The sequence below is a fragment of the Chloroflexus sp. MS-G genome, from assembly GCF_000735195.1.
Classification (GTDB): Bacteria; Chloroflexota; Chloroflexia; order Chloroflexales; family Chloroflexaceae; genus Chloroflexus.
Genome location: NZ_JPIM01000002.1, coordinates 1 through 57,671, shown reverse-complemented (window position 1 = coordinate 57,671; position 57,671 = coordinate 1). Strand labels below are relative to the sequence as shown.

Annotated in this window: 52 protein-coding genes (1 of these 52 running past the window's edge); 33 read left to right on the top strand and 19 right to left on the bottom strand. The window is 54.4% G+C overall.

Going from position 1 to position 57,671, the window contains the following annotated elements; genetic code table 11:
* Both JE47_RS0100690 and JE47_RS0100685 read left to right on the top strand, forming a co-directional pair.
* Window positions 1-1,465: the 3' portion of a sigma-54-dependent Fis family transcriptional regulator gene (locus tag JE47_RS0100690; RefSeq protein WP_031457918.1), read on the top strand. The gene continues 413 nt to the left of window position 1, outside the view; the window shows 1,465 of its 1,878 coding nt (coding positions 414-1,878); its start codon lies beyond the left edge, outside the window; its stop codon occupies window positions 1,463-1,465.
* A 29-nt stretch (window positions 1,466-1,494) separates the two neighbouring features.
* The gene (locus JE47_RS0100685) at window positions 1,495-3,060 is read left to right on the top strand and encodes a glycosyl hydrolase (protein WP_152555972.1); all 1,566 of its coding nucleotides are present in this window, start codon (window positions 1,495-1,497) and stop codon (window positions 3,058-3,060) included.
* Window positions 3,061-3,091: 31 nt separating this feature from the next.
* Here the strand turns inward: JE47_RS0100685 and glgA are convergent, their stop codons facing one another.
* Complete coding sequence (gene glgA / locus JE47_RS0100680) at window positions 3,092-4,306, bottom strand: glycogen synthase (RefSeq protein ID WP_031457916.1); 1,215 nt, start codon at window positions 4,304-4,306, stop codon at window positions 3,092-3,094.
* A 110-nt stretch (window positions 4,307-4,416) separates the two neighbouring features.
* On the opposite strand from glgA, the gene JE47_RS0100675 reads away from it, so the two are divergent.
* From JE47_RS0100675 to JE47_RS0100660, 4 genes are all read left to right on the top strand, one after another.
* Window positions 4,417-5,031, top strand: a complete 615-nt coding sequence (locus JE47_RS0100675; RefSeq protein WP_236631091.1) for a LysE/ArgO family amino acid transporter — start codon at window positions 4,417-4,419, stop codon at window positions 5,029-5,031.
* Window positions 5,032-5,036: 5 nt separating this feature from the next.
* Window positions 5,037-5,684, top strand: a complete 648-nt coding sequence (locus JE47_RS0100670) for a thiamine diphosphokinase (protein WP_031457914.1) — start codon at window positions 5,037-5,039, stop codon at window positions 5,682-5,684.
* Between the two features lie 126 nt (window positions 5,685-5,810).
* Complete coding sequence (locus JE47_RS0100665) at window positions 5,811-6,248, top strand: nucleotidyltransferase substrate binding protein (protein ID WP_031457913.1); 438 nt, start codon at window positions 5,811-5,813, stop codon at window positions 6,246-6,248.
* Window positions 6,229-6,597, top strand: a complete 369-nt coding sequence (locus JE47_RS0100660; protein WP_051871037.1) for a nucleotidyltransferase family protein — start codon at window positions 6,229-6,231, stop codon at window positions 6,595-6,597. Before JE47_RS0100665 ends, JE47_RS0100660 begins: the two co-directional genes overlap by 20 nt.
* On the opposite strand, the gene tyrS is transcribed toward JE47_RS0100660, so the two are convergent.
* Together tyrS and JE47_RS0100650 are read right to left on the bottom strand one after the other, a co-directional pair.
* On the bottom strand, window positions 6,584-7,771 hold the full coding sequence (gene tyrS / locus JE47_RS0100655) for a tyrosine--tRNA ligase (RefSeq protein WP_442856899.1): 1,188 nt from the start codon (window positions 7,769-7,771) through the stop codon (window positions 6,584-6,586). The genes JE47_RS0100660 and tyrS overlap by 14 nt on opposite strands.
* A 278-nt stretch (window positions 7,772-8,049) precedes the next feature.
* The gene (locus JE47_RS0100650; RefSeq protein ID WP_031457910.1) at window positions 8,050-9,360 is read right to left on the bottom strand and encodes a GGDEF domain-containing response regulator; all 1,311 of its coding nucleotides are present in this window, start codon (window positions 9,358-9,360) and stop codon (window positions 8,050-8,052) included.
* Between the two features lie 235 nt (window positions 9,361-9,595).
* Between JE47_RS0100650 and JE47_RS0100645 the strand changes: the two genes are divergently transcribed.
* From JE47_RS0100645 to JE47_RS0100620, 6 genes are all read left to right on the top strand, one after another.
* Window positions 9,596-11,242, top strand: coding sequence for a DEAD/DEAH box helicase (locus JE47_RS0100645; protein WP_031457909.1), 1,647 nt, complete (start codon window positions 9,596-9,598; stop codon window positions 11,240-11,242).
* Between the two features lie 446 nt (window positions 11,243-11,688).
* Entirely contained in the window at window positions 11,689-12,741 is a 1,053-nt protein-coding gene (gene ruvB, locus JE47_RS0100640; protein ID WP_031457908.1) for a Holliday junction branch migration DNA helicase RuvB, read from the top strand.
* The gene (locus JE47_RS0100635; RefSeq protein WP_236631090.1) at window positions 12,741-13,532 is read left to right on the top strand and encodes a glycosyltransferase family 2 protein; all 792 of its coding nucleotides are present in this window, start codon (window positions 12,741-12,743) and stop codon (window positions 13,530-13,532) included. The genes ruvB and JE47_RS0100635 overlap by 1 nt, the downstream gene beginning before the upstream one ends.
* Before the next feature lie 161 nt (window positions 13,533-13,693).
* Window positions 13,694-14,644: a homocysteine S-methyltransferase gene (mmuM, locus tag JE47_RS0100630; RefSeq protein WP_031457906.1), complete on the top strand. Its 951-nt coding sequence runs from the start codon at window positions 13,694-13,696 to the stop codon at window positions 14,642-14,644.
* Window positions 14,637-15,575: a heme-dependent oxidative N-demethylase family protein gene (locus JE47_RS0100625; protein WP_031457905.1), complete on the top strand. Its 939-nt coding sequence runs from the start codon at window positions 14,637-14,639 to the stop codon at window positions 15,573-15,575. The genes mmuM and JE47_RS0100625 overlap by 8 nt, the downstream gene beginning before the upstream one ends.
* 124 nt (window positions 15,576-15,699) lie before the next feature.
* Window positions 15,700-16,317, top strand: coding sequence for an SH3 domain-containing protein (locus JE47_RS0100620; RefSeq protein ID WP_031457904.1), 618 nt, complete (start codon window positions 15,700-15,702; stop codon window positions 16,315-16,317).
* A 96-nt stretch (window positions 16,318-16,413) separates the two neighbouring features.
* Here JE47_RS0100620 and JE47_RS22060 read toward each other — a convergent pair whose 3' ends face one another.
* The gene (locus JE47_RS22060) at window positions 16,414-16,974 is read right to left on the bottom strand and encodes an HD-GYP domain-containing protein (protein WP_330216968.1); all 561 of its coding nucleotides are present in this window, start codon (window positions 16,972-16,974) and stop codon (window positions 16,414-16,416) included.
* Window positions 16,964-17,491: a response regulator gene (locus JE47_RS22055; protein ID WP_236631089.1), complete on the bottom strand. Its 528-nt coding sequence runs from the start codon at window positions 17,489-17,491 to the stop codon at window positions 16,964-16,966. Before JE47_RS22055 ends, JE47_RS22060 begins: the two co-directional genes overlap by 11 nt.
* Window positions 17,492-17,773: 282 nt before the next feature.
* Between JE47_RS22055 and JE47_RS21740 the strand changes: the two genes are divergently transcribed.
* Window positions 17,774-17,941 carry a hypothetical protein gene (locus JE47_RS21740; protein ID WP_160173267.1) on the top strand — a complete coding sequence of 56 codons (168 nt, stop codon included), beginning with the start codon at window positions 17,774-17,776 and terminating at the stop codon, window positions 17,939-17,941.
* Here JE47_RS21740 and JE47_RS0100610 read toward each other — a convergent pair.
* The 5 genes from JE47_RS0100610 to hypF form a co-directional block, all read right to left on the bottom strand.
* Window positions 17,938-18,789: an SDR family oxidoreductase gene (locus JE47_RS0100610; protein WP_031457903.1), complete on the bottom strand. Its 852-nt coding sequence runs from the start codon at window positions 18,787-18,789 to the stop codon at window positions 17,938-17,940. The two genes, JE47_RS21740 and JE47_RS0100610, sit on opposite strands and share 4 nt — an antisense overlap.
* Window positions 18,790-19,045: 256 nt before the next feature.
* On the bottom strand, window positions 19,046-19,486 hold the full coding sequence (locus JE47_RS0100605) for an RpiB/LacA/LacB family sugar-phosphate isomerase (protein ID WP_031457902.1): 441 nt from the start codon (window positions 19,484-19,486) through the stop codon (window positions 19,046-19,048).
* A 30-nt stretch (window positions 19,487-19,516) separates the two neighbouring features.
* Window positions 19,517-20,062, bottom strand: a complete 546-nt coding sequence (locus tag JE47_RS0100600) for an HD domain-containing protein (RefSeq protein ID WP_031457901.1) — start codon at window positions 20,060-20,062, stop codon at window positions 19,517-19,519.
* 30 nt (window positions 20,063-20,092) lie between these two features.
* The gene (gene def, locus JE47_RS0100595; RefSeq protein ID WP_031457900.1) at window positions 20,093-20,650 is read right to left on the bottom strand and encodes a peptide deformylase; all 558 of its coding nucleotides are present in this window, start codon (window positions 20,648-20,650) and stop codon (window positions 20,093-20,095) included.
* Between the two features lie 371 nt (window positions 20,651-21,021).
* The gene (hypF, locus tag JE47_RS0100590) at window positions 21,022-23,334 is read right to left on the bottom strand and encodes a carbamoyltransferase HypF (protein WP_031457899.1); all 2,313 of its coding nucleotides are present in this window, start codon (window positions 23,332-23,334) and stop codon (window positions 21,022-21,024) included.
* 302 nt (window positions 23,335-23,636) lie between these two features.
* Here hypF and JE47_RS0100585 point away from each other — a divergent pair, with 302 nt between their 5' ends.
* The 14 genes from JE47_RS0100585 (at window position 23,637) to hypE (ending at window position 35,411) form a co-directional block, all read left to right on the top strand.
* Complete coding sequence (locus JE47_RS0100585; protein WP_031457898.1) at window positions 23,637-24,506, top strand: DUF1641 domain-containing protein; 870 nt, start codon at window positions 23,637-23,639, stop codon at window positions 24,504-24,506.
* Window positions 24,507-24,510: 4 nt separating this feature from the next.
* On the top strand, window positions 24,511-24,855 hold the full coding sequence (hypA, locus tag JE47_RS0100580; RefSeq protein WP_031457897.1) for a hydrogenase maturation nickel metallochaperone HypA: 345 nt from the start codon (window positions 24,511-24,513) through the stop codon (window positions 24,853-24,855).
* Complete coding sequence (hypB, locus tag JE47_RS0100575; protein WP_031457896.1) at window positions 24,852-25,544, top strand: hydrogenase nickel incorporation protein HypB; 693 nt, start codon at window positions 24,852-24,854, stop codon at window positions 25,542-25,544. Before hypA ends, hypB begins: the two co-directional genes overlap by 4 nt.
* Window positions 25,545-25,600: 56 nt before the next feature.
* Complete coding sequence (locus tag JE47_RS0100570) at window positions 25,601-26,572, top strand: hydrogenase (protein ID WP_031457895.1); 972 nt, start codon at window positions 25,601-25,603, stop codon at window positions 26,570-26,572.
* 18 nt (window positions 26,573-26,590) lie between these two features.
* The gene (locus JE47_RS0100565) at window positions 26,591-28,228 is read left to right on the top strand and encodes a nickel-dependent hydrogenase large subunit (RefSeq protein ID WP_031457894.1); all 1,638 of its coding nucleotides are present in this window, start codon (window positions 26,591-26,593) and stop codon (window positions 28,226-28,228) included.
* Between the two features lie 99 nt (window positions 28,229-28,327).
* Complete coding sequence (locus JE47_RS21495; protein WP_031457893.1) at window positions 28,328-28,855, top strand: hydrogenase maturation protease; 528 nt, start codon at window positions 28,328-28,330, stop codon at window positions 28,853-28,855.
* Window positions 28,836-29,147 carry a hypothetical protein gene (locus JE47_RS21490; RefSeq protein ID WP_031457892.1) on the top strand — a complete coding sequence of 104 codons (312 nt, stop codon included), beginning with the start codon at window positions 28,836-28,838 and terminating at the stop codon, window positions 29,145-29,147. The genes JE47_RS21495 and JE47_RS21490 overlap by 20 nt, the downstream gene beginning before the upstream one ends.
* Window positions 29,144-30,379: a hypothetical protein gene (locus JE47_RS0100550; protein ID WP_031457891.1), complete on the top strand. Its 1,236-nt coding sequence runs from the start codon at window positions 29,144-29,146 to the stop codon at window positions 30,377-30,379. Before JE47_RS21490 ends, JE47_RS0100550 begins: the two co-directional genes overlap by 4 nt.
* 117 nt (window positions 30,380-30,496) lie before the next feature.
* Window positions 30,497-30,859 carry a hypothetical protein gene (locus tag JE47_RS0100545; RefSeq protein WP_031457890.1) on the top strand — a complete coding sequence of 121 codons (363 nt, stop codon included), beginning with the start codon at window positions 30,497-30,499 and terminating at the stop codon, window positions 30,857-30,859.
* 15 nt (window positions 30,860-30,874) lie between these two features.
* Window positions 30,875-31,732 (top strand): NifU family protein, encoded by an 858-nt coding sequence (locus JE47_RS0100540; protein WP_031457889.1) that lies wholly within the window; start codon window positions 30,875-30,877, stop codon window positions 31,730-31,732.
* A complete protein-coding gene (locus tag JE47_RS0100535; protein WP_031457888.1) occupies window positions 31,729-32,838 on the top strand; it encodes an NHL repeat-containing protein in 1,110 nt (369 codons plus the stop codon). Before JE47_RS0100540 ends, JE47_RS0100535 begins: the two co-directional genes overlap by 4 nt.
* Window positions 32,839-32,897: 59 nt before the next feature.
* Entirely contained in the window at window positions 32,898-33,170 is a 273-nt protein-coding gene (locus tag JE47_RS0100530) for a HypC/HybG/HupF family hydrogenase formation chaperone (RefSeq protein WP_031457887.1), read from the top strand.
* Window positions 33,157-34,272, top strand: a complete 1,116-nt coding sequence (gene hypD / locus JE47_RS0100525; protein WP_031457886.1) for a hydrogenase formation protein HypD — start codon at window positions 33,157-33,159, stop codon at window positions 34,270-34,272. Before JE47_RS0100530 ends, hypD begins: the two co-directional genes overlap by 14 nt.
* 83 nt (window positions 34,273-34,355) lie before the next feature.
* Window positions 34,356-35,411 (top strand): hydrogenase expression/formation protein HypE, encoded by a 1,056-nt coding sequence (gene hypE / locus JE47_RS0100520; protein WP_031457885.1) that lies wholly within the window; start codon window positions 34,356-34,358, stop codon window positions 35,409-35,411.
* Between the two features lie 158 nt (window positions 35,412-35,569).
* On the opposite strand, the gene pgl is transcribed toward hypE, so the two are convergent.
* Window positions 35,570-36,313 carry a 6-phosphogluconolactonase gene (gene pgl / locus JE47_RS0100515; RefSeq protein ID WP_031457884.1) on the bottom strand — a complete coding sequence of 248 codons (744 nt, stop codon included), beginning with the start codon at window positions 36,311-36,313 and terminating at the stop codon, window positions 35,570-35,572.
* A gap of 55 nt (window positions 36,314-36,368) precedes the next feature.
* Window positions 36,369-37,787 carry an LCP family protein gene (locus JE47_RS0100510; protein WP_031457883.1) on the bottom strand — a complete coding sequence of 473 codons (1,419 nt, stop codon included), beginning with the start codon at window positions 37,785-37,787 and terminating at the stop codon, window positions 36,369-36,371.
* 132 nt (window positions 37,788-37,919) lie between these two features.
* On the opposite strand from JE47_RS0100510, the gene gnd reads away from it, so the two are divergent.
* The 4 genes from gnd to JE47_RS0100490 are packed head-to-tail and all read left to right on the top strand — an operon-like array spanning window position 37,920 to window position 41,933.
* Window positions 37,920-38,822, top strand: coding sequence for a phosphogluconate dehydrogenase (NAD(+)-dependent, decarboxylating) (gene gnd / locus JE47_RS0100505; RefSeq protein WP_031457882.1), 903 nt, complete (start codon window positions 37,920-37,922; stop codon window positions 38,820-38,822).
* 12 nt (window positions 38,823-38,834) lie between these two features.
* Entirely contained in the window at window positions 38,835-40,349 is a 1,515-nt protein-coding gene (gene zwf / locus JE47_RS0100500; RefSeq protein WP_031457881.1) for a glucose-6-phosphate dehydrogenase, read from the top strand.
* A 15-nt stretch (window positions 40,350-40,364) separates the two neighbouring features.
* Entirely contained in the window at window positions 40,365-41,519 is a 1,155-nt protein-coding gene (locus JE47_RS0100495) for a glucose-6-phosphate dehydrogenase assembly protein OpcA (protein WP_031457880.1), read from the top strand.
* 45 nt (window positions 41,520-41,564) lie between these two features.
* The gene (locus JE47_RS0100490) at window positions 41,565-41,933 is read left to right on the top strand and encodes a hypothetical protein (RefSeq protein ID WP_031457879.1); all 369 of its coding nucleotides are present in this window, start codon (window positions 41,565-41,567) and stop codon (window positions 41,931-41,933) included.
* Between the two features lie 87 nt (window positions 41,934-42,020).
* Here JE47_RS0100490 and secA read toward each other — a convergent pair whose 3' ends face one another.
* From secA to JE47_RS0100475, 3 genes are all read right to left on the bottom strand, one after another.
* Window positions 42,021-44,993: a preprotein translocase subunit SecA gene (gene secA, locus JE47_RS0100485; RefSeq protein ID WP_031457878.1), complete on the bottom strand. Its 2,973-nt coding sequence runs from the start codon at window positions 44,991-44,993 to the stop codon at window positions 42,021-42,023.
* A gap of 81 nt (window positions 44,994-45,074) precedes the next feature.
* Window positions 45,075-47,300 (bottom strand): HD domain-containing phosphohydrolase, encoded by a 2,226-nt coding sequence (locus JE47_RS0100480; RefSeq protein WP_031457877.1) that lies wholly within the window; start codon window positions 47,298-47,300, stop codon window positions 45,075-45,077.
* A complete protein-coding gene (locus tag JE47_RS0100475) occupies window positions 47,266-48,336 on the bottom strand; it encodes a sensor histidine kinase (RefSeq protein WP_031457876.1) in 1,071 nt (356 codons plus the stop codon). The genes JE47_RS0100480 and JE47_RS0100475 overlap by 35 nt, the downstream gene beginning before the upstream one ends.
* An 825-nt stretch (window positions 48,337-49,161) precedes the next feature.
* Between JE47_RS0100475 and JE47_RS0100470 the strand changes: the two genes are divergently transcribed.
* On the top strand, window positions 49,162-49,776 hold the full coding sequence (locus tag JE47_RS0100470) for a hypothetical protein (protein ID WP_031457875.1): 615 nt from the start codon (window positions 49,162-49,164) through the stop codon (window positions 49,774-49,776).
* Between the two features lie 380 nt (window positions 49,777-50,156).
* On the opposite strand, the gene JE47_RS0100465 is transcribed toward JE47_RS0100470, so the two are convergent.
* Both JE47_RS0100465 and JE47_RS0100460 read right to left on the bottom strand, forming a co-directional pair.
* On the bottom strand, window positions 50,157-51,779 hold the full coding sequence (locus tag JE47_RS0100465) for an McrB family protein (protein WP_031457874.1): 1,623 nt from the start codon (window positions 51,777-51,779) through the stop codon (window positions 50,157-50,159).
* The gene (locus JE47_RS0100460) at window positions 51,779-52,435 is read right to left on the bottom strand and encodes a hypothetical protein (protein WP_031457873.1); all 657 of its coding nucleotides are present in this window, start codon (window positions 52,433-52,435) and stop codon (window positions 51,779-51,781) included. Before JE47_RS0100460 ends, JE47_RS0100465 begins: the two co-directional genes overlap by 1 nt.
* 122 nt (window positions 52,436-52,557) lie before the next feature.
* Here JE47_RS0100460 and dnaX point away from each other — a divergent pair, with 122 nt between their 5' ends.
* Window positions 52,558-54,381, top strand: a complete 1,824-nt coding sequence (gene dnaX / locus JE47_RS0100455) for a DNA polymerase III subunit gamma/tau (RefSeq protein WP_031457872.1) — start codon at window positions 52,558-52,560, stop codon at window positions 54,379-54,381.
* Between the two features lie 547 nt (window positions 54,382-54,928).
* Here the strand turns inward: dnaX and JE47_RS0100450 are convergent.
* Window positions 54,929-55,297, bottom strand: coding sequence for a roadblock/LC7 domain-containing protein (locus JE47_RS0100450; protein WP_028460285.1), 369 nt, complete (start codon window positions 55,295-55,297; stop codon window positions 54,929-54,931).
* 916 nt (window positions 55,298-56,213) lie between these two features.
* Window positions 56,214-57,491 carry a sugar ABC transporter substrate-binding protein gene (locus JE47_RS0100440; RefSeq protein ID WP_031457871.1) on the bottom strand — a complete coding sequence of 426 codons (1,278 nt, stop codon included), beginning with the start codon at window positions 57,489-57,491 and terminating at the stop codon, window positions 56,214-56,216.
* Window positions 57,492-57,671: the final 180 nt, after the last annotated feature.

The window sequence follows — 57,671 nt, the reverse complement described above, 5'->3', positions numbered from 1 at the left end:
TAGCCCTGATGGCAAAGCGCTATGCGCATTAGCGATTCTCAACCGCGCTGAAGAGCAGCACCCGTATGCGCTCGGAATGGTGATCGCAGCGGCACAGGCTCTGCATAGTCAATTGCGCGCCGAGCGACTGCTTAATGAAGCAAACGACCAGCTTACCGAACTGTATGCAACGCTTGATTCGATCAATGAAGGTCTCATCTTTGTTGGACCAAACGGTGAGATTCGTCGCTTGAGTCGGCGCGTGGCGAGTATTCTAGGGATTAATGTGCGCTCGGCTGCTGGACGCTTGCTGGCCAGTGTGATTACGCCACCGCCAGCGATTGTTATGGCGCTACAGAATCTGAGTACACTAGAAGAACAAGAAGTCATCTGGCAGACACCAAATGGCCCACAGGCGATCATGTGCGATGTACGACCGGTGTGGGATCGTAGCCGACGTTATCTGGGCAGCGTGATTACGCTACGTCCGACAGAGAGTGTACGTCAACTGGTGCAGCAGATGGTTGGTGCACGAGCAACCTTCACGTTTCGTGATATTGTCGGCCAGAGTGAAAGTATGCGGCAAACATTACGGCAGGCCCGCATTGCCGCTGCCGGTCGTGGCGCAATTTTGCTGCGAGGTGAGGTTGGTACTGGTAAGGAAGTCTTCGCGCAGGCGATCCATAATGCGAGTAATCGGGCGGGTGGACCGTTCGTGCGGGTATCGTGTGCGGCCATTCCACGTCAGTTGCTCGATAGCGAACTGTTTGGAGTTGAGGGTACCGAACAACAACCCGGTCGTCCAGGCAAACTCGAGCTGGCGCATGGCGGTGTGTTGTATCTGGAGTCGATTGATGCTCTCTCGTTTGAACAGCAGACAAAGCTATTGCGGGCGATTGAGATGGGTCGGGTGATCCGCAGTGGAGGCACGCGCCCCATCCCGATTGATGTACGTCTCATTGTGCATGGGCATAGCCTCGAGCAACTGGTGGAAGAGGGACGCTTTCGGGGTGATTTATACGCTCGGATCAGTGCATTTGTCGTCGAAATTCCACCATTGCGCCAGCGTGGTGACGATATTATTTTGCTGGTGAACCACATGCTACGACGCCTGAGCGAGCAGATTGGCCGTCAGATCGCGTTCGATCCCGATGCGTTGGCGGCACTGCGGAGTTACCCGTGGCCGGGTAATGTTCGTGAACTGGAGGTTGTGTTAGAACAGATCGTGCAAACGACAGAGAAGAGTGTGCTCACGGTGGCCGATTTGCCGCCAGCAATTGCGCGCCATACAACCCCTCTCCTCCTTTCCGACAGTCCAAAGTTGGCTGAAACGCAAGAATTAAGTGAACGTGATGCCATTTTGCGGGCCGGTCGGGCGGCAAGAGGACGCTTGAGTCGAGCAGCCGCTCTGTTGGGGATCAGTCGAGCTACCCTCTGGCGTAAGATGATCCGTTATCGTATTTCACGGGCTGATATGCTGCCGTAGTCAGCGGTTCGGTATATAGGGGCTACGGCATGACATATTTGACCGGTCTTTACCGTTTGGTAATTTTGGCACTGGCCGTTAGTCTGGCGACCGGTGATGCTCTGGTGCCCGGTCATCAGATTACTCGACCGATTGCTGTTCGTACTCTACCGGCGACGCTGGCGATTGGCATCAATAGCCATCTTGCTACTCGCTATCCCGATGCGGCCACGATGCCCATTCCCGCCACCATTATTGCCGATCTTGGTGTGGAGTGGGTGCGCGAAGATATTCACTGGCATCGTATTCAGCCCAACCCCGAGACCTGGGATTGGGCTTTTACCGATGCTGCTCTCTCGGCATTGCACCGGCAGCGCTTGCAAATACTGGCGGTGTTAGGACCGGCGGTTGGCTGGGCAACCGCCGATCCAACCGATCACCCCAACCTCATATCATTTGCAGCCCCTGATGAAGCAGCGTTTGTTCGTTATGCGGCTGCGGTCGTTCAACGCTACAAACATATCGTGAAGCATTGGCAAATCTGGAACGAACCCGATCAGGCGCTTTTTTGGCGGCCAGCGCCGAACCCTCAACAGTACACCCGGCTGTTACTTGCTACTGCACAGACCATTCGGACGATTGACCCGACAGCAACAATTGTTTTGGGAGGTATCAATCCATTTGATACCGGCTTTCTGCATGCGATTGCTGCCTATGGTGGTTGGAATGCGTTTGATGTGATTGCCATCCATCCCTACGTTGATCCGCTCGACCCAGAAGAGGGGAATCTGATTGCGGCTGCTGATAGGGTACGAGCAGTTGCTGCGCGTTATGGTCAGAAGCCAATTTGGGCGACTGAAGTCGGTTGGGCGAGTGGGAAGAGTGATCGTGATGCACTCGGTCTGGTTGATGCGCTGCAACAGGCCGACTATCTCCCTCGTGCGTACCATGCGCTCTGGCAAGGCGGCGTAAGCCATGTGTTCTGGTACGCGCTCAAAGATGATCCCCACAATACGTATGGCCTGTTCACGTATGGGAATGGACGGGCAGACTTCAGAGGTACCAAGCCGGCTGCCGCAGCATTGCGGGCGCTGGCTTCATCGAAGCGCCGATCGGTGCCGGAACCATCGCGAGTGACGGTTCAGCTTTTTGAACGCCACACCAGGCAAACGTGGCAACGACCGGCACAGCCCAATGGTTCCGTCCAGGCGGTGAGAGGGGCATTCCACATTGTTTATCGCTTTACAACCCGTGATAACGACTACGTAGCCTTTGAGTTGCAGGACCCGATTCTCCTTCCTAACCCCACCACGGCGCTCACGGTACGGCTGTTCGGAGATGGTAGTGGGCACTATCTCCGCTTCTGGCTACGCGATGCCGAAGGTGAGCTATTTACCATCACTGCTGGGATGATCGGGCCACCGGAATGGCAGACGTTGGTCGTGCCTGTTGGGTATCATTCCCTGCGGTCTGGTTATCTGGCTGGTGAAGGGAACCGACGGCCTGATTATCCATGGTATTTCGCTGCCATTGTTATTGATGACGAGTATGATATGTGGAGTGGGATAGGGGAAGTGCAGATCGACAGTGTTGCAGCACTGGTAGAACAAGAGTAGCCCAGGATGGGCCTAGGCTACTGCGCACGTTTTACCCGATAATTGACCGGTACAGATCAATCGTCTGGCGGGCAATCGCATCCCAGCTAAATATCTGTTCAACGCGGCGCCGTCCGGCCTGACCGAACTGGTGGCGTAACGCAGGATTCGCCAGCAAGCGATTAATGGCAACTGCTAGCTCAGCCGAGAACGCTGCAGGATCGACTGGATCGAAGCTGTCTGGTTTGAGATGGGGATCGACTAGCAAGCCAGTCTCCTCATGGACGACAACTTCCTTGATCCCCCCAACCGCTGAAGCAACCACTGCCGTTTCGCAGGCCATAGCTTCAAGGTTGATGATTCCAAACGGCTCGTACACACTTGGGCAACAGAAGACGGCAGCGTGCGAGTAGAACTGGATAACGTCCTGTCGTGGGAGCATCTCGCGAATCCAGATCACGCCAGGGCGTTGGGCACTGACGGCGGCTACCCGCTCCTCCATCTCGATCCCGATCTCTTTTGTATCGGGCGCACCGGCGCAGAGCACAATCTGCGCTGACGGATCGATGTGTGGAATAGCGTTAACCAGGTGAATAATTCCTTTCTGACGGGTGATGCGGCCAACGAAGAGGACAAAAGGACGGCTGGGATCAACGTTGTAGCGTTCGAGAGCATCGGTGGCGCTCGTTTTGCGATATTCGTTGAGATCAATTCCATTGTAGATCACGTGAACCCGGTTGGGGTCAACGTTGAAGAGACGTAAAATATCGGCTCGCGTCTCTTTTGAGACAGCGATCACCGCATTGGCCTGTTCGATAGCGGTGCGTTCGATCCATGAACTGAGGTGATACGCATTGCCCAATTGCTCAACTTTCCATGGTCGGAGTGGTTCGAGTGAATGAATGGTCAGTACGTACGGAATGCCCCACAACTTACTGGCGAACAGGCCGGCCAGATCGGTGTACCAGGTATGGCAGTGAACGACATCGGCATCAAGCGTATCTTTAGCCATCGCCAGCGAACGAGCGACAGCATCAATTGCCCCGGCAAAGCGTGGATCGGTATTCTGGCGCGCTTCTTCCCAACGTGGATAGCCGCGTACCTTCAGGTTTGGCGTTTCAATCTGTTGATCGCCGAAGCAGCGTACTTCAACCGGTACAATCCTGGCCAGGGCCTGGCTCAGGTATTCGACATGAACACCGGCACCACCGTAAATGTATGGCGGGTATTCATTGGTAAAAAGAGCTACACGGCGTAATTCAGCCATAATTTTCCTCATGTACTTAGGGTATAGTAAACACTGTAATCTCAGTATACATGGTTTTCTGGCGCGCAAAGCAGTCTGGATCGCGTATAATATCCCGAAAAGGAATGCTAATGATGATAGAGCTTTTCATTCGTGGTCTGATATTTGGGCTGGCAATTGCAGCACCAGTTGGTCCGATTGGCCTGCTCTGTATCAGACGCACAATCACCGATGGTCGGTTGGTCGGTTTTGTCAGCGGTTTGGGTGCTGCCACTGCTGATGCGCTTTACGGAAGTGTCGCAGCGTTGGGTTTGCAAGCACTGAGTTCGTTGATATTCAGCTTGAATGCGGCATTGCAGATCGTTGGTGGCATGGCGCTGATCTGGATCGGCCTTACCACAATGATCGCCCGACCAGTGCCGGTTTCTATTGAGTCGACCCCGACACGGCGTCGGTTGTTGAGTGCCTATTTTTCTACCCTCTTGTTGACACTGGCAAATCCGGCAACGATTCTTATCTTTACCGTTATCTTTGCCGGTCTTGGCACTGTTGGTAAAGGGGGGATGGGGCTGGTGTTGGTCGTCGGCGTAGCTTGTGGTTCAGCCCTCTGGTGGACACTGCTAAGCGGTGGGGTTAGTCTGATGCGACAGCGAGTAACCGTGCCGGTACTGCGCCTGATTAACCTGGTGTCAGGGTTGGTCATTATCGGTTTTGGAGTGACCGCTTTGCTGAGCAGAGATATGTGAATGCTATGCACGTGGTGATTGTGGCAAATGCACCGGCGGTTGATGTAGCGCCATACCGCAGTCTGATCCAGGCTGCCGACCGATTGATTGCCGCCGATGGCGGAGGGACAGCTCTGTTCCGAGAGGGCTATGCTCCTTCCTTACTCATCGGCGATCTCGATTCGATTATACCTGAAGCGCTGGCTGCGTATCAGGCACAAGGGGTTGTGATCGAACGGCACCGACCCGACAAAGACGAGACCGATCTGGAGTTAGCGTTGCTGGCTGCGGCCAGAATGGGGGCGACCCGGATCGATGTGATTGGCGCGCTAGGTGGCCGCTGGGATCAGTCGCTGGCGAACGTGATGCTGTTGGGTATGGATGAGTTGCGTGAACGACGGGTGCGCCTTATCGATCTACCACAGCAGATCTGGCTGGTGCATGACGAGAGTATCATCCCCGGTCTTGAAGGTGATACCGTGTCATTACTCCCCTTTGGTGGTAATGCGCATGGCATTACGACAGAAGGTCTGGCCTATCCGCTTCATAATGGGACCCTTTACTATGACCGGGCACGCGGGGTAAGTAACGTGATCGACAAGTTACCGGCACGAGTTTCGGTTAGGCAGGGGAGATTGCTCGTGGTTCTGATCAGCCGTTCGCCGCTTGTGTAGGGACGACGGAGAATAGTGCAACATTTGCAGCAGCTCGCACGCATACCGTTGCACGGTGAGCGAAAGACAAAGGTTGGGGAAAAGAGATTGAATGTTCAGATGCACTCAGAATAGGGATGTACAGGAATGCTACTCGATCTGTCTGCATTATCGCGTGCTATCCAATCGCTCGATGCTGCTCTGCGCATTGTGAATGATCAGGACTGGTTTAATGCACAACGCGCAGAAGTTCAGCAAACACTCCTGGCTGGTGTAGTACAGAACTTTGAGTTTGTATACGAACTGTGCATGAAAATGATTCGGCGGCGACTCGAGCTGGATGCTACTTCTCCTACGGAAATCGATTTTAGTAGTTTTCGTGACCTGATACGTACTGCTGCCGAAAAGGGTTTAGTGACCAACGTCGAAGCCTGGTTTCGTTACCGTCAGTTGCGCAATATAACCTCTCACACATACGATAGTGTGAAAGCACGGATGGTTTGTGAGCAAGCAGGGGCTATCCTTGCCGATGCGCGAGCGGTGCTGAGCGCCCTGGAAGTGCGTAATGAGCGAGCAACGTTTTGATATTCAACCCGAACATCTGGCACTCGTGCGCACGATTCTGCGGCGGCATGTACCTCAGTACGATGTCTGGGCATTTGGTTCACGGGTTCAGGGTCGGGCGAAAGTACACTCTGACCTCGATCTGGTTATTATGACTGATAGACCGCTCACGCTTGACGTAATGGCTGCGCTTGCAGATGATTTTGCCGAGTCAGATCTACCCTGGAAGGTTGATATTGTGGACTGGGCCACGACAGATGCTGTCTTTCGGACGATCATCGAACACGACCGAATATTAGTGCAAACTGGTACTGCGCACGTTCCTAATGGGGAAGAGGCAGGTCATAATTCTGCCTCTACACCACTCTAACAAATTTACGTCGGCCCACCTGAACGACAGCGTTTGCACCAGGATTAAGCGTGAGCGTATAGCCTTCGACCCGTTCACCATCGACCCGAACTCCTCCACCGTCGATCAAACGTCGTGCCTCACTCTTACTGGGAGCAAGGCCACTGGCGACCAGTACGTCAACAATGCCGCTAGGGGCTGTCAGCGTGAAGGTCGGAATATCTTCAGGCACTTCACGCTCGACAAACTGGCGAATAAAGGCAGCTTCGGCAGCCGCAGCCGCAGTTGGATCGTGGAACTGCGCCACAATCTCACGCGCCAGCCGCATCTTCAAATCGCGAGGATTAACCTGTCCATTTGCCATTGCCTGCTTCATTTCGTGTATCTCGGCCATCGGCACGTCGGTCAGCACTTCAAAGTAGAGCGGCAGGACCTCGTCACTCATTGACATAATCCGACCGTACATTTCAGCCGGCGGCATCCGAATATCGACCGTATTGTTGAAGGTCTTCGACATCTTTCGACCGTCGGTACCGGGAATAAGCGGGACGAGAAAAACCTGTTGGGGTGTCATGCCCAACTGTGCCATCAGCTCACGTCCGGCGAGGATATTGAATTTCTGATCAGTGCCACCAAATTCCACGTCGGCCTTGATCGCGACCGAATCGTAGGCTTGAAGCATTGGGTACATCAATTCGAGAACGGTCAGTGGTGCACCGCTTTCGTAGCGTTTGCGAAACGTCTCGTGAGCAAGCATTTGGGCTAGGGTAAAGCGACCGGCTAGATCGAGAGCATGTTCAAGCGTGAACTGCCCAAACCATTCACTTTGCCAGCGCACCTCTGTGCGTTGGCGATCAACCACGCGGAAGAACTGCTCCATGTAGGTTTCGGCATTTGCCCGCACCTCAGCCGCCGACAAACGGGTACGTGTTTCATCGCGACCACTCGGATCGCCGATCTGTGCCGTCCAATCACCGACGATCAGCACCACGTGATGACCCAGTTCCTGGAAGGCACGGAGTTTACGCAACCCAACTGCGTGACCGATGTGCATATCGGGTTTGGTGGGATCGAAGCCTTGTTTTAGCCGGAGGGGTGTTCCACTCTGCAGGCGTGCTCGCAATTCACTTTCGACAATAATTTCGGCGACACCACGATGTAACAGATCAGACAGATCCATCTCAGACGCTCCCAATGCTTGATAGTGACTTCAAACGATGTTTATGCTAACAGGGTGCAGGCATCGTGTCAAGAGGGGCAGGGGGCTATGCGGGAGGGCGCATCTGCGATGACCAATCTGCTCGAGAACGGAAAGACATCGACGAACATGTACCTGCTAGACGTGCCTCAGCGCACTATCGTAGTCTCTTAGACCACTGCAAGTGCGAACAAAGGAAAGGAACTACCGCTCTCTTATCTGTCTCCTCGCCTCACCATAGCCGACCAGAGCAAGACCGTTGCAAAGCCCTGGTATCACCTGACCAACGTTGCCAATGCAGACTGCAATTGATCAGACAGTTCAACGGGATTATCATCATCCCAGACAACGGTACTGACACCTGCTTCGCGGGCAGCGCTGGCACTGGCTTCATCTCTGACTAACGCAATCAATGGTGTAGCATGATTCAGTTCTTGCCAGAGATGGATGATGTCAGGACTAAACTCGGCAACCAGGAGTGCGGGATGAGGATGATGGGCAAGTAGGCCCTGCGCTGCAATTTCATTATCGGCGATCAGCAAGCGATATCCACGGCTATTCAACGTGCCCACAATTGTACCGCGTGCAATATCATTCTGACAGATAATCAGAGCTTCAGGAGCATTGGTGCCGCGCCGATCTGTCAGCGGATTGGTAGAGGTCTCCTCAGTCCGTCGATCAATCTTATACGTACTGCCAGCAATCTGTTTGGCTGCTTTCTTGAGTTCGGCAGCGACTCGACTCATTTCATCCACACTATGGAATGTGCGGTTGTAGGTTGTTACCACTGCAATAGAAAGGCTGATAATGCCAAACTGTCGTGTGATACCGTAACGGTCGGTTGCTACTAAATATCCTCGTTGTAAGTCGGCCTCGTCGTAGAGAGCACGAATACTTTGATCGAAGACCTGAATAATGCGCTTGCACAGTGCTTCAGGATCGGGGCCGAGATGAATAACAACAAAATCGTCACCACCGATGTGACCAACGAAGTCATCGGGAGCGGTGTGCTCTCGTAACATGCTGGCGACGAGATGAATGGCCTTATCACCACGGGCAAATCCGTAGACATCGTTAAAGGCCTTGAAATTATCTAGATCGATATACAGCAAGGCAAACTTGGCCTTCTGTTCAAGCTGGCGGTTAATTTCCGCTTCGATTGCCGCATTACCAGGTAAACCGGTCAATGGATTACGCAGCGGTAACTGAGCGGCTCGCCGTAAGTGGGAACGTACCCGCGCCAGTAATACCTCGCGGTCGTATGGTTTTGCGATATAGTCGTCGGCGCCATTTTCCAATCCTTCAACGATCTTTGATGAATCGCTGAGGGCGGTAAGAATTATCATCGGCAAATGTGAGGTGCGTGTGTCATTGCGAAGCTGTCGGATTGCTTCTAATCCATCCATCACAGGCATCGCCCGATCAACCAGGATGAGGTCGGGTGGTTGTTGCTGAGCGGCCTGAATGAGTTGATGCCCATTCTGTACCAGGTCAACCTCATATCCTTCACTTACCAGCATTTCGCGCAGGAGCATACCTACATCTGGCTCGTCTTCAGCCACCAGGATACGAATTGGTAATGTCATGTCACGCTCCTACCGTATCGGATACATCTACCATAGATGTGATTCATGAAAATTTTCTCGGACGCTTATAGCATACCATGCTCAAGAATGATTCGTGAAGAGATGAGGAGCTCCATTCTGGCGTGCTGTAGTAGTTCAAAAAGGATCTTCCTGTTTGGGAATTCTGTGCTATAATACATATCTTGCGTGGCACATGTTTTGCTGCGAAGTGTTAGTATTTGTGAAACGGAACACCATGAAGACTTTTGCTGAGTTGGGCCTGAGTGATGCGCTGGTAAGCACATTGAGCGGGCTTGGCTACGACGAACCAACACCCATTCAGGCTCAAGCTATTCCATTGTTACTTGCCGGTCGCGATGTAATCGCTCAGGCTCAGACCGGCACTGGGAAGACGGCAGCATTTGCGCTGCCAATAATTGAACAGGTGACCGATCAGCCGGTCGTGCAGGCGCTGGTTTTGGCGCCGACGCGCGAGCTGGCTGTACAGGTGGCAGAGGCCATTCATCGTTATGGTCGCCATCGGGCATTGCGAGTTCTGCCAATCTACGGTGGACAACCGATTGAGCGGCAGTTGCGGGGATTGGCCCAGGGTGTGCAGGTTGTGGTTGGCACGCCGGGGCGGGTCCTTGATCACTTGCGGCGTGGGTCGTTGCGGTTTGACCATCTGCGCATGGTCGTGCTGGACGAAGCTGATGAGATGCTTGATATGGGTTTTGCCGAGGAATTAGAGGCGATTTTACAAATGGCACCCACCGAACGCCAGACAGCCCTCTTTTCGGCAACAATACCACCGGCAGTTCAGCATCTGACCCTCCGCTATACCCGTCAGCCGGTGCGGGTAAGTATTGCGGCTGAGCAGTTGACAACACCGCGCATCCGCCAGATTTACTACGAGGTGCTTGCCCGTGACAAGCTCGATGCTCTCTGCCGCGTGCTCGATGTCGAGATGCCTCAGCTTGCGATTGTGTTCTGCCGCACCCGACAGGAAGTTGACGAGATCGGTGAACGGCTTCAGGGGCGCGGTTATGCGGCCGAGTCGCTCCATGGCGACCTGAGTCAGGCGATGCGTGATCGGGTGATGCGCCGCTTCCGTGAGGGACAGCTCGATGTGCTGGTTGCGACTGATGTTGCAGCTCGTGGGCTTGATATTGCTGAGGTCAGCCATGTGATCAACTACGATGTGCCGACTGACCCTGAAAGCTATGTCCATCGGATTGGCCGTACCGGTCGTGCCGGTCGTGATGGGGTAGCCATTACATTTATCACTCCGCGCGAGCGTCGCATGTTGCAGATCATCGAGCGGGTTACACGGACCCGGATCGAGCGCTGTCAGATGCCGACTCTAGCCGATGTGGCAGCGCGCCGACGTTCAGCGCTGTTTCAGCAGTTGCAGACAGCAATGGGGCAAGCAGGTCTGTCGACCTATATGGAACTGGTTGATGAGTTGGCAGCGATGGGCGATATGCGAACTCTGGCTGCTGCGGCGCTGAAGTTGCTTCTGAAAGAAGATGAAACCGAGCAGGTTGATACCATTACTCGGCTCGAGCCGACACCGCCGGAGCGTTCGCAACGATCAGAGCGGTCATCCCGTGCTCAACGGGGGAAACCCGATCCTGAGCGGGCAGAACGAGGGATGGTACGGTTGCAGATCAATCTCGGTCGCAACGATCAGATTCGGCCGGCAGATATTGTAGGTGCAATTGCAAATGAAGCCGGTTTACCGGGCCGTAGTATTGGTATGATTGAGGTGCGTGCTCGCACCAGTATCGTTGAAGTTCCGCGTCGCGCTGCACAACAAGTTCTCCAGGTGCTAAACCGTACTACGCTGCGTGGTCAACGGGTACGCGCCGTACTGCTCACTGAAGCAGCAGTTGCTGCGTGATGTTTCGGTGGGGTGAAGGGCGTCAGGTGTGCTACTGAGAGCCTGATCACAAACCCGGCTTTCTCATTCGGCACGTTCCGTACCCGTGCGACCATGGCGTGAGTGGAGGTTAACCTTCCCACCTTCCTCGCCCCGTGTGGGAGAGGGCCAGGGGGGATGGTGAGGGTTCCAACCATCCCCCCTCCTTGCCCCGTGTGGGAGAGGGCCAGGGGGGATGGTGAGGGGTCTTCCGTGCGTTCACCAGGTACGTGGCGGCGCACCAGTGTACTACTTCCAATGCGTTGACGTGCATAACTGGCGATGGGTATGCTATTCACCATTCTGTGCGCCGCTCTGCACGGTATCGACAGGGGCGAAAAATACCAAACCGCCTCATGGCACTCTTGCCATGGTATAATCAGCGCAAAGATACGTACACCTGTGCGAACAGGAAGGAAAACGACCGCATGAGCGCCGAGCGGCTGGTTAATCCTCATTCAGATAGCGACGACCAACAGATCGAAAAGAGTCTCCGTCCACGGACTCTGAATGAGTTTATCGGGCAGGAGAAGGTCGTTGAGCAACTGCGGATTGCGATTGCCGCTGCTCGTGGACGGAATGAGTCGCTCGATCATACGCTCTTCTACGGTCCACCAGGATTAGGCAAGACGTCGTTGGCAAATGTGGTCGCCAATGAGATGGGGGCCAAAATTAAGATTACCAGTGGACCGGCAATTGAACGGGCCGGTGATCTAGCGGCTATTCTGACCAGTCTTCAGGCGAACGATGTGTTGTTTATTGATGAAGTGCACCGGCTGAATCGGGCTGTGGAAGAGGTGCTTTACCCCGCGATGGAGGATTTTGCGCTTGATCTGGTCGTGGGGAAGGGGCCAGGTGCACGCAGTCTACGTCTCAATTTGCCCCGCTTTACGGTGATCGGAGCTACAACACGACTGGCCCTGCTCACCTCACCATTACGTGATCGCTTTGTCGCTGTGCATCGGCTCGTCTTTTACTCTGATGAGGCGATGGCTGAAATTGTCGCTCGATCGGCTCGCATTTTGGGTGTGCCGATTAGTCCTGAAGGCGCGCATGAAATTGGCCGTCGGGCACGTGGTACACCACGGATTGCGAATCGTATCCTGCGACGTGTGCGCGATTATGCCCAGGTTGTGGCCGATGGCGCGATTACGCTTGAGGTGGCACGGGCGGCGCTGGCCCAACTTGAAATCGATGAGTTGGGTCTTGATGAGAATGACCGACGGTTGTTACGCGCAATTATTGAATTGTTCAACGGTGGTCCAGTTGGTCTAAGTACACTGGCTGCGGCGTTGGCTGAAGAGGTCGATGCTATCGAAGACGTATATGAGCCATTCTTGTTGCAGCTTGGTTTCTTGCAACGCACGCCACGTGGTCGGATTGCGACGCGCCGCGCCTACGAACATCTGGGGCTGCCGTACCCTGAACGTGCTCTACCGCCTGATCTTGAGATTGGGCCGCAGCAAACAACTCTGTTTTGATGATGTCGCCTGTTGATCAACATTCTCTGCTTTCAATTGCAATTATTGCCCGTGACGAAGAGCGCTATATTGCCGGCTGCCTGCGTAGTGTTGCCGGTCTCAGTAGCGATATAGTGGTCATCGTCGACGACCAGTCTCGTGATGCGACGGCAACTATTGCGCAGGCTCATGGGGCGCGGGTCTTGATTGAGCAGTGGCGTGGCTTTAGTGCCCAACGCAATTTGGCGCTGCAACACTGTGGTGGCGAGTGGGTGCTCTTCATCGATGCTGACGAGCGGTTAACCCCCGCATTGTTTGTTGAAATCGCAACGCTGATGCATGTCGGTCCTCCAGCAAATATTGCCGGTTACCGCATGCCACGTTACAACCTCTTTTTTGGCCAACGATTGCGCGGTGGTGGCTGGTACCCAGATTTTCAACTGCGTTTGCTCCGCCGCAGCGCCGCTACTTACGATGAGCACGTTGCTGTTCATGAAGTGGCCAATCTGCAAGGTGAAGTTGCTCTGCTGGGCGGTCATTTGCTCCATCTCAATATCGAGCGTCTTGATGAGCTATGGCAAAAGCAGGCCCGGTATGCGTTTGCAGAAGCGGTTATGTTGTATCGGGCTGGACGGAGAATGCGATTACGGAACCTGATCGGTGCACCTGCGCGTGAATTTTGGCGGCGCTACGTTCAGCTTGGTGGCTGGCGTGATGGCGGATTGGGTCTGTTTCTCTGTACGACGCTGGCCTGGCATGAAGTGGTAAAATTCGCCATGCTGTATAGCCTACAGCAGCGAGAACGCATGTAGTTCACATGCGTCCCCTGGCTTACCTGACAAAAGGAGTGAGCCGATCATGCACCCATCTCTACAGGTGCGATTGGCCTGACCTGGCGTGGCGAACAGCCATTGCGTCTGGCGCACTATGGTATCATTGGATACGGGTATCTGATTTGATCACAGCAAAGCGTATGAATCCACTGGCGAATGCCCTTGCTCAACGTCGGTTGCTGATTCTTGATGGTGCGCTGGCGACAGAGCTAGAGCGGCGTGGTTGCGATCTCAATGATCCCCTCTGGTCGGCAAAGGTGTTGATCGAAAACCCAGCGTTGATTCAGACTGTTCATGCCGACTATGTTGCCGCAGGCGCCGATGTCGTCATTACTGCCAGCTATCAGGCAACCATCCCTGGTTTTGTGGCACGTGGGCTTTCGATTGATCAGGCCGTCGTGCTGTTGCAGCGTTCAGTAGAGCTAGCACGTGCTGCACGTGATCAGTTTTGGGCTGATCCGGCAAATCGGATCAATCGGATCCGGCCACTCGTCGCCGCTTCGATTGGCCCTTATGGTGCATTTTTGCACGATGGTTCAGAGTATCGTGGTAACTACGGCCTATCTATCCGTGAATTGATAGACTTTCATCGCCCACGCATGGCGGCGCTAGCTGCGGCTCAGCCCGATCTCTTCGCCTGTGAAACGATACCGTGCCTTGACGAAGCACGGGCATTGGTTGCGCTGTTAGCCGAATTTCCCCAATATACCGCATGGATCAGCTTTAGCGCACGTGATGGCCAGCACAACGCGCAAGGTGAATCGATTGCCGAATGCGTTGCGGAAATTGCTACGCATCCGCAAGTTATAGCGGTTGGTATTAATTGTACAGCGCCCCGATTTCTACCCGATTTGATACAGACAATTCGCGGAGTTACGTCGAAACCGATTGTCGTCTATCCCAATTCAGGCGAGACTTATGATCCAGTGGCACAATGCTGGATCGGGTCAACCGAGATTGCTGACTTCGCAGCACAGGCCCGCCAGTGGTATGCAGCCGGTGCACGAATCATTGGCGGTTGCTGTCGAACCACACCCGAACACATTCGTGCTCTGGCTATCTGGGCTGCCCGTGAGGTTCACTGTGGTTGAATCCTGGCCCTTTCATCCATTCGCTATACCCTCATCACCGGTCTTACGAATCGGGGCTTATCCATTACACGGGGCGCCGGTCTTTCACGTTGATCCTAACCACTACCACGCAGAGTTGGCGTTGAAGCGGGCGCTACTGGCTGCCGATCATTCGTATTACGTACAGGCGTACCCGGAAAGTTTGCCCGCCCAATGGGAATTACTGGTATGGGGCGTTGAGGAGCTAGCCCGTTCCTATCCGCAATGGTTTTACGTAGAGCAACGTGATACCGAACTACATTGGGAAAATCGCCTGCGCGGTGAAACGGCCATCATTCGCGTTGGTGAAGAACTCGGTCTCTGGCCGATTGATTGGTTGGGGCGGCAGGTACAAGAGGATCTTTTGTTGATCGCAGTGGATGAAGCTGCCGGTCATCCGCTGATTGCCGGTCAGCTTTGTTTTCCTAATCGCTGGTGTCTTGCCGATAAGATGGGCTTACCGATGGCAATGATTCACGGACCGGTACCCGGTTTTAATGCGCACCTGGCAGCGTCAACCAATCAACTGATAGCTCGTTTGCAACCACAACGTCCGGTTTGGCGGCGCAACTGGTCGCTGGTCGTCCTACCGGATCTCGATCTTTCACCGCGTCTTGGCGCCCTGGATCGGCAAAAGGCGGCAATTACGGCTGAAAATGCTGGTGAGAAGGTTTTTTATCGGGTCGAACGACAGACGCTGGTCCGTATGGTGCGTCACCCAGTTGTTCTCTTTACCGTGCGCACGTATGTCGCTGCGTTAGCCGAATTAACTACCGATCCACAGTGGGCGGCAGCACTAGCGCGTATGCTGCGGCAGCTCGATCCGTTAATGCTGGATTACAAAGGGGTGACACCTTATCTGCATCCGTTACTAGCGTATTTGGATCGACAGGCGATGAGTGGGCTTCAGTGAAGCGACAGCCAATCATCGGCATTTGGGACATCGGCAGTCTGAGTTAGACATCACTAGCCTGACCGGTTCGCTCATAAAGATGTGCTATCATAGCTCGGAGGCGATGCAGACGGAGGTGTGTCCCATGAGTGATAAACAGGAACGGCAGGCCGGTGCTACCGATCCACAATCGGGAAGAGGTGCAGTTCGTCAGCGTGAAACACCGCGTACTGAACGTCTGGATGCGACATCAGCTTCTCCGGCGTGGCGACCATCACGGCCCAATCGGGGTATGATTAACCGGAATAATGTGTGGCACGTCGTTCCCCGTTGGCTACAGCAACGGGGCTGGCCGTATGTCATTGCTGCATTTGTGCTCCTGGTATTGATTGTTTTCCTCTTTCTGGGGTACCTGCGCGATGATCGGCGTGAAGTGCCTCTGAGTACACCGACAACCACCTCCCTCGAGCCTGGTATCATTACTCCAACCCAGTCAACAGATGAAACGAACACTTCCGCTCTATCACCGTCACCAACACCGGCACCGCGTTTCTTTGTGGTCGTTAATACCGGTGGTCAAGGATTGTTCCTGCGCCCAGAACCAAATCGGAATAATCAACCGATTACTACTTTACCCGATGGAACCCGACTTGAGCAAATCGGTGAAGATGTTCCCGGCCCTGATTTTGTCTGGCGTCCAGTACGTACTCCTGATGGTCTGGAAGGGTACGTTGCGGTCGATTTTCTTGCGCCGAGTCAATAATTCTACCATTTGTCTCCTGAAGAAAACTTCTGAAGAGTCGGGCTACCGGCCCGCCTATCTCACTCGCTGCCCTACAGCCGAACTGCTATCATCCGGTTATTGTGCTTCGTCTTCGCCTGCTACCTGCCGTTCGGCAGCCTTTGCCAGATCGGGTGCAGCGATTGAGAGAAAGAGATCAACCAGGTTTGGATCAAAATGCTTCCCTTTTTGCTCGCAAATGTACTGATAGGCCTGCTCGCGACTCCACGCCTTGCGGTAAGGACGATCATTGATTAGCGCATCCCATACATCGACCAGGGCGAAGATACGGGCAGCCAGCGGGATTTGCTCTCCACGTAATCCACGCGGATAACCGGTTCCATCCCATTTCTCATGATGACAGTAGGGAATGTCGATGGCCGGCCGCAGGTAGGCAATCGGTGAGAGCAGTTCATAGGCGTAGGTGGTATGGCAACGCATAATTTCCCATTCCTCTTCGGTCAATGGGCCTGGTTTGTGTAAAATGGAGTCGGGCACCCCAATCTTGCCAATGTCGTGCAGCATAGCGCCGCGCCACATATTGTTCTGTTCTTCTGGCGGAATATTGAGGGCTTGGGCAACAGCCAGAGTGAGTTGGGCGACACGTTGTGAATGTCCTTCAGTCTCTTTATCGCGCAGATCGAGTGCACGTGACCATCCGAATCAACGTCTGATCATACGCCTCAGCAACAGCCTGCGCTGCCTGTCGGGCCTGTTCGGTAAGTAAGCGTTCCTGCGCGGCAGCTCGCTCGCGTTCTTCAATAAGGCGTCGATAGCGATTAATACGCTGCATTGTGCGGACACGTAGGCGTAGCTCGCTTAATTCAACCGGTTTTGAGAGAAATTCATCGGCGCCTGCTTTGACTCCTTCCAGCCGCGATAATCGATCATCAAGTGCCGTGATCATAATGATAGGTACTTCAGCCGTCAGTGGATCATCACGCAACATTCGACAGACGCTGAACCCATCGAGATCGGGCATCATTACATCGAGGAGGATCAGATCGGGCAATTCTGCGCGTGCAGCAGCGATCCCGCTCAGACCTGATTCTGCGGTGTGCACTACACAACGTTCGCGTTTGAGTAGATCGCTTAGAATGTCGCGCACGTTCGGGTCATCATCGATGACCAACACATGATACGGTTGACCTTGCATAGTCAATGACGCTTTCCGGCTTAACGGTTGTCGGTGCTATGGTGTTTATTCTAGCACGGATACGCTACATAGTTCGGTACAAGAGTTCATATCGGCTCTGTGGCGTGGCGGAATAGCAAGGGTCCCCTGTTCTAACCTGCGCTTGTTATCCTTGCTCCGCGTGTCCTTTGCTATATTAAAGTGTGACCATTACCACAAAAGAACTCCTGCTCCTCAGATGGGGTCATCCTTTTCCTTGCGCTTTGAGGTGTGCTGATGAAATCTTGAGTACCGGATCGGTACGTGCTAGCGGTATATGCCCTGCCCCCAATCGGTGCGCTGACAGGCAGCATTCGCGAGAATCGCCATGACCCTGGCCGTTGGGCAATCGGTCAGGGCAAGGCACGGCAAGAGTGGCAGCAGGCAATCGTCAGCTTGTCAGGTCGGCTGGATGTTTCGGACAATTGCTAGACAGCGACGACCTTTTCGCGTACCAGTTGTTCACTAAACTCCCACAGTCGTCTGGCGAGGGCCGCATCCTGAGCAGCGGCTGATGGTTGGGCTGGTTTTTTACGCACAAAGTAGACCCCGCTGACACCTTCAACTTCTGGTGATGATGCCAAGTAGATCGATGTTGAAGCCCCCTGTTCTGGTGAGAGCATGAAAGGTCGGGCAAGTCGGAAGAAAAATGCAAACAGACCACGTGCATCAGCGGCAAAGTTGGTCGCAACTGCACCCGGATGGAGACTATTTGCAGTCACTCCGCTCCCTTGCAACCGCCGTGCCAGTTCGTTGGTGAAGAGGATGTTGCACAACTTCGAGTCGCTGTAGGCCTGGGAGATGTTTGGTCGTTGGGGAGAGGCGATCTGCGGGATCATAATCTTGCCGGCTACGTGGGCAAATGAAGAGACGTTGACAATGCGCGCTGGTGCGCTGGCAACAATGCGGTCGAGTAATAGGTTGGTGAGCAAGAACGGCGCCAGATGATTGACAGCGAAGGTCAGTTCATAGCCGTCGGCGCTGGCGAGCGGTTCTGAAACGAAGATGCCAGCATTGTTGACCAGGACATCAATGCGAGGACAACGTTCAAGCAACTCACTGGCTGCCCGACGCACGGAGTTCAGTGAGGCGAAATCAGCCAGTACCAGTTCCGGCGGCGCTCCGGTAGCTTCCTGCGCGATACGTTGACGGGCCGCTTCACCCTTGCTCTGTGAGCGGCAGACCATCATCACTCGTGCTCCCATTTTGGCCAGCTCGCGTGCCGTGACATACCCGATTCCAGAATTGGCGCCGGTCACGATGACGGTTTTTCCTTGCATGATCTGTTCCATAATTGATAGCGGCAGCGACTGTCGCCTTCAAACGACAGCGAAAGCCACGTACTCCTTTCTGCTGCGATGAAATGCCTGAAAAAAATTGGACGATGTATTTGTTCGCTAAGCTCCCGTGCGCTAACTCCTTACTCACAAGAAAGCCCCGGTGTTTAAGCCGGGACTGTTGCATGTCAGGTGCATTCCTTTTGTACTATACCACAGGAATGACCGTCACTTCGTGCGGATTTGAGTATCTTACTTGCTAGTTCGACGTTCGTTCAACGTCCTTTAAGCGCTCAATGGTTGCCCGTTCTTCTGGTGGACATTCTGTAGCGAACCAGGCATCGAGGATTTCACGGGCGATCTCCGGCGTGGTTGTCCGCAGGCTAAGGGCTAGCACGTTTGCGTCGTTCCACTTGCGGGCACCGGCCGCAGTTTGGGCGTCGTGGCATAGCGCAGCACGCACCCCAGGTACTTTGTTGGCAGCGATACTGACACCGGTACCAGTATAGCAACAAACAATACCCTGGTCGGCCTGTCCAGTAGCAACGGCTTCGCCAACGGCTCGTCCTACGTCGGGCCATGGATCGGTGTTACCGGCAAGCGGCCCAAACAGGATAAGTTCATGACCACGCTGTTTCAGTTCGGCGATTAAGGCGTCGGTAACGTAGTTCCGTTCATCGCTCCCTACGGCAATCCGCATAGAACCTCCTTGCGTGCCAACCATCATCGATCAAGCTACACCTGTCATGTTTCGGTACTGGTCGATCCGGCTGCGCAAACGAGTTGTCAGGTATGGACTTGCCGCGCTAAGAGTGGTAAGGATCAACTCAGCTTCAGTGCAGTAAGCACTAATCCGCTCTGGCGACCAGTGGGCAGGAGGTGGAGTTGACAGGTTGCTGATCCGATCGGCGAGTTTCACCAACCAAACCTCACGGGGTTGCTGTTGAATACGACGCAGACTATCGATCATTCGTTCATCCGATGGGAGTGACGGATCTTTGGTAAGAGCACGAACACCACCAACAATCGCTGGCCCAAAATGAGCTTCCAGCGTTGCCTCATCGATGTTCGTATCTTCAAGCACATCGTGGAGCAGGGCACAGCAAAGGGCTAATGTTGGATCGTACCCTGGTTCGACCATCAATGTGGTTGCAACTTCGAGTGCGACATCGCTCAGATGCACGAGATAAGGCAGCGTACTACCAGGTCGAAGCTGACCATTGTGGGCCTGCGCAGCAAAGAGAAGAGCTTTGTTGACAAGGTCGGATGTCTGCATACCGCTTATGGAGTCGATGGTATTTATCGCTTATCCAGCCGGTTGTGGCTCACGTTCTTTGGTAATATCGCGCAGCGTACTCAGGTCACGAATTCGTTCAGTAAACAAAATGCCGTGTAAGTGATCGACTTCATGTTGGATCGCCCACCCCAACAAATCATCGGCCCGGCGCAACCGATGGTGTTTGCCATTCAAATCCTGAAATTCGACGGTCACCCATGTCTGGCGCGGTACCAATCCGTACCAACCGGGCAGGCTGAGACACCCTTCATCGCGCATCACCTCTTCATCGCTCAGCTTGACGATCCGCGGGTTGATAAGAACGTATGGTTTTGCAGGGGTTATCTCAACAACACTGCCGTCTGGATGTTCCTCATACTCGGCAGGAAGCTCGATAATACAAAGCTGGATGGGAATGCCAATTTGCGGTGCAGCCAGTCCTACGCCATGTGCAGCACGCATTGTCTCGAACATGTCAGCTACCAGTTGCTTGAGATTACGGTCAGGGAGCTTGACCGGACGGCACTGCATTTTCAGGATTTTGCGATCCTCGGCATCATCAATCCGTAAAATTCTTCGAATAGCCATAAACTCGTGTTTCCTTGCCCTTCAGGTGCGTATCAGTTGCTCTTTCTATTGTACGACAGCGGATGGTTTGGGGCAAGGGAGCGCCCATAAAAGAGGAGTGGGGAAAGAGAAAAGAGAGCAGAAGAGTGGGCAGTAGTGGCGAGTTCATCATCCTGCTCCCGCGAGCGGAGTGATGCGCCGACCAATGGATTTCAACCGCACACTGCACCCACTCCCACCGTGCTTCTCCCATGCTCCAGGCAACCTTGTGCGCCTACCGATGATCCTGCTCGAAAATCGATCACATGTTCATCTTGTCGGGAAAGGTGCTGAATGCAGGTTCAGCTTCACTGCGTGCCCGCTCATCAAAACGCCGATTGCGCAGCAAGATTTCAGCCTACGCAAGCCCCAGCTACGGCAATCTGACCGAATGCCAAGCCACCATCGTTAGGTGGCGCCAGCCGTGGGATGAGCACTGTAAAACCATCGCTGCCTAACAACTCCGTGAGCAGTTCGAGCAGGAACGCATTCTGAAACACCCCACCGCTGAGGGCAACGGTGGTCAGGCCGTACTCATCACGTGCCCGCCGACAGGCCAGCCACAAGCCGTGAGCAATCCCCTGATGCACTCGCCCGGCAATAGCCGCTGGCGGAACACGCTGCCGTAGATCGTCAACCAGCGCCGATAGCATTGCCAATCCATCGAGAGTAAACGGAGTATCGGTGGTTGCTGACTCCTCGATTGGCATTGGATATGGAGGTTGTGACCAATCGGCGATCTGTTCGAGCAATATCGCTAACTCGCCTTCGTAACGAGCAATCTGACCAAGTCCTACTAATACTGCTGCTGCATCGAACAAGCGTCCCAGACTCGATGTTCGTGGACTGTTTACGCCACGTTCGATCATACGGGCCAATACTGTCCAGGCGGTTTGATCCAGTTGGCGCGTGAACGGTATGTCCATCTGCCAGAAATGAGAGCCGTATATTTGGGAAAGCGCTGCTGCTGCAACCCGCCACGGCTGACGTACCGCCTGTTCACCGCCCGGTAGGATCAAATGCCGCACATGACCAACTCGCCGATACGTAGCGCAGGTCGCGATCAGTACCTCGCCACCCCACACTGTACCATCGGGTCCGTAGCCACTGCCATCGGCTGCCAGCCCAATAACCGGTCCATCCAATCCGTATTCTGCCAGAACAGCAGCGATATGTGCGTGATGGTGCTGGACGCCAATCTTGCGCTCTATCGGCATTGCTAATGCTGCCTGGGTAGCCAGATAGCCCGGATGCAGATCGTAAGCAACAACCTCTGGAGTTATGCCGAATAATCGTTGAAAATGGACGATCCCTTCGTGGAATGAGCGTAATGTAGGGAGATTCTCCAGATCACCAATATGGTGACTGAGGAAGACTTCACGACCACGTCCAAGCGCGAACGTGTTCTTGAGATGCCCCCCGCAAGCAAGGATCGGGCAGGGCAAGGCTGTAGCCAGCGTAATCGGTGCCGGTGCGTAGCCTCGTGAGCGACGAATAATGAGCGGCCCACCTGCGGCTATCCGCACCACGCTGTCATCACAGCGGATGTGGATGGGACGATTGTGACTCAGAAAGGAATCGGCAATCGGTGCCAGTCGGGTGAACGCATCATCGTCCTCGTAAGCGATTGGTTCATCGCTCAGATTACCACTGGTTAACACAATTGCTGCAACCCGCCCTGGCGCAATAATCCCAGCGTATTCGTTAAGTAAGAGATAATGCAGTGGCGTATAGGGCAACATCACACCCAGCGTCTGCATCCCCGGCGCAACTGATGGTGCAACTGGTGCAGTTGGTCGGCGGGGAAGAAGCACAATCGGGCGCGCCGGGCTGGTAAGTAAGGTGTGGGCTATCGGATCGATCTGGCAGAGCTGCTCTGCCACCGTTTCATCACGGACCATCAGAGCCAGCGGGCGCGCCTCACGTTGCTTCCGTTGTCGTAACCGACTCACCGCCGCTTCATCGTCGGCAGCGCAGGCCAGATGGTATCCGCCCAAACCTTTGATTGCCACGATCTGCCCGTGTGCAATTGCCTCTGCCGCAGCAGCGATTGGATCGTCGGTATCACCTGCTGACCACTTAAGGCGAGGGCCGCAAGCCGGGCAAGCGGTTGGTTGGGCATGGAAGCGCCGGTCGCGTGGATCGTTGTATTCCGCCTGGCACTGTTGACAGAGCGGAAAATCGCGCATCGTGGTATTGATGCGGTCGTAAGGCACATCAAGAACGATTGTGAAGCGCGGGCCGCAATTGGTGCAGTTGGTGAAGGCATAACGGTAACGACGGTCATGCGGATCGGTGATCTCACGCAGACAATCGGCACAGGTGGCTGTGTCCGGTGCAATGAGCGTGCGACGCTGAGGTTGGGCCTGACTAGCTGTAATCACGAACTCCTTGTCGCCAACCAGTGCCAGCGGTTCGACTCGCAATTGCTCTATCCGAGCCAAAGGCGGCGCTTCGGTACGTAACGCCTGTACGAATGACTGTAGCGCCTGCTCTTCGCCTTCTACTTCTATCGTGACCCCGTTACTATCGTTACGCACAAAACCGGTTAACCGCCAGCGTTCGGCCAACCCAAACACGAATGGCCGAAAGCCAACTCCTTGAACAATTCCGTGGACACTTACCCGCCAGCGTCGTTGCTGTGGAGGTGCAGTTTCGCCTTTCATTGCGTTACCTATCAATTGCATGTTACCAGTGTGCAGTTCACTGTACCATACAATCACTTCTCATGCTGAGCTACCATACAACACGATGGTGGATAGGTGGGGAAAAGCTATCCGTCATGAGCATGATGCTGTTGCTATCGTTAACCAGGAATCACAACTAAACGTTGCGAAAATGCAACTTGACGTTGTTAGTTAACGTTCATTATACTTTGTTCAAGCATGCACATAATTTCTATCAAGACTTCATATTGCCATGAAGCAACAACCGTGTATCCGCTATCGTAACTCAGGCGAGGAGCGCAATGACTAGTAACGGCGCTACAACCACTAGTCGCACTGATCGTTTGCTGAACGCCAGTGCGTTACTCGAACGACTCAACGAACCGCAGACGGCTGCTGCCCTCCATCTCCTGCTCGACAAAGCTGAACTTCTGGCTTTCTCGGTGAGCGCAGTTGATAGCCTGTTACAACGTGGTGAAACTATCGCTGACAATGTGGCCGCCAGTGTTCACGAGTTGCGCGCTGCCTTGCCTGAAGATAGTGGTTACCTGACGACGCAGCTTATCCGATTGTCGCGCACACTTCCCCAACTTACCGATACCGTCGAGCAGTTGGCTGCACTGACATCACAACCTGCGTTTCAACGTCTGCTAACGACTCTGACCAAACCTGAAGTTCTGGCCGCCCTCGAGCGCCTGCTGGCTCACAGCGAGTTACTCTCCTTCCTGGTGAGTGCCCTCGATCACCTGCTAGCCCGTGGCGATGAGCTGACCGAAAATATCCGCAGTTCGATTGAAGAGATGCGAACCGTTATGGTAGCGCAATCGGTGACACCGGCACAACTTATCGATGCAATGGTTACCTTCTTGCCCTATTTCCCCCGCTTAGTCGCTGTGGCGCCGAACTTTATTGAGGTGATTGAGCGCATCGAACCATTTATCGCCTCGGAAGAATTCGATGCCCTCCTGGATTCGGGCGTGTTCGATCCAGAAACAGTGCGCCTGGTGGGCGAAGCAGGCGATGCCTTCGTTGCCAGTCGCAAAGAGTTACGGCAGTCGCCGAAAGCGGTAGGTGTGTTTGGATTGCTCAAGGCGCTCCGTGACCCCGATGTCCAACGCGCTGCTGCGCTGATTGTCGAATTCGGTCGTCGTTTTGGTCGTTCGCTGAAGTAGATTCATGCACGAATTATCGATTGCATACAATATCGTCAACATTGCTACCAGAGCAGCCCAGGAAGCCGGTGCTGAACAGATCAGTGCTGTTCATATACGCATCGGTGCGCTGGCTGGGGTAGTTGCCGATGCCTTGCGCTTCAGTTTCGCTATTGCCGCCGAGGGTACCCCACTGGCGAACGCCGAACTGATAATCGAAGAGGTACCAGTCGTAGTTTTTTGTCCTAACTGTCGTACTGAAGTGACATTACCCAATCCGCGACTGTTTCGCTGTCCATCCTGTCATCGTCCTTGTGGGCAGATCGTTCATGGCCGTGAATTGGAACTGGTTGCTCTGGAGACGCTATGAGTTACGAAACAAAACGCTTAATCGAGATACGTCAGGGTGTGTTGAGCAAGAATGATCAGCTCGCTGCCGAGTTACGATCTCGCTTCCACGCTGCGGGTGTGACGGTGATCAATCTGCTTTCTAGTCCTGGCGCAGGTAAGACCAGTCTGCTTGAGGCGACGATGCGGGTGATGCTCGCCGAGTGTCGTGTTGCCGCCCTGGTCGGTGATCTCGCGACTGACAACGATGCCCGACGTTTGGCGCGCAGTGGTGGTCTGGTGCGTCAGATTCAGACTGGTGATATGTGCCATCTCGAAGCCGACATCGTGGCCCGTCATTTGGCCGACTGGGATCTCAGCCAGATCGATCTGTTGTTTATCGAGAATGTCGGTAATCTTGTCTGTCCTGCCGGTTACGACCTCGGTGAGGCGGCACGGGTGGTGTTGTTGTCAACTACCGAGGGTGAAGATAAACCCTTGAAATACCCGGCGACGTTTGCGACTGCTGATGCTGTGTTGTTGACCAAGATGGACCTGGCCGGGCCGGTTGGATTTGATCGCGCAATGGCAGAGGAGAATATTCGGGCAGTGAACCCACTGGCGCCGATTATTGCGACCTCGGCCCGCAGTGAAACCGGTTTACAGGAGTGGATGGCGTGGCTACGCGAACAGATGCAAGCGCGAGCCAAGGGTTCCAAGACGATTGCATAGCGTAACCGGATAGATAGGCGGCTTGTTGTTTTGATGAGGATGAAGGAGACGCATTTATGGCAACATTGCTCTGGCTACAGGGTGGTGCCTGCAGCGGGAACACGATGTCTTTTCTCAATGCCGAGGAACCCAGTGCATGCGATCTGGTGACCGATTTTGGGATTGAGATTTTGTGGCATCCGTCGCTCGGTATGGAGTTGGGCGAGAACGCTAAGCGCATTTTTTACGATTGTGCCAGCGGCGCCCGTCCACTTGACATTTTCGTGTTTGAGGGTACCGTGATCCAGGCGCCAAACGGTACCGGACGCTACAATATGTTTGCCGACCGACCAATGCAAGAGTGGGTTCGCGAACTGGCGGCGCAGGCCAGTATTGTGGTTGCTATCGGTGATTGTGCGTGTTGGGGAGGTATTCCGGCTATGGCTCCCAACCCCAGCCAGTCAACCGGCCTGCAATTCCACAAGCGCGAGTTAGGCGGTTTCCTCGGCCCCAACTGGCGTTCTAAGGCCGGTTTGCCGGTGATTAACATCCCCGGTTGCCCGGCACATCCCGATTGGGTGACGCAGATTCTGGTTGCTGTCGCCAGTGGTCGGGCGGCCGATATTGCGCTCGATGAGTTGCAGCGACCACAGACCTTCTTTACCAGCTTCACCCAGACCGGCTGCACTCGCGTTCAGTTTTTTGAGTACAAGCAATCAACGCTCGAATTCGGTCAGGGTACTCGCACCGGCTGTCTCTTCTACGAATTTGGCTGTCGCGGCCCCATGACTCGTTCACCCTGTAATCGCATTCTCTGGAACCGCCAGTCGTCGAAGACTCGTGCCGGTATGCCGTGCACCGGCTGCACCGAACCCGAGTTTCCGTTCTTCGATCTGGCGCCTGGTACTGTGTTCAAGACGCAGAAGATTAGTGGGGCTATTCCGAAAGAAGTTCCAACCGGTACTGATCCGATCAGTTATATGGCACTGGCCGCAGCAGCCCGTGTAGCGGCACCCAAATGGGCTAAGGAAGATATGTTCGTCGTTTAGCAATGGGAGAAGCTGGCAATGGTTAATATTATCGAAAATCCGGCAACACTTACCGGTCGCGATCTGCGGATTAGCCCCCTTGGTCGCGTTGAGGGCGATCTCGACTTGCGGGTTACCATTCGCGATGGTGTTGTAACGAGTGCGTGGACCGAGGCCTCGATGTTTCGCGGCTTTGAGATTATTCTGAAGGGAAAAGACCCGCAAGCCGGTTTGATCGTGACGCCACGCATTTGTGGTATCTGCGGTGGGAGTCATTTAACCAAAGCGGCTTACGCTCTCGATACCGCCTGGCAAACCGAACTACCGCCAAATGCGACTCTCATTCGCAATATTGCACAGGCTTGTGAAACGTTGCAGAGTATTCCACGCTGGTTCTACGCCCTTTTTGCGATTGATTTGACGAACAAGAAATACGCCCATCTCCCCGAATACGATGAGGCGGTACGCCGTTTTGCTCCTTTCGTCGGCGTCAGCTACGAGCACGGGGTAACACTCTCGAATAAGCCGGTTGAGATTTACGCCATTTTTGGTGGGCAGTGGCCTCACTCGAGTTTTATGATCCCCGGTGGGGTGATGTGTGCACCGACGTTGGCCGATGTTACGCGCGCTATCGCGATTCTTGAGTATTGGAAAGATGAATGGCTCGAGAAGAAGTGGCTTGGCTGTTCGGTCGATCGCTGGCTGCAAAACAAGAGTTGGGCCGACGTGATGGAATGGATGCACGAAAACGAACGCCATTACAACTCAGACTGTGGCTTCTTCCTGCGCTTCGCGTTGGCCGCCGGTCTTGATAAGTATGGCGCTGGCTGGAATAACTATATTGCTACCGGTACCTATTTCCATCCTGAACGGTACGCTCGTCCAACTATCGATGGACGTAATGCAGCGCTTATTGTCCGCTCGGGAGTCTATGTCAATGGTCAGTTCTACGATTTCGATCAGGCGAATGTACGCGAAGATGTGACCCATTCCTTCTACGAGGGTAGTCACGCGCTGCATCCGTTTGAAGGTCGGACGGAACCTATCGATCCGGCGGTAGGGCACCGTCAGGGTAAATATTCGTGGGCTAAGGCACCACGCTACTTGATCCCCGGCGTTGGTAGCCATCCGGTCGAGGCCGGTCCGCTAGCCCGTCAGGTGATCGCCGGTCGTCCGGGAGCTGCCGACTGGCAAGATTACGATCCGCTGTTCCTTGATGCAGTAACGACCGTTGGCCCAAGTGTGTTGGTGCGGGTAATGGCTCGCATGCACGAAGCACCCAAATACTACAAGCTGGTTCGCAAGTGGCTCGATCAGATCAATCTGCACGAGAAGTTTTATATCAAACCGAAAGAGCTTCCCGAAGGACGTGGTTTCGGTTCAACCGAGGCTGCCCGTGGGAGCCTCTCGGACTGGATCGTGCTCAAAGACGGCAAGATTGAAAATTATCAGGTAGTGACGCCAACGGCCTGGAATATCGGGCCACGTGATGGCCGTGAAGTCAATGGGCCGATGGAGCAGGCGTTTATCGGCGCACCGATTGCCGATCCGAACGATCCGGTTGAACTCGGTCATGTAGCACGGAGCTACGACTCCTGTCTGGTCTGTACTGTTCACGCCTACGACGAAAAGACCGGCAAGGAGTTAGCTCAGTTCCGTATTGGAGAAGGCGCGTAGCGGGGGCAAGCGCGCAAGGTCGTCTGCACCGGTGTACGATGTGATCATCGGTGCAGACGGAATGTATCTTGCTTGCCCTGAGCTGGAAATAGACGGTGTATGTCTGAACAGTTGCTCATTGTCGGTTGTGGGAACCTGCTACGCGGCGACGATGCCGTGGGACCGGTGTTGGTGCGGCGATTGCTTGAACTGGGATTACCACCCGGTGTTGGCGTCGCCGATGCCGGCACCAGCGGGATGGATGTTGCCTTTCGGATGCGAGGGGTCGAGATGGTGATTCTGGTTGATGCCGCTCGCACTGGTGCCGAAGCCGGGACGATTTACTCTGTACCTGGTTCGATTGTTGAGCAGTTGCCACCGCTCACAGGGATTAACCTGCATGCGTTTCGTTGGGATCACGCACTGGCGTTTGGGCGCTGGCTGCTCAAAGATGAATACCCACGTTCAATCCAGGTGTATCTGATTGAAGGGGTCAATTTCACAATTGGCGCCCCGCTTAGCCCCCCGGTCGCGGCTCGTATGGAGGACTTGGCCCACCATCTTCACCATAACCCATGGCAACCATATCCGGGCTATGCCAGAGTGGTTGATAACAGTAGTGATCATCATGGAAACGTGGCTGCTTGAGCTGACAGCACAGGGCTATCTTCATCTACCGGCGACGCTGGCCCAACGTTATTTTCCGACCGATCTCCTGGTCGTGTTGCCGCGTGGAGATGAGGTTTGGCTGGTTCCACTCTGTGGTCCAGCAGCCGGAGGCTTACTGCTCAAGCAACGTAATGCACGTGGTGATCGGAGTGTCTTAATTTGGGAAGCATTACCGCCCGATGTAATGCCCGGTTGGCGGCGGGCAGTGTGGGATGCAACCAATGGCGTTCTGCGCATGACGTTACAGCCAGTTGCCGAGGAAATGGCATGAGCTATCTGACAATTCGTCCGCAACCGTTAGGAATTTTTGCTCTACCGGCCGGTTATCTTGTATTGCCGCCAACTGACGAACCCTGCGCTGCAACTGCGCTAGCTGCTTTGTTGCGCGGGGCAACCCCAACCGAGTGGCCAACTGCATGGCAGTTTTACGCTCATGCCCTGGCGGGTAATCTTTCGGTGGCTCTGGCCGCCTTGCCACCTTTTCCGCAACCGATTGCGGCATACAATCGGTATGTCTTGACCGGCTCAGCCGATGCTGATCTGCTGCTGTACGTGCTGCTCGATGAGGAGTTGGCCTGTTTGTACGAGATTGCTGCCTTCACAATGGGCCATCGTCATGAGTTGCCGTCGCTTGCTGCGGCAACCGGTGAAATTCGGGCACTTGGCTTGATCACATACGCCGCTGCTGCTATCGAACGCGATGATCTGTCGGCTGCGGATCACTACTTTGCGGAAGCCATCACTGCGGCTCTGCCTGTTTCACCGCCGCTGGCTGGTCAGATATATATTAACCGGGCCGAGCTGGCTATCCAAACCGGTGGCGAATTGACGGCGATCACGGCGTGGTTGCAAAAAGCACTTGATCTCATTCCCGCCGATGGTCTTGTTGAAGTACGTGCCCGTGCCGCGATGCAATTGGGCCAGATTTTACAAGAGCGTGCCAATGGTCAACGCAGTTTGCTCCAGGCCGTCGTGCGCTGCTATCAAGAGGCGTTGCGTTTCTTCCAGCGAGAGACCCACCCGCTGGAATTTGCGTTTCTACAGAACAACCTGGCTCTGGCATACCTGGCAATGCCGATGACCGAGGCCGGTGATCGTCTACGCGGTGCGATTGCCGTACAGGCATTGCGGGCAGCGCTGAGTGTGTACGATCCACACCAGCATCCGCAGGAATGGATGAGTGTGCGCATGAATCTGGCGAATGCCCTGCAATATGTGCATTCAGCGCACCCTGCCGATCATCTTCTGGAAGCGGTTTCCATCTACGAAGACCTGTTATCACGACGTGACCCGGTAGCCGATCCGGCGGGCTATGCCCGGTTGCTGGCAAACCTGGGGAATGCACTCGCTCACCTTGGTATCTTCGCCGAAGCCCGCGCACGTCTGATGCAGGCTGCCACTCTTTTTGCGCAGATTGGTGATGAGGGAGCCGTGGCAACGATTCACGAACTGCTGGCAAACATCGATCACCATGAAGCAGTGGTGAACAACGCGAGAGATTGAGTTCACGGCTTGGATTGCGTGCGGCACATTCGCGAGTGAATTAGCGTAGGTTATCGAATGCTATGAACATATCTTCCCTGAGTGGTAGCAGAGACAGAGAAACCGTTTGCCAGACCTATGGAACTATACCAACGTCAACAATTTGATCTGCTTATAATGATGGCCGTTGATCGCTTTGTTGAGCGCATCGTCCAACGTTGTGCTGGCGCCGAGACTGCTCTGGCCCGCCTGCGTAGCGATCCGCAAGGTGAAGGGGTCTGGCTTGATCAATTTGTCGCCGCAATGTTTCAGGATTTTCTGCTCGATAATCATGCCGGTGCCTGTTTTGTTTTGCAAGCGGTTGCAGGGCGAACCCTCCCTGCGTTACCTGCCGGCAAAATCGAGGATACGCTACAGATCATGGCACGCCGTGCATTTGCCGACATACTTGTGATGCGCAGTGAAGAAGTGCTGGAGCGTATGATCAGTTACGGTGAATGAGAGAACGAGATAGCTATGACCCAATCGCACACTGTCGCCGATGAACTCGAATCAGTAGCTGCCCGTGTTGATGCAGCGGTAGCCGCCGTAGCCAAACTGGAACCGTCGGCCCAGGCCGTTGCACTTGAGTTGAAACAGGCTATTGAGGCATTTCATAAGCTGGCACTCACTACGATGGTGCGCCATCTGAAGCAAGACCCGCGCGGCAAAGAGTTGTTGCTGGAATTGGTGGCCGATCCGGCGGTGTATGCGTTGCTGATAATGCATGGGATCATGCGCGCCGATCCGCTCACTCGTGCTCGACGTGTGCTCGACAATGCCCGGCCTTATATGCAGTCACACGGTGGTGATGCCGAGTTAGTTGATGTCCGGGACGGTATTGCTTATCTGCGTCTGCATGGATCGTGCAACGGCTGCTCGCTATCGGCGTTTACGTTGCGTAAACACGTTGAAGAGGTGTTGCTACGCGAAGTACCAGAGATCATCCGGCTTGAGGTACTCTCCGATCAACCGGTGCCAGCGATATTACGATCAGATGCGCAGACGCCACCAGATGAGAGCAGAGGCTGGGTGCGTGGCCCGGCAGTGTCGGCTGTGCCGTCTGGGCAGATGATCAGTATTCCGACCGAGCGCGGTAGTGTTCTCATTGTCAATGTTGCCAATCGTCTGAGTGCTTTCCGCAATGCATGCGCCCATCAGGGTCGTCCGCTGGATGGTGGAATGCTCGATCCAGAACATGGCACACTCACCTGTCCGTGGCATGGCTTCTGTTTTGATGTCGCGAGCGGTGAATGCCTGACGGCGCCCCAGGCCCAGCTTGAACCATTCCCGTTGCGTGTCGTGGATGGCTTTATTTGGGTGCGACCACAATGAGCACGTTCCACCCTGTACACTGGCTTGGTGCGCCAGCACCCGGTGGGCTGGCCCTACCGGCGGCGACGGCTACCCCAACCAATCTCTACGCACCACGCGGTGTGTATCTCGATCACGAACGGTTGATCGTGGTAGATACCGGTAATCATCGCGTGTTGATCTGGCATGGTCTACCCACAACCGATCATCAACCCGCCGATCTGGTACTCGGCCAGCCTGACTTCTATCACGAAGGCCCACGGGCAGCCGGTCGTGGCCCAACCAACGGGTTTCACGTCCCTACCGGCGTAACGGTAGCCGCAGATCGCTTATACCTTGCCGATGCCTGGCATCATCGTGTATTATGTTGGCATCGGATACCAGAACGGTCTGACACGCCGCCGGATAGTGTGATTGGTCAGGATTCGCTGTTTGACATCGAGCCAAACCGTGGTGGTGCAGTGGGTCCAACGACGCTCTACTGGCCGTATGGAGTAGCCTGGATCGCGGGGTGGTTTTACATTGCTGATACCGGTAATCGACGGGTCCTGGGATGGAAGGGTCTTCCAGAGGCCCATCAGCCGCCCGATCTGATCCTCGGCCAGGAAGATGGGTTTCAGAATGCTGAGAATCGTGGTGGCCACCTAACTGCTTGCAGCTTTCGCTGGCCGCACGCGATCGCTGGCGATGGCAAAACACTTTATGTCGCCGATGCCGGTAATCATCGTGTGCTGGGCTGGACACCGCCGCCAACCGATGACCGTCCTGCCGATCTGGTCTTGGGGCAGGCTGATATGCAGAGCGCCTTTGAACAACCGCACGTGCCACAGGGTGCGCAGCGCCTGCGTTTCCCTTATGCGGTGACCTGCTCAGCCGACCGATTGCTGGTTGCCGATACCGCAAACAATCGCATCTTGATTTGGCAACCGCTGCCACGGGTTGGTCTGGGTTTGTCGGCTAATGCCGTCTACGGTCAGCCTGATTTTGCCGCGAGCGGTGAAAATCGCTGGCAGGCTGTTGCGCCAGACTCACTCTGCTGGCCTTACGGTTTGTATGCGTTCGCGCAGTGGCTGGCCATTGCCGATTCGGGCAATAATCGTGTGATCGTTGCCCAGTATCGGCCATGATAGCCCGTATCTCACAGCCGAAGCCAAAGTTTTATCCGTCATCTGAAAGGAAAGATTGTATGTGTCTTGGCATACCCGGTCGCATTATTGAAATCTACGACAACGGCCTCACCCGCATGGGCAAGGTTGATTTCAACGGGATCGTCAAAGAGGTCTGTCTCGCTTACCTGCCCGAATTGCAGGTTGGCGATTACACCATTGTTCATGTCGGATTTGCCATCACCCGGCTTGATGAAGAGTCGGCTCATGAGACGCTTGCCCTCTTCCAATCGCTCGGTGTGCTTGAAGAGGAACTCCAGCCCAACACGGAGGATCGCCATGAAATATCTTGATGAGTTTCGCGATCCCGAACTGGCCCGACGGATGTTCGACCAGATTCGCCGGATCACAACCCGATCCTGGGCGATTATGGAGGTTTGTGGCGGTCAAACCCACTCGATTATTCGCAATGGTATCGATCAACTCCTTCCACCAGAGATCGAACTTATTCACGGTCCCGGCTGTCCGGTCTGTGTGACGCCACTGGAAATTATCGATAAGGCCTTAGCTATTGCGGCTCGACCTGAAGTCATCTTTTGTTCATTTGGCGATATGTTACGGGTTCCTGGTAGCCGCAAAGACCTCTTTCGCGTGAAGAGCGAAGGTGGTGATGTGCGCGTTGTCTATTCACCACTCGATGCAGTCAAACTTGCTCAGCAGCATCCCGACCGTGAAGTAGTTTTCTTTGCCATCGGCTTCGAGACCACTGCACCGGCCAACGCAATGGCAGTCTATCAGGCAGCCCGCCTCGGTCTCAAGAATTTCTCGATGCTGGTTTCGCACGTTCTGGTTCCTCCGGCCATTAGGGCTATCATGGAATCGCCCTCCAATCGTGTACAGGGTTTTCTAGCTGCCGGTCATGTGTGTAGTGTGATGGGTACTGCCGAGTACCAGCCGTTGGTTGAGAAATACCGCGTCCCGATTGTTGTTACCGGCTTCGAGCCACTCGACGTACTAGAGGGTATCCGACGAGTAATTCTGCAACTTGAACAGGGTAGAGCTGAACTTGAGAATGCGTATGAGCGAGCTGTGCGGCCTGAAGGAAACGTCGCTGCCAAACAGATGTTGGCCGATGTCTTTACCGTTACCGACCGTGCATGGCGCGGCATTGGTGTTATCCCGCGCAGTGGCTGGCGGTTGAGCGACCGTTACGCCGCATTTGATGCCGAGCGGCGGTTTGATGTAAGCAATATTCAGACCACCGAGTCGGTATTGTGTCGAAGCGGTGAGGTGTTGCAGGGACGCTTGAAACCGAATCAATGCCCAGCATTTGGGAAGGAATGCACGCCACGAACCCCGCTGGGGGCAACAATGGTTTCAAGCGAGGGCGCCTGTGCGGCTTACTATCAATACGGTCGCTTTATTCCAACGGCAAACGTTGGGATGAACGGGTAACACATTGCAGCGAGTGAGATACTATCGGTACTGAAGATCGCCATTCTTGAGCAACGCTACCAGTACAAACGCTGGATACCACTATGAATGAACCGCTTGACTTTAGCAATTGGACCTGTCCGACGCCACTGCGTGACTACCCCACCGTTGTGATGGGGCACGGCGCTGGTGGTAAGCTGTCGTCCGAACTGATCAATTATCTCTTTCTGCCAGCTTTTGGCACGCCGCGCAGCCCACTAACCGATGCCGCTGTGACCGAAGTCGGCAACAGCCGAATCGCTATCTCGACTGACAGTTTCGTTGTTCGTCCGTTGTTCTTTCCAGGTGGGAATATTGGTGAACTGGCCGTGAACGGAACGATCAACGACATTGCGATGATGGGAGCACAGCCGATAGCCTTGACTGCCAGCTTTATTCTCGAAGAGGGGATGCCGCTTGACCAACTCGGTATTATTGCCGAGAGCATGGGCCGCGCTGCCCGGCAGGCCGGTGTTCACCTGATTGCCGGTGATACGAAAGTGGTGGATCGCGGTCATGGAGATGGGGTCTACATTACCACTACCGGCTTTGGCTTGATCCCAAGCGGTATCAACATTGGTCCCGATCAGGCTCGTCCCGGCGATGCAATTATCATCAGTGGCCCAATTGGCTTACATGGTGTGGCGATTCTGAGTGTGCGCGAAGGTATTGAATTTGGCGCACCGGTTGTTTCAGATACTGCTGCCCTCCACAAACTGGTTAGCGTTATGCTTGCCAGCGGCACACGTATTCATGCGATGCGTGATCCGACACGTGGCGGAGTAGCTGCAGCTCTCAATGAGATTGCTCAAGCTGCCGGTATTGGCGTTGAGATTGTCGAACGCAATATTCCAGTACCTTCCGCTGTACAGGCAGCCTGTGAATTGCTCGGTATGGATCCGCTGCACATCGCCAATGAAGGGAAATTGATTGTATTTGTAGAGCGAGCTGATGCTGAGCTGTTACTGACTACAATGCGTCATCATCCGCTAGGCCGTGAGGCATCGTTGATTGGTTACGCAACTGCCGACCATCCCGGAGTTGTTGTTGCTTGTACCGGTATTGGTGGTACTCGTGTCGTTGATACGTTGATCGGAGAACAGCTCCCCCGTATCTGTTAGAGCATCTTCGCAAACCAATGCTCTGCCCCGCGTCACGTGGTGATATTCCTTATCTTCCCTCAGCCTCCTCCTCTCCCTCACGTGGAGAGAAAGGAGAGCTGAGGCTAGATAAAATACCTTGCTTCTACCGGTGTACTGAGGGTAACGAAAACCAGGCTTCAGCGTAGCTGTCCTCCTGCCGCTTGATCGAGCATCCAGATAACTTGCCCCTGGGTTGGTCTGACCAGACGGGTAGGTTGTGCGAGCGGATCACCTGTTTCGGCCAGTGCTGCTGCCACCGCTGCCGCCTTATCGGCGCCGCTCACCACAAACAGCATCAATCGCGCTGTACTGAGGGCTGCCGGTGTCAAGCTCAGACGTAACGAGGGTGGCTTCGGTGCATCGGGTACGACAACTGTCAACGTATTAGCCGTGATGCGCGTCAGCGATGGATGATGCGGAAAGAGTGATGCGGTATGACCGTCTGGACCCATCCCCAACAACGCGACATCGATCTGACCGTCGTGCGCATCCAGTAATGCCCGTACCTGTTGTTGGTAGATCATTGCCGCCTGCTCGGGGTCGCGATAGTAGGTTGGTATCGGGAAGATGTGATCTGACTGTACCGGAACATGATCGAGGAACGTTTGACGGGTAGCGCGATAGTTGTTCTCGACATCATCGAATGGTACATACCGCTCATCGGCAAATACGATGCTCACGACCTGCCAGTCAATCTGTTCACGGAACGGCTGCCCGGCAAGCAACGGATAGAGACGTGTTGCCAGACTACCACCGGAAAGGGCAATCAATGCCCGCCCACGCTCATCGATTGCAGTACGGATGTGCCTGGCTGTTACAGCAGCGGCTGCCCGATAGAGATCATCGGTATGCTCGTATACCTGAATTGATGGTTGGTTCATAGCTGTTCCTCTCTTCCTACCTGGCATCCCCCGCTGGTGAGAGGAAGTGGCGATGTTACTTCTCCCTTGCCGCGTCATCACCAAGAATCACTACGATCTCAGCTTCACTACTGATCCCCACCGGACGACCGACGATTAATTCGGCATTGAGGAATTGGGCTAATCGACGGGCAGTGAAGGGTGTGTTCCCAACCTGATAGACAACCGTGTGCGGATAATTGCCTGGTGGTGCATCGGCGGGGGCAAGAACCGTAAAACCGTTTGTTTCGAGCTGCGCGCTGGTACGACGGGCCAGACCCACCACACCGGTGCCATTGAACACCTGTACATGGGCCTGTTCGTTCGCTTCACTCGGTGGAGTCAGCCAACGGTTAACTATGGCCGCAACATCGCCATCGTTCCAGATCAGGTTGGTACCGTTTGTCTGTACCGCCACACTCCCCGGTTCGATCCGGTAACGGCCAATCAGTGCCGGATCAAGACTCCCCGCCAGTCGTGCCATTGCCAGCAACGAATCGAACCGATCAAACGGCAACGTTGTCAGGATAGCCGGAGTCTCACCGGTTCTGGCGATGGCATCACGCAGGCGTGGCAAAAGCAGGATGCGCTCTACCCAGTTACGTTGCTGAATCTCATGCACGATAGCCTGTACGACTTGTTGCTGCCGTTCGGTGCGCCCAAAATCGTTGTCGGCGTGACGAGTACGGGCATAGATCAACGCCCGTTCGCCATCCATACGCTGCGGGCCAGGTTCAAACTCTACCCGCATCACCCCATAATCGGCAGTCGGGTAGTTTTCATCTACAATACGTCGTGGCACATCGATAGTGATGCCACCAAGCGCATCTATCAGCGCTGCGAAGCCATCAAAATCGATCTGTACCACATAATCGACCCGCATGCCGCGCTGTTCAAGGTTGAGAAAGCGGCTAACTACATCAGCAGCGTAAGCCATGCCTGCCTGTTCTGGACTAACCCCGGACCCATAGAGTTCAGCAGCGTGACGATACCCGTAAGCATAAGCGGCGTTGATTTTGCTCGCCCCAAGTGCAGGTATATCGACTTGCGTGTCGCGTGGAATTGACAGTAAGTTGATCCAGCCTTCCATACCGTCAAACCGCACGAGTAGCAGTGTATCACTGCGTATCCCTTCTTCCGGGCGATCACGGCGTATATCAACGCCTACCACCAGAATGTTGGCGCCCAGCCAGGGTGAGGCAAACGTTGCTCCACGTGGATCACTGACGACAATCTGCTGCGCCAGTTGCCGTACCTGCCAGTAGCTCAGGCCAATCACCAGGATGATCAAGCCAACCAATCCTAACAATATCCAGCCGATTGGCCAGCGTCGTCGTTTAGGATTGGCGTGATGGGGCGAAGAACGATTCAGGTGGCGCATCACTCGCGTCTCGCCAGTATAAGGAACACCACCAGAGGGTGAGGATATATTTCGCCGTGGTGTAGAGTTTGACATTCGGTTGCTCCTGCAACAACATTGATCGCTGAACCCATTGAATTGTATCATCACGATCATCAGAGGGGAGTATAATGCCTGTGCAACAATTGTCAATACACCTACCTGCTTTGAATAATCAAGGAGCATATCATGGAAGTAGGTCTGATCGGTCTTGGACGTATGGGTGCCAACATGGCGATTCGTTTGCGACGAGGCGGGCACCGGGTGATTGTGTACAACCGCACTGTAGAAAAAGCACGAGCGTTGGCAGCCGAGCACGACATGATTGCCGCTGAAGAGCTGGCCGATCTGGTAGCAATGCTCACTCCACCACGAGTAGTCTGGTTGATGTTGCCAGCCGGTGCGGCTACCGACGAGCATCTGGCCGCTTTGACTCCACTCCTTTCGGTAGGCGACATTGTGATCGATGGCGCCAACAACAACTACAAGGCCAGTATTGCCCACGCTGAACAGTTAACAGCCCAGGGCCTGCGTTTTCTCGATGTCGGCGTGAGCGGAGGCATTTGGGGCTTGCAGGTAGGTTATTGTCTGATGGTCGGTGGTGATGAGGCTACATTCCGTCATGTTGAGCCGCTCTTGCAAACACTTGCGCCACCGGAAGGCTATTTGCTGTGTGGACCTCACGGTGCCGGTCATTTCGTAAAGATGATCCACAACGGGATCGAATATGGGATGATGCAGGCCTACGCCGAAGGCTTCGAGATCCTCCGCCAATCGCGATACGATTTCGATCTGGCGAAAATTAGTCATCTCTGGAATCAAGGGAGTGTTGTACGCTCATGGTTGTTAGAACTGGCCGAACGAGCATTTTCCGCCGATGCTGATTTGTCGAGTATCCGTGGCTACGTTGAAGATAGTGGTGAGGGTCGCTGGACAGTGCAAGAGAGCATTGATCTCAATGTGCCGGCGCCGGTTATTACACTGTCGTTACAGATGCGTTTTCGTTCACGCCAGGAAGATAGTTTCAGTATGAAAGTTCTGGCGGCCCTACGCCAACAATTTGGTGGCCACGCAGTAAAAAAAGTGGAGTGAGTTGACGTGACAATGGCTTTCCTGGACAATCCACTACGCACCGGGTTACGTATGGGCCGTACCCCTGAACCATGCACAATGGTCATCTTCGGCGCCAGCGGTGATTTGACCAGACGCAAGTTGGTACCTGCGCTGTACAATCTGGCCCGTGAACGTCGTTTACCGGCTGGCTTTTCGGTGGTCGGCTTCGCCCGTCGTGATTGGACCGATGAGTCTTTTCGCGAACTCCTATGCGAAGCCATCAATACAAACTCTCGCTCAGGGCCGGTTGATCCGGAATTGTGGGCCAGTTTTGCCCAGGGCATTTATTACCATTGGGGCAATTTTGACGATGCTGATGCGTATCGTCGTCTAGTCGAACGACTGGCGGCAATTGATAGAGAGCGTGGTACCGGTGGTAACCGCGTCTTTTATCTGGCAACCCCACCGGAAGCCTACCCAACCATTATTGCCCAATTGGGCACCCACGGTTTGGCTCGCTCGTCTGGCTGGACGCGCATCATTATTGAAAAGCCATTTGGTCACGATTTGACCAGTGCCCAGGCCCTCAACGCCGAAGTTCTGTCGGTTTTCAATGAAGATCAGGTCTACCGGATTGACCATTATCTCGGTAAAGAGACGGTACAGAATATCTTGATCTTCCGGTTTGCCAATGCCATCTTCGAGCCAATCTGGCATCGTAGTCATATCGATCATGTGCAAATTACTGTTGCCGAAACCATAGGTGTTGAAGATCGCGGTGGCTACTACGACACCTCTGGCGCCCTGCGTGATATGATCCAGAATCACCTGATGCAATTGCTGTGTCTGGTGGCAATGGAACCACCATCGGTATACGACGCTGATGCGGTGCGTGATGAAAAGGTGAAGGTCTTACGCGCCATACGTCCAATTGCGCTGCATGATACTGTACGTGGTCAATACGGGCCGGGCAGTGCCAATGGCCGACCGGTGCGCGGTTATCGCGAAGAAAAGGGTGTGTCACCGACGTCGCAGACCGAAACCTATGTGGCGTTGAAACTCTTCATCGACAACTGGCGTTGGGCTGGGGTACCGTTCTACTTACGCAGCGGGAAGCGCTTACCACGGCGGGTTAGCGAAATTGCCATCCAATTTAAGGCTGCCCCGACGATGATTTTCGCCGATACACCACTGAACGACCTTGAGCCGAACGTTCTGGCAATGAAGATACAACCCGATGAAGGGATTTCGCTCAAGTTTAGCTCGAAAGTACCCGGTCAACCGCAGATTCGCCCTGTCACAATGGATTTTCGGTATGGAGCATCGTTTGGGGTCACTTCACCGGAAGCATACGAACGTCTCTTGCTCGATTGCATGCTCGGTGATGGCACCCTCTTTACTCGTCGTGATGAGGTTGAAGCTAGTTGGACATTGTTGACGCCAATCTTGCGGGCATGGGCCGAAGGTCCACCACTGCCGTTTCCAAACTATGAAGCCGGAAGTTGGGGGCCTGTAGAGGCTGATGAGTTTATCGCTCGTGATGGTCGATCCTGGCGGCGATTATGAAATGGTGGAGTAGATATGAGCCAGACGGCAATCGATATTGGTGCCATCGAGCGCGAATTACGTCAGATGTGGCAAGAACAGGCCATCCATCCCAACGCTGGTGGTCAGGCAGTTATCCGAGCTTTGACCCTGAACCTGATAGCACGGGCGCCAGACGATGCCTGGGCAGAACAGATTCTCTCAGTTGCCCCAGGGTTGACTGCACAGCATCCCAATCGCACGGTGATAGTGATCGACCGTCCTGGTACAACTGTCGAAGTGCAAGCGCAGGTGCAAGCGCTCTGTACGCTTACCAATGCTGGCCGTACCCAGGTGTGTGGTGAACAAATTACGATCAGTGCGCGAGGGACGCCAGCCGGGCAACTGGCCGGACTGGTATTGCCGTTGTTGGTTCCTGATCTGCCGGTTGTCCTATGGGCGCCCGGTCCTCAACCGTTCGCCCAACCATTGGTACAACGCCTGTATCGGTTGTGTGATCGAGTCATTGTCGATTCAACGACGTTTACCGAACCACTGACAGAACTGGCTGAGCTGGCAACCTTTGAGCAAAAGGCAAAGGGTGCGCCAGCAGTGAGCGATCTGGGGTGGACTCGTCTGACCCCCTGGCGTGAGTTGGTGGCCCAGTTCTTCGACAGCCGTACCTTTTTACCGCACTTGCATCGGATCGATGAGATTGTGATCGAATATGCTGCCGGTACAGTAGTGAATCCGGTTGCAGCCCTGCTCTTTGTCGGCTGGTTAGCCAGTTGTCTGAAATGGGCGCCGCTTGAAGAAGCCGTTGGTGTTGAAGGTGAGACTATTCGGTTGTACTTGCGTCGGCCTGCGGTCGGCGTTGGGCCGGCAGCTATTCGGCTGGTGAGTGTGGAAATACGACCATCGTTATCTCCGGCCAGAGCAGGTCTGGCGAGCGTTGTGCTACGGGCCATCGATAATCAGCGGGCTGAGTTTGTGGTTGCGCAGACCGACGATGCAGGGCATGCCCGCACACGGGCAACTGTTGCCGATACTCCCCCGATTGAACGAATGGTAAAAGTTGATCCTGTGACGCTAACCGATCTCCTGAGTAGCGAGTTACGGCTCCTGAGCCGTGATCGAACCTTCGCGGCAGCGCTGAACTTGGCCGGTAGCCTGGCCAGGCGTTTAACAAGTTATCACAATGATCCACTATAATGTCGGTCTACGGTCAGTACGGCGTATTGTCTAAAGGTTGAATCAATGTTTCCCTTCACTGAACTTCTACTTAGCCCAATAGGTGTTGGTCTGCTGATCTTGATGCTGCTGTTGGAATGGCTGACGCTGGTGCAGATCAAGTGGCAACCGCTGTTCAGAGCCTTGGGGGATGCAGCGATTGCCAGTACAGTTTCATCGGTCGTCATTGGATTGCTCAGTCAGTTAATACTGTCCCTAGAGAACCCCCTGGTCGTGATCGTGGCAGCGTTTGCGCTAGCTGTACTGGTTGAGGGGTTCGTGTTTATGCTGATTCGCAAACGGAAAGCCTCGGCTTGCTATTTGGCGGCACTCCTGGCCAATACGGTGTCGTTTATCTTCTTCTTGATCTTTTATCTGTCTTTCTTCGCGATGTAATTTGGCGAAACTGTCGGGAAGGTACAGGGTATGATCAGGGGCGGGTACACAACCCGCCCCTTCGGCACTGATGGCTGCTATCCGAAGTCATCGCTTTTTACCGCGTGGCACTGCCGACGGTTGCCGGCCACGTGGTGGTGTGGTAGTGGATGGGAGTTGCCCACTCTCGATGGCAGCCCGAATCCTGGTTGCTTCTTCGGCGACTGTTGAGCGAGTAGACTGGGCTGCTGGTGCCGGTCTGCCTGCTGGTTCTGCGTTCATCAGAGTCGCCAGCTCGTGCTCACGTCCGAGATGGCAATGTTTGAACTTCTTGCCACTACCGCATGGACACGGATCATTACGACCAATCTGAGGTGTCGTCCGTCGCTGTGGCTTACGCGATGTGTCGGTGCTACCATTATCGCTTGTGCGGGCAGTTGCCAGGCGGCGTGCCTGCTCTTCGGCGATCTGGCGCAGATACGCCTCGTATTGGAATGTGGCCGGAATGATATTATAAACAATATCGCGGGCAATATTTTGCTTTAGCTCCTCAAACATACGGAACGATTCACGCTTGAATTCAACCAGCGGATCACGTTGCGCGTATGCTTGCAGCAAAATATTTTGCCGCAGCTCATCCATTGCTGTCAGATAATCAATCCACTGTCGATCAATCGCGCCAAGCATGACCCGTCGTTCAATAGTACGCATCACGTCGGGGGTAACTGCCTTCTCGCGCTCGGCATACGTTGTCTCAAGATGATCAAGCAGGTACTGCTCGATCTCCTCTTTCGTTTTTCCTTTTAGCGTTTCAGCCGTGACCGAGGGTGGTAATGTTGGATTAATACGTCGGTAATCACGTAGCAGATTGGTCAGGTCTTCGTCGTCAAAGCCTTCTACCAGGTGTTCATCGATGCGCTGTTGGATCTCTTCAGCGATCAGATCAAGCACACGCTCACGCATGTCCACTTCATCGAGAATCGCCCTGCGGTCAGCGTAGATGATCTGCCGCTGCTTATTCATCACATCGTCGAATTCGACGGTGTGCTTGCGCACATCGAAGTTATACCCTTCAACGCGGGTTTGTGCGCTCTCGATGGTGCGGTCGAGCAGACCAGCTTGCAGGGGAATGTCGGAGTCGACGAAGCGTTCCATCAAACGCTTAATCCGATCCACTGGTCCGAAACGACGTAGCAGTTCGTCTTCGAGCGAGAGGAAGAAGCGTGACGAACCGGGATCACCTTGCCGACCAGCACGACCGCGCAACTGGTTATCGATCCGGCGGGCTTCGTGTCGTTCGGTGCCGATGACGTGCAGACCACCGAGCCGACGCACCTCTTCACCTTCCGCTTCAGTCTGAGCGCGGGCTTTCTCCCAGGCTGCCCGCTTCTGTTCCGGCGTAGCAGTTTCAAGGGTAAGACCTTCTTTGCGCAGAAACTCTTCAAGCAGGCCATCAGGATTCCCACCGAGCAAGATGTCTGTACCACGCCCGGCCATATTGGTCGCGACGGTGACGGCACCCTTTCGGCCAGCCTGGGCTATGATGGCAGCTTCGCGTTCATGGTGCTTGGCATTGAGCACGTTATGCGGGATGCCGGCCTGTTTCAACATCGCACTGAGGCGCTCGGATGTCTCAACTGACGTGGTACCGATGAGAACCGGACGCCCAAGCTTGTGCATTTCTTGCACTTCACGCAACACCGCTTTGAACTTCGCTTCTTCGGTTGCGTAAATCTGATCGGGCAGGTCTTCGCGAATCATTGGCTTGTGAGTCGGGATGACCACAACCTCAAGATTGTAAATCTTGGCAAACTCCTCGCGCTCAGTATAAGCGGTACCGGTCATACCGGCCAGCTTTTTGTACATACGAAAATAGTTTTGGAAGGTAATGGTGGCCAGCGTGACATTTTCGTTCTTAATAGGCACCCCTTCTTTGGCCTCGATTGCCTGATGGAGGCCATCACTCCAGCGTCGTCCTGGCATTGCCCGCCCGGTGAATTCGTCAATGATCACCACTTCACCGTTTGGGGTAACCATGTAATCGCGATCACGCTGGTAGATAAATTGCGCTTTGAGCGCATTCTCGATATAGTGCATCTTTTCGTAGTGTTCAGGGTCGAACAGACTTTCACCTGCTGGAATACGGAGTAGCCGTTCGAGCTTCTCGATCCCCTTTTCACTCAGGTAGATGCTCTTCGTCCGTTCGTCAATGAAAAAGTCGCCGTCCGGCTCCAAACCCTCTTCTTTCACCTGTTTAGCCGATACCGAAGAACGACGCAACTGGCGCACGAGTTGGGCCATCTGGCGGTACAGATCCGAAGATTTCTGGGCCGGGCCAGAGATAATCAACGGTGTACGTGCTTCGTCGATCAAGATGTTATCTACTTCATCGACAATGGCGTAATGCAATTCGCGCTGCACGAGCTGCGACTTCTCGTAGGCCATATTGTCGCGCAGATAATCGAAGCCGAACTCGTTGTTGGTACCGTAGGTGATGTCGGCCAGGTAAGCTTCGCGGCGCGTGCAGGGCCGCCAGTGGACGAGACGCTGATCTTCGGGATTGGCATTGGGGTCAATGTAATCAGGATCGTACAGTGCACTCTGATTGTGGGCAATAAACCCCACCGAGAGACCGAGAAAGTGGTAGATTGGCCCCATCCAGCCTGCGCCAACTTTAGCCAGGTAATCGTTTACTGTCACCAGATGGGCCCCTTTCCCTTCCAGCGCATTGAGGTACAGTGGAAGGGTGGCAACCAGTGTTTTACCTTCACCGGTCTTCATCTCGGCGATCTTGCCCTGATGCAAGACAATTCCACCGATCAATTGCACATCATAGTGGCGTAGCCCAATCGTGCGTGCGGCTGCCTCGCGCACGGTTGCAAACGCTTCAGGCAAAATATCATCAAGCGTCTCACCATCGGTCAGACGTTTGCGAAACTCATCAGTTTTGGCGCGCAATTCAGCATCGCTGAGTGCCGCAAATGCTGGCGCGAGCCGATTGATCTCATCAATAATTGGTTGCAACCGGCGCAGCTCCTTTTCGTTGCTGTCGCCGAGCAGACGCCGGAGAAAATTCAGCATATCAACACCTCACGACAGGCAGTAAGGCTGCCTGGTACGAAACACGACAAGCGCTTGCCCGCAAGGGCCAGCGATAGATATTCACTTCATTATAGCATTGCTGCCGATTTCGGTGATGACCTGTTCAAATACCTCGACCACTCGTGGATCGAAATGGCGCCCGGCTTGTTCGCGAATGTAAGCAAGTGCCCGTTCCTGTGACCAGGCTGCCCGATAGGGACGATCACTCGTTAAGGCATCGTAGACATCGACCACTGCGAAGATACGGGCGGGTAGCGGGATTTCCTCACCGCGCAGACCGCGCGGGTAGCCTGTGCCATCCCACTTTTCATGGTGACACCACGGAATGTCGAGGGCGGGAGCCAGGAATGCAATCGGACGTAAAAGTTCGACTGCCAGCGTAGGATGCGTGCGCATAATCGCCCATTCTTTCTCGTCGAGCGGGCCGGGTTTGAGCAGGATCGCATCGGGAATCCCCATTTTGCCAATATCGTGCAGCAGAGCACCACGACGGATATGCACCAGTTCTTCTTCGCTAAAGCCCATACGGGCTGCGATGCGTATCGTCAACTCGGTTACGCGCCGCGAATGTCCTTCTGTCTCACGGTCACGCAGGTCAAGCGCACGCGACCAGCCTTCAATTGTCTCGTCGTAAGCCGCACGCAACTCAGCGTTAGCCGCACGAAGCTGCTCGAACAGATCGGTACGATGCAGGGCATTTGCCGCTAGTTCGGCAATGTCGCTAAGCAGTTTTGTCTCAAATTCGCTCAGCGGCGTTGATCGCGTAAAGAGGAGCGCACCAATCTGACGGTTGGCAGCGTTCAGAGAAACACCGATAACAATCTTTGTCGCTGTTTCAAATACATCAGTAAGTTCTATCGGCCCGTCGGCGCGACTGAGCCGTTCGGTTATTGTCGCCAGTAAAGCGGGCTGCTGTTCGAGACCGGCCAGACAGTTGAGCGCCAGTTCGATGTGGAGCATCGATTCTACCAGCCGCAACAGCGCAATACTTTCAGCCTGCATGACCTCACGTACCTGCCCAAGCAAAATTGGCGTGAGTTCTGACCACAACTGTGCCGGACGCAGTGCCGCACCGATGGCAGCGATAATTGCCCGTCGCTGTTCACGGGCAACCTGTTCGGAAATATCTTGTTTAATAGCAATGAAACGATAAATCTGTCCATACTCATCAGCAACGGGCGTAATTGTCATCTCTTCGTGGTAGAGGCTGCCATCTTTCCGCCGATTGATGATCCGCCCTCGCCACGGTTTACCCGACAAAATCTGCTCCCAGAGTTCAGTGTAGAATGCTCGATCGTGCTTGCCAGAGCGCAGAATCTGCGTCGAGCGGCCAATCACTTCGCTGACCTCATAGCCGGTAAGTGTCGTGAATGCTAGATTGGCCCACTCGATAATACCATTCCGATCGGTGATGACGATCGTGTTGGCTGCATCGTTGAGGGCTTGCGCCTGCAACTGGAGACGGCGGTGTTGCTGATAGAGTTGAGTACGGTAGTGCGCATTTTCTATGGCAATTGCCAGTTGTCCGAGGAACCCTTCACGTTTGATGATATAATCGGCTACCCCCAGCCGCAGCGCTTGAAGTGGAAACTCTTCATTGCCGGGCTGAGCCATCACAATGATCGGCTGACTGAGTTGGCGAAACTGGAGTAGTTCCTTGACCAGATCGAGCATTGCTAGCGTAGGTTGGGTGCAATTAATCAGCACAACATCACCAACCTGGTGACCGCGATCAAGTTCGTGGCGAAGCGCGTTCCAGCCACGGATATGCCTACAGTGGATATGGGGTGCCGTGCGTTGCAGGTATTGAATAGTTGTTTCAGTATCGGTCGGTGAAAATTCAATTACCGTTACCTGAATAGCCGTACTCCGTCGCGCCTGTTGCGAATGGAAACGTAGGCATGCCTGTTCAATAATTGCACCGATACGGTCAAGGTAGTCATCACGTTTGATTACATAATCGTCGGCGCCGGCCTTGAGGGCACTAACAACCATGTGATCACCTCCGCCACCGGTCAAAATAACAACCGCAAGCGGCAAATTTTGCGACCGGATCAGGGCCAGCAGATCAAGCCCATCACCGTCACGCAGATGCAGGTCAAGAACGACCCCTTCGTAAGGAACATTGACAGGCGATAATCCCTGCACATGTTCGTAGGCTGCGCGATACGAAGAGATATGGGTGATCGTTGTTGCAGGATTGAACTGGTGCATTGTACGCCGAAAGAGATCGGCGTCAAAGGGATTATCTTCAATCAGCAGCAGACGAAGTGGATACGGCGGCATGTGGTATCTCCAGGTAAAAGGTTGCTCCAACACCGGGGCCGCTTTCAGCCCATACTTTCCCACCCATGCGCTCTATCGCTTTACGGACAATTGCCAGCCCAATGCCCGTACCAGGGTAGGCTTCCTGTGGATGTAAACGCTGAAAAATAGTAAAAATGCGGTCATGATCACGCATGTCAAAGCCGATACCGTTGTCTTTCACCCACAATCGTACCGCGTTATGCTGAATATCACAGCCTATCGTCAGTCGTGGTTGAGGAACATGCACGCTGAACTTGAGCGCGTTGTCGATCAGATTGCGAAGCGCGATGGCTAAGCCAGTTGCATCGCCGCGCAGCCGTGAGCAGCGCAGCTCACGCTCGACAATAACGCCACGACCCGTAATCTGATCGGTATAGAAATCGAGAATCTCCTGAATGATGCTGTCCAGGTCAATAATGGTGTAGTGAAGTGGTTTACGCTCGATGTGGGTGTATGTCAGCAGATCGTCAATTAACTGATTCATCTGCCTGATCGCAGCTCGAATATTCTGTATGCACTGGCGGCCATCTTCATCGAGATGGCTGGCGTGAAAACGGAATAATAGTTGACTGTATCCATCAATCACTCGTAGCGGAGCTTTCAAGTCGTGTGAGACGATAGAGGTGAATGTTTCGAGTTCCTGGTTAAGTTCACTCAACTCTTGATTGGCTGTCTGCAAGGGTGCTATGTGTTCAGCAATGCGCCGTTCGAGCGAGGCATTAAGTTCCTGGAGTTCCGCATTTGCGGCGCGGAGTTTGTCTTTGATCATCTGATTATGCGTGAGCGTTCGCCAGCGCTCAATGCCTAGCCAGATTGCCATAATGGCAACGAAAACCCATCCCTTAAGCGTCTGCCAGTTTGTCAGGTCTTCGGCGTTAGTCGCAATCACACGTAACAGGCGATCAGAAACGATGATCCAGCCCCCAGCGATCAGAACATACCAGATAGCTAACCGAATAGCACTGGGGATTGGATCGGCACTACGCCAGAAATACCGGATCGATGCAAGCGACATAGCTTTATCCCGCCATGAGTTGTCATGTGCGAACATCTGGAGGAGTCATCAAACGGGGATGTGCTCTTACCGGGATTACTTTGTTTATCATAGCACACTCCTATAACCAATGCTAGATGATAAGCCAATGCGGTAAGTAGCAATGGTGTCGGTGCCGGTGCTGCAAGGTGTGTCTGGCGCCCTCGCTTTCCCCTGCGTCCTTCCTCTTCTATCAGAGCTGCGCATGGGTAAGGTAGGCTCTCTCCCATCTTTTTTTCTTGCCACCGCGCAGTAGCGACGGGTTCCACTCTATGATCCCTTCCTTGCGGAAGTGCTACGTCAGTCAATCCCTTTCTATTACCAACTGCTCGACTCAAGTCAGCGGCCCGCGCTTTTGGGAAAACGGTGTGCAGGTCGGGAATTGCTGTGAGAGAAAGGGGCACAGGCAGTACAATACGGAAGAATGGTTCGTTTGGTACGCAGAGTATGATCAAAAACCTGGGCTTTTGATGAGGCTCGACTATAGCATCGTCAGAATGGTGAGAGAAATGTTGGCGGGCAACTGGTATCCTCACCTTCCCCCCAGACCCTTTTCTCTTCCGCACGAGGCGAGGAGGGGGGACCTCACGCAATGGTCGCACAGGTACGGTACGTGCCCAATGAGAAAGCCGGGTTGTTGATCAGGCTCTCAGAGTATCCGATTGCGTAACACTCAATCATAGAGACTCTATCTGGTTCGTCAAATGAGCAAATATGGCATAAGATGTTGGTGTAACGTGTTTATGGTGGCCGAAGAAAGGCGGCCTTCCGGGCCTGTTGTAAAACGGGTTCGGTAAACCAGACAATATGGCAAAAGCAGGAGTGCTTTACGTTGGTACCGATAATGGCCTTTATGTGTTTAGTGATCCGGGTGGCGTAGGACGCTGGCGGTTGTTGCCTGATGTTTCCCTTCCTGGTGAGCAAATCATTGGTCTGGTCGCAGCCGACTCGCTGAGTCTGGTTGCCGCCACGAAGCAGGCCTTTTGGCGGAGTGATGATGGGGGGCGGCAGTGGCGTGAAGCCGATGCTGAAGATCGCTTACTCTTTAATTTCCTGAATAGTAATCAAATTCCTGTCGCCACAGTTCAGGGGATGGGTGTCTGGCGTCAGACTGAACCTCCCCTGGCCGATTGCTCACTGTTAGCCGTGCTCTCTGGGAAGCAAGAGGTGCTTTTAGCCGCGAATGCTGATGGAACACGTCTGCTGCGGAGTGATGATGGTGGAAAAAACTGGCAACAGGTGTCGGTAAGCTGGGATGGTCGGTTGAGTGCATTTGCTCCAAGTAGTTACCATATTGACGTTGTTTGGCTCGGAACCGATACCGGCCAGATCTGGCGTAGCGATGACCGTGGTCGCTCGTGGCAATTGGTGGGGAATGTTCCGCACGCCGTGCGCTGCCTGGCAGCGGCACGAGTGGCGTAAGCACGTACCTAAATAATCGGTATGGTACAGTGCTTTCCCTCCTCGGATAGCACAGAGAAACCAGGAAAAAGAGGCAGGAATGAATGAGAAGCTGACTTCCCAACCCGCTTGCAGTGCGTGCGAAGGCGTGCAGCTTCTCGTTCTGACGGCCCTCTCGATGACGATCCGGTTGGCTCGCTGATGATGTCTGCCACCGAAGTGGTGTGCTGGGAACCAAACTCGTCTTACGTTTCCCCTTCCTCTCCGCCAGGACGAGAGGAAGGGGATTGGGAAGAAGGCGAGGGATTCGCCGCGTTCTGCATCACGCGAACGAGTGGCCCACCCACCCAGGATCGAAGGAGACCCGACGCTGAAATTGCTGAAAAGGTCACGGGTGCTGTCTAATACCCATAAAAGTCGGTGTACCCTTCCCGGTCGAGTCGGGCAATCATTTGCGCAAGGCGAGTCGCGCTGCGAGGTAGTTTCCCAACACAAAGGGTTTGTAATCTGCTGAGGGCGTGACGAAACCGCGGTGTATCATCGCCGCGCAGACGCGGTAAGAAACGTTGCAAGAGCTGAAGATCGAGTGCCTCCAGAGTTGTCATGTCACTTGCTTGCGTTATGAACACGAGTGTCTCGCGCAATGCCCGGTAACCCGCTGGTCGCCCTGCTTCGCGAAAGAGAGTCTGTACCTCGCTCAAAATGTTCCATATCTGCTCATCTTCGATCTGGTACATTACACGCAGTGCCTGTACGTCAACCGAACCTAGCTCAATCAGATTAGCCCGGTCGAGAACTTTATCGCTCAGTGTGAAGGTACTTTCGTCGACGTTAACAGTGCCGATTAGACGCAAATTGATCGGTAACCGCAACGGATTATGCACGATTCCGCCGCCAGCCAGTGGTGTTTCGGCAAGCGGTGTACCCAGATCGATCAATCCCTCGGCCGTCTCCATCGCCGATAGTATCGGTGCCAGATAATATTCTGGTCGCGCCAGATTCATCTCGTCGAGACAGACAATATAGGTCTGATTGGGATCAGCCGCTGCCTTCAACACATGACGCAAAAATGGCGTTGGTTGGTATAGCCCGGTCAGGGTGTTGTAATAACCAAGCAGATCGCGGGCACTGTGCCAGTCAGGTTGAACTGCTACTAGGAGGTAGAACGGGTTGGGCCGACCTTCATCAACTCCTGCTAAGGCGTCGGCGTAGAGGCGGGTCAACCAGGTCTTACCACTGCCACTCGGCCCCGCCAGGATGACCAGTGGCCGCACCTGAACGGCGAGATGAAAAGATTGCAAGATATGGTCGTCAATGACCATACCACGCCGACGAACGATCGTTGCGATCTGAGCGACCGATGGCGCGCCGGTAACGTAGCGTTCTGGCGTTTCGCGTAACGTATGGGAAGGCACCAGATCGATTTCGGCCTGCTCCATGAGCGCCTCATTTAGCGGGAGAAGGGTACAAATATCTTCGATCACCTGCTCTGCCGACGGCAGACGATCCCAAGAGTACACAAAACCGGCCCAAAGGTACTGCGCACGACGACTGAGATAGTGGTCGATCCAGCGCATTCCTGGTACCGGCAACCGCCGACCGGCAAAACGGGCCTGACCTTCACGCTCAATCCGATCAATCAACGCTTCCCATACCGGTCGTGCGGTACGCCAGAGGTGAGCTAGTTGTGGGCGGCGTACCCCCCACAGTTGCAGTCCAACCGCAAGAGTGCGTTCAAGGCCACTCACGGTAACCATAACACCAGCGCCACGTGGTGGCCGATCGAAGGCAAACCAGTAGTCTGCAATCGGATCGCGACGACCACTCCCACGGTCAATTGCCCGTCGTGACTTAAAACTCAATTCGTAGAGCGGCCATTGTCGTGGTAAAAGCAGGGCCGCCCGTTCGGCTGCCTGCTGGGCCAGTGCCAGCATCTCTGGATGCAACAGCCGTTGTATGGCATGCCAGCGCTCGCTCACGCCAGGTTGTAGCAATGCCTGGAGTGCAAGAGATGAAAATGGCATCAGGCAATGGGTGGACGTAAATAGAGCTGCGGATCAAGCCCTGGCTCGTCTGGGTCGGCAGGGAAGGCGGTGTAGAGCCGCGGTAGCATCTCGTGCAGCTCATCGGCTATCGCAGTTGTCGCTTCTTCAACCAGATCGAGTTCTAAGCGAAGGATTGGGAATTGGCGCGTGACGGTTAATTGGGTTAGCATCGGCTCCTGATCAACACCATAACGCATCACAGCATGAATAGCCAGGTTGTTATCTATGTCGAATTGATCGGCAAACAGATCAATAACCTTTTCGGTCTGAAACAATGGTTCGGCTGCTGCTTGCTCGGCCTGACTTAACGGTAAATAGTAGGTTAGCTCAAACCCAAACAGGTATTCGCGCTGTAGTTCCTGACGACGGGTAATGAGCTGATTGAGCATATCGATCATTGGTGTCCCGTGGAGTGAAACAACGGTCAGCTCAGCCGGCCATTGCAAACTGATGACCGCCCGTAAGGGTGGCTGTGTCCAGTTACCGTGTTTGTCAACGTTTGGGGCTAGACAAGTGACATACAGACTTCGCCCCATTGTGTGTACATCGACCAATTCTTGCGTGTGCACAATGTTGATCTGCTGCTGTTCGAGAGCTTCAATGAGCAGTGAAATCAGTTGCTCGTAGGTGAGCATAGTGATGTCCTTAAGAGCAGACGATGATACCTGTGTGGATTATACCATTGTCCGCGTCGATGAGGAACGTCTTACTCTGGTATAATATCATTTGCGGTGCAAATCGATACCTGGAATCGGTGATGGCAGCTCAATCTCTCTACCGGAAATGGCGTTCACAGACCTTTGCCGAGCTGGTCGGGCAAGAGCACGTGGTGCAAACGCTGCGTAACGCGATTGCTGAAGACCGGGTTGGTCACGCATATCTGTTCACCGGTCCGCGTGGTGTCGGTAAGACGACAATGGCCCGTCTGTTGGCCAAAGCGGTGAATTGTCTCCATCCTGATCGGGCAGCTCGCCCGTGTGGTGTCTGTGAATTATGTGTTGCGATTGCTGAGGGTCGGGCCGTTGATGTGATCGAGATGGATGCCGCCTCGCACACCAGTGTTGAAGATGCCCGCGAGATTATCGAGCGCGTGCAGTTTCGTCCGAGCGTGGCGCGTATGAAGGTCTACATCATTGATGAGACCCATATGCTCTCGACGGCGGCATTCAATGCGCTGCTCAAGACACTGGAAGAACCGCCCGATCACGCGCTCTTTATTCTGGCAACCACAGAGGTTCACAAAGTACCGGCAACCATCTTGTCGCGTTGCCAGCGCTTCACCTTTGTCCGACATAGTGTTGCGGCAATGGCGGCACATCTCCGCCGGATCGCTGCCGCCGAAGGTATCACTCTTGCCGAAGGTGTTCCAGAGGCAATTGCTCGCGCTGCCACCGGTAGTATGCGTGATGCGCTCGGTATTCTCGAGCAACTGGCGTCGTTTGTCGAAGGCCCGATCACATTGCAACAGGTGCAAAGCCTGCTCGGTATGACGGCGGCGGCTGAAATTGATGCCCTGATCACTGCACTCCTCAGCGCCGACGTGACGGCCGCGTTACGGGCAGTCTATGCCGTGGTACAGCAGGGGGCCGACGTGCGTCAGTTTACCCGTGATCTGGTGGAGCGACTGCGGGCAGTGATGTTGTTGAAGGCCACAAACGATCGCACGCTCCTCGATGTGGGTGATGACGAGGTCGCGCAACTGAGCCGGTGGGCGGCCCAGGCCGATATGGCGACATTGGTTCATTGGATGAAACTGTTCAGTCAGCTCGATGCTCAGTTGCGAACAACGCCCTACGGTCAGTTGCCGCTCGAGGTTGCTGTGGTTGAAGCACTGCTTACCCCGGTACCCGCTGCTCAATCAACAGTACCGCCTTCATTCGTCACCCGGGCAAACCCGCAACCGGTACGCCCGCCGGTAACTCGCGAAGCCGGAATAGCAGTCTCTGCGGCGTCAACTCCAGAAGTGCATTCACCGGCGAAATCTACATTGCCGCCAGAAAATCTTGAACCACCACATGGATCGGTCTCTTCATTAGCAGATTCACCATCGCTTGAGTCGGCTATACCACCAGCAGAAAGTACGTCACTCTCGGCAGTGCCGCTTGCTGCCGATCCACCACCACCGCTCCCCGCCGCCTGGGCAGCAAGCCGACAGGCCCGATCACCAGCCGATCCTACCGTCGCTCGTGCTGCTGATGCAGATATGTCAGTGCTCGAGCAAGTCGAGGCTACTTGGGAAGAGATCAAACGTGATGTTCGCCCGAGAAGTCCGACGGTTCAGGCGCTCTTGAATAGCGCCCGCCCTTACGATGTTGAGGGAAACACGATCGTATTGTTAGTGACCTCCTCCTTTCACAAACAGCGCCTGGAAGAACCAAAGAACCGCTCGATCATCGAGGAGGTCTTGCGTCGTCGTTTGGGTAAACCATATGCCGTGCGTTGTACGATAGAAGAAAAGTCGGTAGAACCAACTGATCTACGCAGTAAAATCCGTGAAGCGCGCAAAGATGAGTTCGTGCGGGCCGCACTCAACATCTTCGATGCCCACATTGTCGATATCGAACCACTAGAACCAGAATAAACAGGACACTTGCTCATTCCATTGCCAGGTTAGGATCGCTCAGCAGATTTGGGCAGCGATACGTTTGCTGGCATTGGAATAAGTAATCCGTGTGGGCATCTGGGAGCGTGATCTGATGAGCCGCAATGTGTGGCTGGAACCTATTGTTTGACGCCTCAGTACACTATCGCCCCCGAACCCTACCGCTTGCGAGAGAACCCGCTCCTGAATGCGGTGAAAGGCATGATCGACAAGAAAAGGGGGCTGGCATGACAACTGGAACGGTAAGATCACCTCTTCACACTCTGCGAAGAAGTCAGGAACTTGCCGCTCTGAACACGCTGCTTCTCTCGTTCCGCTCCCATCTCTCCCTCCTCTGCCGGTCGATGTTTCTGTCAATCGAGTGCAAAAACAGAGGGACTACCAACCTGGCGACCCCTCTGTACTCAGCCACTTGCCAGACTTGTCCTGCTACGATACAACATCGTAGTATGGATCAAGACACAAACAGCCCGCCTGGTTGCGGGCTGCTTGAACATCATTCCCGGTCTGGCTGAGCGAGCAATGGCTACACGAGATTGAGCAGCTCGTTCGCCGTGCGCCGCATATCGAGGAAGACCAGACCCAGCTTGGCCCGACTCTGTGCCAGCGCTGTCAATACCGCTTCTTCACCGATAGCCATCAGGATAACGTAACCGTCTTCTCCTCGCACAAAGACCTGATCAAGTTGCCCGCGCTTCAACTCGCTGGCGATACGCTCACCAAGCGAAAGCATAGCCGCGCTCATTGCCGAAACCCGATCTTCTTCGACATCTGCCGGCAGCGCCGAAGCCATGATGAGGCCGTCGACGCTAACTACGGCGGAGGCCTCAATATCGGGTGTGTTCATCGATAGGGCCTTCAGATGCCGCACCATCTCTTCGGTTCTGCTTGCCATTCATATCCTCCTTAGAGGCCGTCAGCCAGTTCGGGACAAGAACGAAATAGTGTGGGCCTTAACACCAATTACCAATTAGTGCAGAACTAACATCTCGACGGCCTACACGTCGCTTATTCTACTACATCTTCTCACGAACGGCAACTAGGTTCGCCAACTTTTTTGCACTTTAACCGTTCACCTATGTCTGAGCTTTGTGATTATTGTAAGAGGTTTTGGTCAGTTGGTCAACTCTGTCGGCAGGTGCGTTCTGTTACCTCGTCAATCATAGAGTTCCGGCCCTGTCCTGCACAGTGCGACCTAGAGTCTGCGTTCCCAGTGAAACCCCACAGGGTGGCTATCGCTGTCAGCAGGTGTCTGATGTTTGTCGGCATCGCCCCGTAGGACCTTTGAGTCATTGCATACACGCTAAAGCTGAAAGCTCTGAAAAGCCTTGGCGGCGAACATTGTAATGTTTTGAAAGCTGAGAATAGCGGCGCGGAACGAAACCCACGCTGCTAAAAGCCTGATCAAAAACCTCGATGTCTCATTGGGCACGTACCGCATACCAATGCAACTATTTCATAAGGATCCCCCCTTCCTCGCCCCGTGTGAGAGCGGAAGGGGGGCAGGGGAGATGGTGGGGGTACCAGTTCCCCGCCAACGTTCCCCGAACCATTCTGGCGATGCCATATAGAGCCTCGTTCCATTACGACGGATGAACCTCGACGATGGATGCAATGCGACTCACGAGGAAGGGTGAGGTACCGACTCACCCCTACCGGTATCCACGACGATGGTCACGGAGCGCCGATCCGACATCTCATGTTGCAGCAGCAGCTTGGTCGGGGTGCAGCGCTTCTGAGTTGCATCCGTTACATCGTGAGACGGGTATTCGGATAGGCACTAAAGTTATGCTTTGGCCGTTCTCCTGCCGTTAGGGTGGCATTATTCGGCTGCGGAGGATTTCATCAGCCATGGTGACTGCCTGTTCGGGGGTTAGTAAACCACGCACTGCGCTGAGTTGCATATCGGCCAGCGTATGCCAAACCAGTTCGTTGGCAATCCGGTCAGCAGGCATAGGCAGCCCCCGTTGGGCTTGTAGTCGAAATGCACGGGCAGCAGCCAGTTGTACACTATCGACCAGGTCAGTATCATTGAGCGACAGCGCGAGCTGGGTTGGCTGGCGACCGGCCATTAATAATGCCCGCTGGCTATCCACGTTGATCATAAAGCGAATAAACGCCTGTGCAGCCGTCTGTTCAGCCGGATTGTTCAGGCGCACATTGAGTGCAATGACATCGGCCTGAACATACGGTTGCGGCACTCCCTCTTCATCACTCACCGCCGGGAGTGGGGTTACACCAAGCTGATCGTTCCAGATCGCACGATATTCAGCCTGGGCGTGGGCCCAATCAATCGTCATGATGGCTTCACGTGCCTGTAATGCCCGATCAACTAACACGCCATCAAGGGTCGCCAACAATTGCTCATCGTGATAGAGCTGACTCAACCAGGTTAACCAGCGCTCAGTGCCTTCACGTCCGCTGCTTCCGAGTACTACTGTTCCCTGTTCATCAAACACCCGCCCACCGAAGGCGTAAAGATATCCGATCGTCCGATCAAGCGAGAGGTTGTAGGCTAATCCCCACACCGGTGGATCGCGCTCACGATCGGTCAAAGCCCTGGCTGTTAACAGCAGCTCTTCGATACTGGACGGTGGTTGTAAAATATTTGCCCGATTGTAGTAGAGTGCTAGGGTGTCAAAGGTAATTGGTACGCCAAACAACACTGATCGACCGTCAATCGAAATACTGGCAGCGCCGACTGCTGTAGGCAAGAGACTATTCAATTCGCTCCCAGAGAGCATATCATCGAGCGAACGCAAGACACCATGTTGTGCCAATGCGCCGAGTGTATGGCTCTGAATAAGTACCAGGTGCGGCCCGCCACCTTCCCCAACAGCAGTCGTCACATCAGATGGTAAACTTACGGCCGGTCTGCTCTGGAGTACCACCTGCCATTCAGGATAGGCCTGATTAAACTGATCAACCAGCGTTTGTAAAACACGAGCCTCGGCTGCTGGCCACGCATGCCACAAACGGAGCACCACACGCCCGGTTGTTGGCGCAGGAGCGGGGGTAACCCTCACACAAGCAGTCTGCGTCAGCAACCAGAGGAACAACAGACAATAGAGCCAAAACCGCTGGTGCACAATGTCCTCGCTGTATTGATCGGGCCTCTTTATTATAGCAGGATGCATCTGCGCACGTTATTCATAACCGCTTGAAGCTCACCGGGCAACGTGTTTGCTGCCCGACAGTGACTGCCCTCACCCCCAGCCCCGCTCCCGCGCTGCGGGCGAGGGGGGAGCTGGTTCGTGAGATCGCCCCTG

Coding starts and splice junctions, on each gene's coding strand:
- JE47_RS0100685 (WP_152555972.1), top strand. CDS start 1,495: ATGACATATTTGACCGGTCTTTACCGTTTGGTAATTTTGGCACTGGCC.
- glgA (WP_031457916.1), bottom strand. CDS start 4,306: ATGGCTGAATTACGCCGTGTAGCTCTTTTTACCAATGAATACCCGCCA.
- JE47_RS0100675 (WP_236631091.1), top strand. CDS start 4,417: ATGATGATAGAGCTTTTCATTCGTGGTCTGATATTTGGGCTGGCAATT.
- JE47_RS0100670 (WP_031457914.1), top strand. CDS start 5,037: ATGCACGTGGTGATTGTGGCAAATGCACCGGCGGTTGATGTAGCGCCA.
- JE47_RS0100665 (WP_031457913.1), top strand. CDS start 5,811: ATGCTACTCGATCTGTCTGCATTATCGCGTGCTATCCAATCGCTCGAT.
- JE47_RS0100660 (WP_051871037.1), top strand. CDS start 6,229: ATGAGCGAGCAACGTTTTGATATTCAACCCGAACATCTGGCACTCGTG.
- JE47_RS0100650 (WP_031457910.1), bottom strand. CDS start 9,360: ATGACATTACCAATTCGTATCCTGGTGGCTGAAGACGAGCCAGATGTA.
- JE47_RS0100645 (WP_031457909.1), top strand. CDS start 9,596: ATGAAGACTTTTGCTGAGTTGGGCCTGAGTGATGCGCTGGTAAGCACA.
- ruvB (WP_031457908.1), top strand. CDS start 11,689: ATGAGCGCCGAGCGGCTGGTTAATCCTCATTCAGATAGCGACGACCAA.
- JE47_RS0100635 (WP_236631090.1), top strand. CDS start 12,741: ATGATGTCGCCTGTTGATCAACATTCTCTGCTTTCAATTGCAATTATT.
- mmuM (WP_031457906.1), top strand. CDS start 13,694: ATGAATCCACTGGCGAATGCCCTTGCTCAACGTCGGTTGCTGATTCTT.
- JE47_RS0100620 (WP_031457904.1), top strand. CDS start 15,700: ATGAGTGATAAACAGGAACGGCAGGCCGGTGCTACCGATCCACAATCG.
- JE47_RS22055 (WP_236631089.1), bottom strand. CDS start 17,491: ATGCAAGGTCAACCGTATCATGTGTTGGTCATCGATGATGACCCGAAC.
- JE47_RS0100610 (WP_031457903.1), bottom strand. CDS start 18,789: ATGCAAGGAAAAACCGTCATCGTGACCGGCGCCAATTCTGGAATCGGG.
- JE47_RS0100605 (WP_031457902.1), bottom strand. CDS start 19,486: ATGCGGATTGCCGTAGGGAGCGATGAACGGAACTACGTTACCGACGCC.
- JE47_RS0100600 (WP_031457901.1), bottom strand. CDS start 20,062: ATGCAGACATCCGACCTTGTCAACAAAGCTCTTCTCTTTGCTGCGCAG.
- def (WP_031457900.1), bottom strand. CDS start 20,650: ATGGCTATTCGAAGAATTTTACGGATTGATGATGCCGAGGATCGCAAA.
- hypF (WP_031457899.1), bottom strand. CDS start 23,334: ATGAAAGGCGAAACTGCACCTCCACAGCAACGACGCTGGCGGGTAAGT.
- JE47_RS0100585 (WP_031457898.1), top strand. CDS start 23,637: ATGACTAGTAACGGCGCTACAACCACTAGTCGCACTGATCGTTTGCTG.
- hypA (WP_031457897.1), top strand. CDS start 24,511: ATGCACGAATTATCGATTGCATACAATATCGTCAACATTGCTACCAGA.
- hypB (WP_031457896.1), top strand. CDS start 24,852: ATGAGTTACGAAACAAAACGCTTAATCGAGATACGTCAGGGTGTGTTG.
- JE47_RS0100570 (WP_031457895.1), top strand. CDS start 25,601: ATGGCAACATTGCTCTGGCTACAGGGTGGTGCCTGCAGCGGGAACACG.
- JE47_RS0100565 (WP_031457894.1), top strand. CDS start 26,591: ATGGTTAATATTATCGAAAATCCGGCAACACTTACCGGTCGCGATCTG.
- JE47_RS21495 (WP_031457893.1), top strand. CDS start 28,328: ATGTCTGAACAGTTGCTCATTGTCGGTTGTGGGAACCTGCTACGCGGC.
- JE47_RS21490 (WP_031457892.1), top strand. CDS start 28,836: ATGGAAACGTGGCTGCTTGAGCTGACAGCACAGGGCTATCTTCATCTA.
- JE47_RS0100550 (WP_031457891.1), top strand. CDS start 29,144: ATGAGCTATCTGACAATTCGTCCGCAACCGTTAGGAATTTTTGCTCTA.
- JE47_RS0100545 (WP_031457890.1), top strand. CDS start 30,497: ATGGAACTATACCAACGTCAACAATTTGATCTGCTTATAATGATGGCC.
- JE47_RS0100540 (WP_031457889.1), top strand. CDS start 30,875: ATGACCCAATCGCACACTGTCGCCGATGAACTCGAATCAGTAGCTGCC.
- JE47_RS0100535 (WP_031457888.1), top strand. CDS start 31,729: ATGAGCACGTTCCACCCTGTACACTGGCTTGGTGCGCCAGCACCCGGT.
- JE47_RS0100530 (WP_031457887.1), top strand. CDS start 32,898: ATGTGTCTTGGCATACCCGGTCGCATTATTGAAATCTACGACAACGGC.
- hypD (WP_031457886.1), top strand. CDS start 33,157: ATGAAATATCTTGATGAGTTTCGCGATCCCGAACTGGCCCGACGGATG.
- hypE (WP_031457885.1), top strand. CDS start 34,356: ATGAATGAACCGCTTGACTTTAGCAATTGGACCTGTCCGACGCCACTG.
- pgl (WP_031457884.1), bottom strand. CDS start 36,313: ATGAACCAACCATCAATTCAGGTATACGAGCATACCGATGATCTCTAT.
- JE47_RS0100510 (WP_031457883.1), bottom strand. CDS start 37,787: ATGTCAAACTCTACACCACGGCGAAATATATCCTCACCCTCTGGTGGT.
- gnd (WP_031457882.1), top strand. CDS start 37,920: ATGGAAGTAGGTCTGATCGGTCTTGGACGTATGGGTGCCAACATGGCG.
- zwf (WP_031457881.1), top strand. CDS start 38,835: ATGGCTTTCCTGGACAATCCACTACGCACCGGGTTACGTATGGGCCGT.
- JE47_RS0100495 (WP_031457880.1), top strand. CDS start 40,365: ATGAGCCAGACGGCAATCGATATTGGTGCCATCGAGCGCGAATTACGT.
- JE47_RS0100490 (WP_031457879.1), top strand. CDS start 41,565: ATGTTTCCCTTCACTGAACTTCTACTTAGCCCAATAGGTGTTGGTCTG.
- secA (WP_031457878.1), bottom strand. CDS start 44,993: ATGCTGAATTTTCTCCGGCGTCTGCTCGGCGACAGCAACGAAAAGGAG.
- JE47_RS0100480 (WP_031457877.1), bottom strand. CDS start 47,300: ATGCCGCCGTATCCACTTCGTCTGCTGCTGATTGAAGATAATCCCTTT.
- JE47_RS0100475 (WP_031457876.1), bottom strand. CDS start 48,336: ATGTCGCTTGCATCGATCCGGTATTTCTGGCGTAGTGCCGATCCAATC.
- JE47_RS0100470 (WP_031457875.1), top strand. CDS start 49,162: ATGGCAAAAGCAGGAGTGCTTTACGTTGGTACCGATAATGGCCTTTAT.
- JE47_RS0100465 (WP_031457874.1), bottom strand. CDS start 51,779: ATGCCATTTTCATCTCTTGCACTCCAGGCATTGCTACAACCTGGCGTG.
- JE47_RS0100460 (WP_031457873.1), bottom strand. CDS start 52,435: ATGCTCACCTACGAGCAACTGATTTCACTGCTCATTGAAGCTCTCGAA.
- dnaX (WP_031457872.1), top strand. CDS start 52,558: ATGGCAGCTCAATCTCTCTACCGGAAATGGCGTTCACAGACCTTTGCC.
- JE47_RS0100450 (WP_028460285.1), bottom strand. CDS start 55,297: ATGGCAAGCAGAACCGAAGAGATGGTGCGGCATCTGAAGGCCCTATCG.